This is a genomic window from Streptomyces sp. NPDC044003 (assembly GCF_056435185.1).
On sequence record NZ_JBWKFA010000001.1, the window covers coordinates 115,344 to 170,887 of the forward strand.

The following is a 55,544-nucleotide window of genomic DNA, read 5'->3' on the forward strand; positions in this document are numbered from 1 at the left end:
GCAGGAGACCGTGTCGCCGCCGACCGCGATGACGCGCTTGATGAGGTCCTTCTCCTCGGCGGACGGCATGAGGCCGATGAAGCTGAGGAACTTCTGCACGACGTTCGGCTTGGGCGCCTCCTGGCCCTCCAGCCAGCCGCCCGGGTCGTGGAAGACGACGACCTCGCCGCGCTCGGGCTCCGCACCGAACCAGGGGGTCAGCTTGTCGACGAGGACGCGGTCGCCCTTCTGCAGGGTGTTCATCATCGATTCCGAGGGGATCGAGAACGCCTGCACCAGGAAGGTCTTGATCAGCAGGGCGAGCACCAGCGCGATGCCGACGAGGAGGGGCAGTTCCTTCCAGAAGGAACGCTGCTTCTTCGGGCCCTTGCCGGACCCGTCCGCCGCTTCGTCGCCGCCTTCGCCCGGCGTACCGCCGCCCGGCGGCTGCGCCTGCTCGTCACCCGTCACGTCGCCGCCACCCGTCGTGTCATCGCCGAAGGCCCCGTCGGCCCTCTTCTCGGGCTCATCGTGTCCGGATCGTGCGCCGACGGCCAAATCCCCCACATCCACTCCTCAGTCCGTGCGAACGCCTGCCCCGGGTCAGGGACAGGCCCACCACTCCCATAACGAGCAGAAGTTCCGCAGGGGTCGGGAGCCCGGGCAATCCGTTCAGATTCCGCTGGGACACACTATGCGACAGATCGGATGCGGTCTCGGAACTCGCACGTGCGTTCGGTACGGCGGAGAAGGTGTCCCGCTCCTCCAGACCGCGCCAGTGCCCGAAGGGCCAGGCGATCACCACGGCACGCCCGACGATCTGCTCCTCGGAGACGGTTCCGTGGCCCTCCTCGTCGAGGTGGAAGCGGGAGTCGGCCGAGTCGGAGCGGTGGTCGCCGAGGACGAAGATGCGGCCCTGCGGGACCTTCACCTCGAAGGGGATCTTGGACGGCGGGTTCCCGGGATGCAGGTACGGCTCGTCCAGCGGGACGCCGTTGACGGTGATCCGCCCGTCCTCGCCGCAGCAGCGGACGGTGTCGCCGCCGACGGCGATCACCCGCTTGATGAGGTCCCGGTCGTCGGCCGAGGGCAGCAGCCCGATGAAGGTCAGGGCCTGCTTGGCCTGCTTGATGCCGATCGGGTCGTCGGCGGCCGGTGCGGCCTCGTGCTGGAGCCAGCTGCCGGGGTCCTTGAAGACGACGACGTCGCCGCGCTGCGGGCGGGAGCCGAACCAGGGCGTGAGCTTGTCGACGAGGACCCGGTCGTCGATGCGGATCGTCTGCTCCATGGAGCCGGAGGGGATGACGAAGGCCTGGACGAGGAAGGTCTTGAGGACGAGCGCGATGAGCACGGCCACGGTGATCAGGACCGGGATCTCCCGGATCGCGGAGCGCTGCCGGCGCCGCTTGACCTTGCGGGCCAGTCTGCGGCGCTCGGCCCGTCCGGGCAGCGCGGCGGGGCCCTGCTCGGTCCCGGCGGAGGAGCGGCCGCGGCCCCGGCTACCCATGGGCTCCCGCTCCGTGTCCACCGGCCGGCGGCGCCGGTACGGTGCCGAAGGCGTCGGTGCCGGGCACGGTGGACCAGCGGCCGAAGGGCCAGGCGATCCAGTCGGCGCGGCCGACGACCCTGTCGACGGGGACCATGCCGCCGCCGGGGTTGCCCAGGTGGTCCCGGGAGTCGCTGGACTGGCTGCGGTGGTCGCCCATGACCCAGAGCCGGTCCTGCGGGACGACGATGTCGAAGGGCACGCTGGAGGGCCGGTCGCCGAGCATCACGTACCGCTCCTCGACGGGGACGCCGTTGACGGTGAGCCGGCCGTCCTTGTCGCAGCAGACGACCCGGTCGCCGCCGACGCCGACGACCCGCTTCACGAAGTCGGTCTCGTCGGGTTCGGCGAGCCCGAGGGCGGCCGCCCCGTCGTGCAGGAGCCCGGTGACCGGATTGCCCTCCGGCTGTTCCCGTACGAAGGAACCGGTGCCGTCGAAGACGACGACGTCACCCCGGGCGGGCTCGCTGCCGAAACGGTACGCCAGCTTGTTCACGAGGATCCGGTCGCCGACCTGGAGCGTCGGCTCCATGGAGCCGCTGGGGATCAGGAACGGCTGGATCACGAAGTGACTCAGGAGCAGCAGGAAGGCCACGCAGGCGCCGCCCACGAAGGCGGTGCGCCGCCAGGAGGGGGCGCGCCCCGCATCGTCGGAAACGCGCCCGGAATCGTCGGGGGCGCTCCCGGAGTCGCCGGAAACGCGCGCGGAGCGCGACCCTTCCCCCGTACCGGACGAATCCGTGTCGGAAGAGGGGTCGCGCTCCGTGTGCTGTGCTTCGGTGTCCATCGCTGGCAGAGCCTATCCGGCCTGTCTGTGCGAGGAGTCGGAAGCGGTGAGCGTGCCGTGAGCCTGAGCTCAGCGGTCGCGCTTCTCCTTGATCTTGGCAGCCTTGCCGCGCAGCTCACGCAGGTAGTAGAGCTTGGCGCGACGGACGTCACCGCGGGTCACGAGCTCGATCTTCTCGAAGATCGGGCTGTTCACCGGGAAGGTGCGCTCGACGCCGACGGAGAACGAGACCTTGCGGACCGTGAAGGTCTCGCTGACGCCCGAACCCTGGCGACGGATGACGACGCCCTTGAACTGCTGGATACGGGAGCGGTTGCCCTCGATGACGCGAACGTGGACGTTCACGGTGTCGCCGGGACGGAAGGCGGGGAGGTCCGAGCGGAGCGAACCCGCGTTGACCTGGTCGAGCAGGGAGGCCATGGAGGTCTCTTTCCTCGCTGATGCCACAGGTCATCAGCGGTACGTTCGAATGATTCGGGGCGTCGTCCGTTTCTGGCGGCGTCGTTCCCCCTGTGGCAGGGGCGCGCGCCGGACGGACGACAGCGGCCTATTCTTCCACGCCCTCGACCCTGCGCCAAAATCGGCCGCCGGGCTCGGGCGCCCACCCCAGCATGGAGAGGATCTCGCGGTCCTTCTTGTCGAAGGCGGACGGGTCGCAGCGCTCGATGAGGTCGGGCCGGTTGGCGACCGTACGGCGGAAGGCCTCGTCGCGCCGCCAGCGGGCGATCTTGCCGTGGTGCCCGCTGAGGAGGACGTCGGGGATGCCCCGGCCGCGCCACTCGGGTGGCTTGGTGTAGACGGGGCCTTCCAGGAGGTTGGCCATGGCGCCGGGGGCGAAGGAGTCGTCCCGGTGGGACTCGGCGTTGCCGAGGACGCCGGGCAGCAGGCGGGCGACGGCCTCGGTGACGACGAGGACGGCCGCTTCGCCGCCGGCGAGGACGTAGTCGCCGATGGAGACCTCGTAGACCGGCATCCGGGTCGCGTACTCGTCCATGACGCGGCGGTCGATGCCCTCGTAGCGGGCCGGCGTGAAGATCAGCCAGGGCCGCTCGGAGAGCTCGACGGCGAGCTCCTGGGTGAAGGGGCGGCCGCTGGGGGTCGGGACGACGAGGACCGGGCCGTGCGCGCCGGCCTCGTAGCCGTCGGCGAGCGTCTGGTCGAGCGCGTCGCCCCAGGGCTCGGTCTTCATGACCATGCCGGGGCCGCCGCCGTAGGGGGTGTCGTCGACCGTGTTGTGCCGGTCGTACGTCCAGTCGCGCAGGTGGTGGACATGGACGTCCAGCTGTCCGCGCGCGCGTGCCTTGCCGACGAGCGAGACGTTCAGCGGTTCGAGGTACTCGGGGAAGATCGTGACGACGTCGAGCCTCATGCCTGCTCCTCGGCGGCCTCGTCGCCGGTCGCCTCGCCGTCGTCCCGGGAGGAGACGATCTCGGCGCGGTCGTCGATCAGACCGGGCGGCGGGTCGATGACGGCCCGCTGCTCCTCCAGGTCGATCTCGGTGACGATCTCGGAGACGAAGGGGATCAGCAGCTCGGTGCCGTCGGGGCGCTCGACGATGAAGAGGTCCTGGGACGGCAGGTGGGAGATCTCGGTGATCCGGCCGATCTCGGTGCCGTCGGCGAGGACCACGTCGAGGTCCATGAGCTGGTGGTCGTAGTACTCGTCCTCCTCCTCGGGCAGCTCCGAGGGGTCGACCTCGGCGATGAGGAGGGTGTTGCGCAGCGCCTCGGCGGCGTTGCGGTCGCGGACGCCCACGAAACGCAGCAGCAGCCGGCCGCTGTGCACCTTGCCGCTCTCGATGGTCAGCGGCCCGGCGGAGGCCGGGTCGGTCAGCAGTACGGCACCGGGGCCGAGCCTGAGCTCGGGCTCGTCCGTCCGCACCTCGACGGTGACCTCGCCCTTGATGCCGTGGGCGCGGCCGATCCGCGCGACTACCAACTGCACTGCTCCACACTCTCCTGTCACACAGCTCGTACGTACGACAACGGGCCGGGGTGGGCTCTTCAGCCCTCCCCGGCCCGTGCCGGCACAACTAAGGTGATGCTGCCGACCTGCTCAGCGGACCTGGTCCACGTCGACGAGGTCGACGCGGATCCCCCGGCCGCCGATGGCGCCCACGACGGTGCGCAGCGCACGCGCGGTGCGGCCGTTGCGGCCGATCACCTTGCCGAGGTCGTCGGGGTGGACCCGAACCTCCAGCACGCGGCCCCGGCGCAGGTTGCGCGAGGCGACCTGCACCTCGTCGGGGTTGTCGACGATGCCCTTCACGAGGTGCTCGAGAGCCTCCTCGAGCATGATCAGGCCTCGGTCGACTCGGTGGACGCGGCCTCGGCCTCGTCCGCCTTCTTGTCGGCCTTCTTGGCCTTCGGGGTGATGGCCTCACCCTTGTCGTCGCCGCCCTCGAGGGTCTTCGCGAACTCGTCGAACGAGGCGCGCTTCGCCTCCTTCGTGGCGGGGACGAGCAGAGCCTTCTCGGGGGCCGGCAGACCCTTGTGCTTCTGCCAGTCACCGGTGAGCTTCAGGATGGCGAGAACCGGCTCGGTCGGCTGGGCGCCGACAGACAGCCAGTACTGCGCACGCTCGGAGTCGACCTCGATACGCGACGGGTTGTACGTCGGGTGGTAGAGGCCGATCTCCTCGATCGCACGACCGTCACGGCGGGTGCGCGAGTCGGCGACGACGATGCGGTAGTGCGGCTGGCGGATCTTGCCGAGGCGCTTGAGCTTGATCTTGACTGCCACTGGAGTGGTGTCTCCTGGTCTTGACGTGGTTGGGCACTTGAGATGCCACGTGGGGTTGCGGTACTCGGATGCCCGATGGACGCGTCAGCCGGAGGAGAGAGGGGTCCTGTGCGACTGTCGAGTACAGCTAGCCATTGTGCCACACCCCGCCGACTCAGTTGGCGGCGCCCACTGTCTCGGGGATGCGGAAGGGCTTGCCGCAGCCGCCGCAGACGATCGGGGCCTGGGCGAGCACGGACGGCACCACGCGCACGTTCCGCCCGCAGTCGCAGACGGCCTTGACGCGCACGCCGCCGCCCGAGGAGCCGTGCCGGGCGGCCGGTCCGCGGAAGGAGCGCTTGGTGTCGGCCGCCGTGGCGACCGTGTGCGCCTTGAGGGCGCGCTGGAGCCGCTCGATGGTGGGCCGGTACCGGCGCCTCGCCTCGGGGTTGAGCGTGACCAGGGAGAAGCCGCTGCTCGCGTGCGGCTCCTCGGGATGGTCGAGGCCCATCTCCTCGGCGATCGCCAGGAATCTGCGGTTGTGGTAGCGGCCGGCGCGGGAGGTGTCGCGGACACCTCGGGCGGCGGCGATGCCGTGGACTGCCTCGTGGAGCAGTCGCTCGAAGGAGAGCTCGGCGCCACAGGCGGACGAGGACTCTCCGATCAGGGACTCGGGCGCGGCAAGATCGGGCAGCTCGGGGTGGTGCCGCTGAATGTCGGCCCACGCCTGTGCCAGCTCTGCGGCGAGAACAGGGGGTGTCGTGCTCACGTCGCGTACAACGAGCCGAAGTGCCCCCGGGTTCCATTCCGGGGCAACCCAAATAATTTGCACGTACCCGTCAGTTGCCCTTGATGTGTCCCGACGCGGGCCAGTGCCCCGATCTGCGGAGAAGTCACGCAGAGATCGTCAAGCCGGTGCGTAGTAGCGCATACGCCCCGGCGCGTGGCCGCGGTGCGCGCGCCCCCGGGGGGCCGGAGCGGCCCGAGGGACTGTTGCGAGGACATTACCGGGTCCGAGCGCAAGGCGGCGCACCGGCCCTCCCCCGGGTGAATCGGTCCGGCGCGAGCACTGGACGCGGCCGGGGAAGCGCAGTTCCCTGACTACGGGGGGCTGTCGTCCGAGCACGGATTGGGGCGCTTTTCCATGACACCTACGCTCGTCCCGCACCACCCCGCGCGTGATTGGGCCGAGATCCAGGAACGGATGCTGGTCCCGCTCTACGAGGCGGTGTACGACCGCCTGGGCGTGGGCGCGGGTACCGGGCTGCTCGGCCTGGGCTGCGGCTCGGGCCTGGCCCTCCTGATGGCCGCCGCGCGGGGCGCGCGGGTGGCCGGCACCGACCGCGACCACGCGCGCGTGGAGCTGGCCAGGGAGCGGCTGCCGGAGGGCGTCACGGTCACCGAGGAGCCGCCGGAGTCTGTCACGTACGACGTGATCACGGCCTTCCACGCGACGCGCGGGACCCTGCCCGAGCTCCGGGCCGTCACCCGTTCGGCCCAACCGGGCGCGGCGGTCGTACTCGCCGGGTGGGGGCCGCCGGAGCGGTGCGCCACGGAGCCGGTGCTGCGGGTCGCCGCCCGGCTCGCGGACCGCGGACCCGCGCCGGGTCCCGACCTGGACGCGATGGTGGCCGGGGCGGGGCTGCGGCCGGCCGGCTCGGGCCGGGTGGCCTGCCCCTTCGGGTACGCGGACGAGGCCAGCGCGGTACGCGGGCTGCTGTCGACGGGCGTCTTCGACGAGGCGGTCCGGGCGACGGAGCACGCGCAGGTGGAGAAGGAGATCGAGGAGGCCCTCGCCCCGTACGTCCGCCCGGACGGGACGGTGTGGATGCCGAACGTCTTCCGGTACGTGATCGCCCGGGTGCCGTAACCCCTCGGGAGCAGCGGGGCTGTCGCCCGGGCGCGACGGCCCCGCCCCCTCAGGACTCCTCGGCGTCCTTCTTCAGGCGCGGGACGCCCGCCGCCCGGTAGGCCGCGTCCTCCTCCAGGGTCTCGTTGGCGAGGAGGGCCGCAGCCAGGGCGTCCAGCTGGTCGCGGTGCTCGCGGAGCTGCCGTACCGCGCTCTCGTAGCACTCGTCGACGATGCGCCGCATCTCCTCGTCGACGGTGTCGAGGGTCGCGGGGGCGGCGGAGAGCCCGTACGCCTGCTGGGCGTCGCTCGGGATGGCGGTGAGCCGGCCGACACGCTCGCTCATGCCCCAGCGGCCCGCCATGCCCCGGGCGATGTTGGTGACCTGTTCGAGGTCGCTCTCGGCGCCGGTGGTGACGACTCCGAAGACGACCTGCTCGGCTGCCATCCCGCCGAGGGCGCCGATGATCCGGCCGCGCAGATAGTCCTCGGTGTAGGCGTACTTGTCGGCGTCGGGGGTCGACAGGGTGACGCCGAGGGCCCGGCCGCGCGGCACGATGGTGATCTTGCGGACCGGGTCGGCGCCCGGCTGGAGCATGCCGAGCAGGGCGTGGCCGCTCTCGTGATACGCGGTCCGGCGCCGCTCCTCCAGGGGCATCACGAGCGGCCGTTCGGCGCCGAGCTGGACCTTCTCCAGGGCGTCGGACAGATCGGACCGGGTGACGGCCTGCTGCTGGCGTTTGACCGCGAGGAGGGCGGCCTCGTTGGCGAGGTTGGCGAGCTCGGCGCCGGTCATGCCGGGGGTGGTCCGGGCCACCTGCTCCAGGTCGACGTCCTGGGCGAGCGGGATCTCCCGGGTGTGGATCTTCAGGATGGCCTCGCGGCCGCCCCGGTCGGGCGGGTTGACGTGGACGATCCGGTCGAAGCGGCCCGGCCGGGTGAGGGCCGGGTCGAGGACGTCGGCGCGGTTGGTGGCGGCGAGGACGATGACCCCCTCGGAGCCGGTGAAGCCGTCCATCTCGGTGAGGATCTGGTTGAGGGTCTGCTCGCGCTCGTCGTGCCCGCCCATCCCGGAGCCGCCGCCGCGCGCCCGGCCGATGGTGTCGATCTCGTCGATGAAGATGATCGCGGGGGCGACCTTGCGGGCCTCGGCGAACAGCTCGCGGACCCGGGAGGCGCCGACGCCCACGATCATCTCGATGAACTCGGAGGCGGAGGCCGAGAAGAACGGCACCCCCGCCTCCCCCGCGACGGCCCGGGCCAGCAGGGTCTTGCCGGTGCCGGGAGAGCCCGCGAGGAGCACGCCGCGGGGCATCTTGGCGCCCATCTCGCGGTAGGCCTGCGGGTTCTTCAGGAAGTCGACGACGTCGTTGAGCTCGCCCTCGACCTCGTCGATGCCGGCGACGTCCTCGAAGGTGGTGCGCTTGCCGCCCTCCAGCTCGACCGGTTTCGGCGGCTGCTTGCGGCCGAGCATGCCGCCCGCGCCGCCCATGCCCGCGCTCATCCGGCGGGCGATGAACACCCACAGCACGACGAGCAGCAGCATCGGGGCCAGCGAGATCAGGAGGTTGGCGAGGAAACTGCGCTCCTGGACGACGGGCTGGGCGGTGACGGTGACGTTCTGCTTGGTCAGCTGCGCCCACAGGTCGTCGTCGGCGAAGGCCGGCCGCTGGGTCTGGAACTTGGTGTAGTCGCCGTCGCCGTCGGGGACGGGCTGCTTGTTCTTCAGCTGGCCCTGGATCGCGTCACCCTTGGAGTAGATCTTGGTGACGTTCCCGGCGGCGACCTGCTTGTCGAACTCGGTGTACGAGATCGTCGGCCCGTCGCCCTCGTTGAAGAACGACAGCACGAGGTTGGCGATCAGGTACACGACGAGCGCGGTGAGGATGAGGCTGCCCCAGCCTCCCGGCATCCGCCTCTTCGGCGACGGGGGCGGCGGGGCCCCTTCCGAGCGCCAGGGCTGGTCGGTCCGGTCGCGCGGGGGTACGGGGTTGGCCACGTGGCTCTCCTCGGGGCGGCAGTGGCCCCAGTATCGAAGAGCGGGAGAAATCGGGCATCGCGAGCGGTCCGGAGGGATGAAAAGGGGCCCGGGGCGGTTTCGCACCGCCCCGGGCCCCTCACATCGGACCGATCAGCCCATGAACTTCTTGAACTCCTCCGGGAGCTCGAAGTCCTTCTGGGTCTGCCCCGCCGCCGGGAGACCGAAGGCGCCGCCGGCCTGCGCCTGCTCGCGGCGCTCGGCCGCGGCCTGCTCCTCGGCCTTGCGCTTCATCGGGTTGCCGCTCTTGCGCTTACCCTTGGCCTGCTTGACCTGCTTCTTCTGCCGGCCGGGGCCGCCGCCCATGCCCGGGATGCCCGGCATCCCCGGCATGCCGCCGCCCTGCGCCATGCGGGACATCATCTTGCGGGCCTCGAAGAACCGCTCGACCAGGCCCTTGACCGCGCTGACCTCGACGCCGGAACCCTTGGCGATACGGGCACGCCGGGAGCCGTTGATGATGGTCGGGTCCTGGCGCTCGGCCGGGGTCATCGACTTGATGATGGCGCCGACGCGGTCGACCTCCTTCTCGTCGATGTTGGCGATCTGCTCCTTCATCTGGCCCATGCCGGGCAGCATGCCGAGCAGCTTCGAGATGGAGCCCATCTTGCGGACCTGCTCCATCTGCGCCAGGAAGTCGTCGAGCGTGAAGCCCTCGCCCTTCTTCGAGGCGAGCTTCGAGGCCATCTTGGCGGCCTCTTCCTCGTCGAAGGTCTGCTGCGCCTTCTCGATGAGGGAGAGCATGTCGCCCATGCCGAGGATGCGGGACGCCATGCGGTCCGGGTGGAACGCGTCGAAGTCGTCCAGCTTCTCGCCGTTGGAGGCGAACATGATCTGCTTGCCGGTGACGTGCGCGATGGAGAGCGCGGCACCACCGCGGGCGTCGCCGTCGAGCTTGGAGAGCACGACGCCGTCGAAGCCGACGCCGTCGCGGAAGGCCTCGGCGGTGTTGACCGCGTCCTGACCGATCATGGCGTCGACGACGAAGAGGACCTCGTCGGGGCTGACGGCGTCGCGGATGTCCGCGGCCTGCTGCATCAGCTCCTGGTCGATGCCGAGGCGGCCGGCGGTGTCGACGATGACGACGTCGTACAGCTTGGTCCGCGCGTACTCGATCGAGTCCTTGGCGACCTGGACCGGGTCACCGACGCCGTTGCCCGGCTGCGGGCCGTAGAAGGCCACGCCCGCGCGGTCGGCGACGACGGAGAGCTGGTTGACGGCGTTGGGGCGCTGGAGGTCACAGGCGACGAGCAGCGGCGAGTGGCCCTGGCTCTTCAGCCAGACACCCAGCTTTCCGGCGAGGGTGGTCTTACCGGCACCCTGGAGACCGGCGAGCATGATCACGGTCGGCGCGGTCTTGGCGAACCGGAGGCGGCGGGTCTCGCCACCGAGGATGCCGATGAGCTCCTCGTTGACGATCTTGATGACCTGCTGGGCGGGGTTGAGGGCCTGGGAGACCTCGGCGCCCAGCGAGCGCTCCTTGACCTGCTTGATGAAGGCGCGAACGACCGGAAGGGCGACATCCGCTTCGAGCAGCGCGATACGGATCTCGCGCGCGGTGGCGTCGATGTCCGCCTCGGACAGACGGCCCTTGCCGCGGAGGTTCTTGAAGGTCGCTGCAAGGCGGTCGGAGAGGGTATCGAACACGGCGGTCGCGGATCCTCGGTGTCGGGGGCGGTCGGATTGCCCTCCAGGGTATCGGGCCGCTCGAAGTGTGTGCCCCCGCCCGCCGAATCCGGCGCACGGGGCGGTTCGGGTCAGGGACTCACCGCAGCGCCTCCTCCAGCGCCCGGGCCAGGTCGATCGCCTCCTCGTCCGGGAGGAGGGAGCCGTCCGGGCGGGTCACGTACAGGGTGTCGACGGCGTTGGCGCCCAGGGTGGAGACGTGGGCGCTGCGCACCCGTACCGCCGCGCCCTCCAGGGCGCGCCCGATGCGGTGGAGCAGGCCGGGGGCGTCCTGGGCGCGGACCTCGATGACGGTGGCGAGGCGGGAGTCGGCGGCGGCGACGGTGACGCGGGGCGGCGGGGCGGCGAGGCCGCGGCGGCGGGGGTAGGCGGCCTCGCGTTCGGCGAGCCGGGCGGGGATGTCGAGGGAGCCGTCCAGGGCGCGGACGAGGTCGGCGCGGAGCCGGGCGGCCTCGGGCAGGGAGCCGTACTCGGCGGCGACCCGCCAGTCGAGGACGAGGACGGAGCCGGATCCGAGGCCGCTGGGGAGGTCGACGGCGCGGAGGTCTGCGGCGCGGACGGTGAGCCGGTGGAGGGCGAGGACGCCGGCGACGGCGGGGAGGACGCCGGGCCGGTCGGGCAGGGCGATGAGGAGCTCGACGCCGACGGGCTCGGGCTCCTCCGCGTCGAGCGGCTCCTCGTCGCGGGTGTGGAGGGCGAGGACGGGTTCGCCGGTGCGCAGGGCCTCGATCGCGAGCCGTTCCTGTTCGGCGCTGGGCGCGGCGGCCTCGGGATCGGGCAGGGGTGCGCCCGCGAGGACCCCGGCGACCCGTTTGACCAGGTCGGCCACGAGCGAGGCGCGCCAGGAGGACCAGGCGGCGGGGCCGGTGGCGAGGGCGTCGGCCTCGGTGAGGGCGTGCAGGAGCTCCAGGGTGCCCAGGGTGCCGACGGCGGTGGCGACGGACTGGACGGTGGCGGGGTCGTCGAGGTCGCGCCGGGTGGCGGTCTCGACGAGGAGCAGGTGGTGGCGGACGGCGGTGGCGATGACGGCCGTGTCGGTGCGGTCGAAGCCGATGCGGGCGGCGAGGTCGCGGGCGATGGTCTCGCCGGCCACGGAGTGGTCGCCGGGCCAGCCCTTGCCGATGTCGTGGAGGAGGGCGGCGACGAGGAGGAGGTCGGGGCGGCCGACGCGGCGGGTGAGCGAGGAGGCGCGCACGGCGGTCTCGACGAGGTGCCGGTCGACGGTCCAGGTGTGGACGGGGTTGCGCTGGGGGCGGCAGCGGACGCGCTCCCAGTCGGGCAGGAGCCGGCTGATGAGCCCTTCGGCCTCCAGGGCCTCCCAGACGGGGACGGTGGCCTCGCCCGCGCCGAGGAGGGTGACGAGCTCCTCGCGGGCCTCGGCGGGCCAGGGCACCGGCAGCGGCTTGGCGGCGGCCGCGAGGCGGCGTACGGCGTGCAGGGAGATCGGCAGGGCGGACTGGGCGGCCGCGGCGGCGGCCCGCAGCGGCAGGACGGGGTCGCGTTCGGGCCGGGCGCCGCGGGCGAGGACGACCTCGCCGTCCATCTCGACGACGCCCTCGGCGAGCGGGGTGCGCTCGACGGGCGGTTTCGCGGCGCCGTTCCGGCTGAGGAGGGTACGGAGCCGGGCCGGACGGGCGGAGCGGGCCTTGAGGACGCGGTTGACCTCGCGCCAGGTGACGTCGGTGGCGTACGAGATGGTCCGGGCGGCCTCGTACACCTCGCGGAGCAGGGTGTCGGCGTCGAGGAGGCCGAGTTCGGAGGCGACGGCGTCCTGTTCCTGGAGGGCCAGCCGGTCGGTGGCGCGGCCGGTGGCGAGGTGGAGGGCGTCGCGGGCGTCGAGGAGGCGGCGGCGGGCCGTGTCGAGGCCTTCGCGGGGGGCGTCGGCGAGCCAGGAGGCGGCGACGGCGCGCAGCACCTGGGCGTCGCGGAGGCCTCCCCTGGCCTCCTTCAGGTCGGGTTCGAGGAGGTACTGCAGCTCCCCCGCGCGTTCGGCGCGCTCGCGGCAGAGGGCGTCGAGCTCAGGGAGCCGCCGGGGGGCCTGGTTGCGCCAGTCGGCGAGGACGGTGGTGCGCAGGGCGGCGACGAGCCCGGTGTCTCCGGCGAGGGGCCGGGCGTCGAGGAGGCCGAGGTGGACCTTGAGGTCGTCGGCGGCGGTGGCGCGGGCCTCGGCGGGGGTGCGGACGGAGTGGTCGAGGGCGAGGCCGAGGTCCCAGACGGGGTACCAGATCCGGTCGGCGAGGGCGGCGACGGCGGCCTTGTCGGCGGTGCCGTCGTGGAGCAGGAGGAGGTCGAGGTCGCTGCGCGGGGAGAGTTCGGCGCGCCCGTAGCCGCCGACGGCGACGAGGGCGGTCCCGCGGGGCGGTGCGGCGGCGGCGAAGAGGCCGGCCAGCCAGTCGTCGGTGAGCCGGGCCAGAGCGGCACGGCGCGGCGGCCCGGGCCGCTCCTTCTCCTGGAGGAGGAGCAGCCGGGCCGCCGCGTAACCGCCGGGTCCCGAATCTTCGGTCTCTTCGCTGACTTCGAGGCTCGTCACCCGGCGGCTCCTTCGTGTGCTTACAGTGCGTCCGGACCGCGCTCGCCGGTGCGGACCCGTACGGCGGTCTCGACCGGCACGCTCCACACCTTGCCGTCTCCGATCTTGCCGGTTCGGGCGGCCTTCACGACGACGTCGATGAGCTGTTCGGCGTCCTCGTCCTCGACGAGGACCTCGATGCGGATCTTGGGGACGAGGTCGACGGTGTACTCGGCGCCCCGGTAGACCTCGGTGTGGCCGCGCTGGCGGCCGTAGCCGCTGGCCTCGGTGACGGTGAGGCCGTGCACGCCGAACGCCTGGAGGGCCTCCTTGATCTCGTCGAGCCGGTGCGGCTTCACGACCGCTGTGATGAGCTTCATGCGTCCACCTTCTTGTTCTCGCTCGGGACGGGCGTGGCCACGGAGGTGCTGCGTCCCGTGCTGCCGCCGCCGGCTCCGCTGAAGTCGTACGCGGTCTCGGCGTGCTCGACCTGGTCGATGCCGGAGACCTCGTCGTCCTCGCTGACCCGCATCCCCATCGTCTTGTCGATGATCAGGGCGAGGACCGCGGAGGCGATCAGAGAGTAGGCGAGGACCGCGAAGACGCCGACGGCCTGCTTGCCGAGCTGCTCCAGGCCGCCGCCGTAGAAGAGGCCCTTGGCGTCGGACTGGACGCCGCCGGTGGCGAAGAGGCCGACGAGGAGGGAGCCGAGGACACCGCCGACGAGGTGGACGCCGACGACGTCGAGGGAGTCGTCGTAGCCGAACTTGTACTTGAGGCCGACGGCCATGGCGCAGGCCAGGCCGGCGATGGCGCCGATCGCGATGGCGCCGAGCGGGGAGCAGGAGCCGCCGGAGGGGGTGATGGCGACGAGGCCGGCGACCGCGCCGGAGGCGGCGCCGAGGGTGGTGAAGGAGCCGTGGCGGAGCTTCTCGTACGCGAGCCAGGCGAGCATGGCGGCGGCGGTGGCGACCTGGGTGTTGACGAACATCACGGCGCCGACGCCGTCGTCGTTGCCGAGCCAGGAGCCGGCGTTGAAGCCGAACCAGCCGAACCAGAGGAGACCGGCGCCGAGCATGACCAGCGGGAGGCTGTGCGGGCGCATCGGGTCCTTCTTGAAGCCGACGCGCTTCCCGATGACGAGGATGACGCCGAGGGCCGCGGCACCGGCGTTGATGTGGACGGCGGTGCCGCCGGCGAAGTCGATGACGCCCATCTCGAAGAGCCAGCCGCCCGCGCCCCAGACCCAGTGGGCGACGGGGAAGTAGACGATCGTGACCCAGAGGGTGATGAAGAGGGCCCAGGCGGTGAACTTGACGCGGTCGGCGAGGGCGCCGCTGATGAGCGCGGGGGTGATGATCGCGAACATCAGCTGGAAGACGGCGAAGACGTACACCGGGATGGTGTAGCCGTCCCAGAGTTCGGTGATGCCGATGCCGCTGAGGCCGACGTAGTCGGAGGTCCAGCCGATGATCGAGCCGGAGTCGGTGCCGAAGGCGAGGCTGAAGCCGAAGAGCACCCAGAGGATCGTGACGATCCCGAGGCTGATGAAGCTCATCATCAGCATGTTGAGGGTGGACTTGACGCGGACCATGCCTCCGTAGAAGAAGGCGAGCGCCGGGGTCATCAGCATGACCAGGGCGGAGCAGATGAGCATGAACCCGGTGTTGGCGGCAGACAGCTCGGGGGCGTCTGCGGCCAGGGTCGTGATGGCTGGTGCCATCGGCGTCTCCTCGTCGTCGAATGCGGCCGTGCGGGGCGGGGCCGGGGAGCGTCCGGCCTTGAGGGGTGGCCGGTTATGGGCCAGAGATTCGCGCAGCGCGGTTTCCGCCGATGCCGCTCGATGTTTCGGCGCAGTGACGAAGGGGTGGGGCGTGTTACGTGACCGTGAACGGCCGTGTCGGTCCCGGGCGACGCCCGGGGAAACGAACCGGCCGCGCCGGGCGTCCGTGTGACCTTGCGGCGGGGGAGCCGAGTCGGGCTTTACGGGACGTCCGGCGCGGCCGGGGTCTGTGCGGGCCCCCGGAGCGGGGCCGGGGGGTCGGGGCCTGGGGCCCCGGGGGGGTCAGACCGCTTCGGCGGCCTCGGGCAGGAGCTGGGTGAGCCGGTCGGTGAGCTGGACGACCTCGGCGACGTCGCTGTAGTTGCGGGCGGCGTGGTCGACGGTCTTGCGGAGCCGGGTGTTGACCCGCTCGGAGCGGATGCTGCGGGCGACCCCGAGGGCCTTCTCGGCGAGGACCACGGACTGCTCGGGCTCACGCTTGAGGAGGTGGACGGTGGCCATGCCGATCAGATTGAGCGCGTAGGACCGCTGGTGGTCGGGGTCCTTCTCGAAGAGCTCGACGGCCCGCTCCATGACGGGCTCGGCCAGCGAGGCGTAGGTCGGGGAGCGGCCGGCGACGTAGGCGAGGTCGCGGTAGGAGTGGGAGTTCTCGCCGTTGAGCTCGGCCTCGGAGAAGAAGCCGATCCAGTCGGGCTCGGGCTCGCCGTCGAGGCCGACGTCGGCGAAGGTGTCCTCGGCCATCCGGACGGCCCGCTTGCACTTGGAGGGCTGCCCCATGTTGGCGTAGGCGCGGGCCTCCATCGCATACAGCATGGCCTGGGTGCGGGCGGTGGCGCAGTCCCGACTGCCGTACTGGGCGAGGTGGATGAGTTCGAGGGCGTCGTCGGGCCGTCCGAGGTGGATCATCTGGCGGCTCATCGAGGACAGGATGTACGAGCCGAGCGGCTTGTCGCCGGCCTCCTTGGCGGCGTGCAGGGCGAGCACGAAGTACTTCTGGGCGGTGGGCTGGAGACCGACGTCGTAGCTCATCCAGCCGGCGAGCTCGGCGAGTTCGGCGGCGCAGGTGAAGAGGCGCTTGGCGGTGGCGGCGGGCTGGGACTCCTGGAGGAGGTCGGTGACCTCGTGGAGCTGGCCGACGACGGCCTTGCGGCGCAGTCCGCCGCCGCACTGGGCGTCCCACTTGCGGAACATGGCGGTGGTGGACTCCAGGAGGTCGAGCTCGATCTCGGAGAGCCGGTTGGGGCGGCGGGCGTCGACGATCGGCTCGGGGCGCTCGATGTCGCCGGCCGGGGTGGGGACGAGCCAGCGCTGCATCGGTTCGATGAGGGCGGGTCCCGCGGCGAGCTGCAGGGAGGAGCCGAGGAAGCCCCGGCGGGCGAGCATGAGGTCGCTGCGGGAGAACTCGCTGAGCAGGGCGACCGTCTGCGGTCCCGCCCAGGGCAGGTCGACGCCGGAGACGGAGGGCGACTGGTGGGCGCTGCGCAGCCCGAGGTCCTCGATGGCGACGACAGAGCCGAAGCGCTCGGAGAAGAGCTCGGAGAGGATCCGCGGGATCGGCTCGCGGGGCTGCTCGCCGTCGAGCCAGCGGCGCACGCGGGAGGTGTCCGTGGAGATGTGGTGCGCGCCCATCTGGCGCGCCCTGCGGTTGACCTGGCGTGCCAGTTCGCCCTTCGACCAGCCGCTGCGCACGAACCACGAGCCCAGCTGCTCGTTCGGGCGCTTGCCGGCAGTCGTACCGTCTGCGCCGTTGCCGCTCACTGGAACGCCCCCATCCACCTGATGACCTGTCGTACGAACCCCTATCAGAATGCCGTCTCTCGCGGCACCCGTCCGACGTTCACACTCCTTCGAACTGGAAACCGGGTTGCCACCGGCATACCCACGCGTGCAAGCGATCCCGAGCTTCGAGTACCGAAAGTAATCCTACGATCACCCCTCCACGAGGGCGATTCAAGAAACGCCACCATTCGCCACCCCTTCGAATGAACTCGCCACGCGTGGAACGCGATTCACTTGACATGCGACGAACCGGAGTCGGCGGACGGAAGCGCGGAGAGGCGCGTGTCCCGGTCCGCACCACCCCTCTCACTACCGTGCGCCACACTCGGCGACGGACCGCGACGAAGGGTGACGGCGGTGCTCCGGGTCGTAACCACCGGCGCGCTCGACCCGTTGGAGGGGGCATGGGTTTCACGATCGGCGGCATTCGTGAGATGCGGTCCGGCGCACGCCGCCGCGTACGCACCACGGAGTGCACAGCGGTGGCCGAGTACACGGGACTTTGGGGCTGGGACGTCGTCCCCGGCGCGCGGGCCGTCTCCGGCCAGTGCTCCTGCGGCGATCCGGCCTGCGCGGCGCCCGGCGCGCACCCCCTCTCCTTCGCGGAACCGGTCCCCGCGGGCGCCGGCCTCGACGACGCCGTGAAGGCCTGGTCCGAGTACCCGGGCGCGGCGCTGCTCCTCCCGGTCGGCCGCGCCTTCGACGTGATCGAGGTCGCCGAGGCCGCGGGCCGGCGGGCGCTGGTGCGCCTGGAGCGCATGGGGCTTCCCCTCGGCCCGGTGTGCGCCACCCCGACCGGCCGGGCGCGGTTCTTCGTGGCCCCGGGCGCGGCGGCCCAGCTGCCGCAGCTGCTGTACCGGATGGGCTGGGACGACGCCGATCTGGACCTGCACTGTCTGGGCCCCGGCTCCCACATCACCGCTCCCCCGTCGGACCTGGGCGGGCGCGGGCCGGTCCGCTGGCTGCGGCCCCCGACGCTGGACACGGCGGGCGCGCCCCCGCAGGCCCGGCTGCTGCTCGGGACGCTGGCGTACATCTGCCACCGGACGCACTTCTGAGGACGCGGAAGGGCCCCCGCCAGGAGTCGGCGGGGGCCCTTCCGTATGCCGTACGAGGTGTCAGTCGCCGATCAGGGCGTCGACGAAGGCGCCCGGCTCGAAGGGCGCCAGGTCGTCCGGGCCCTCGCCGAGGCCGACCAGCTTGACCGGGACGCCCAGATCGCGCTGGACGGCGACGACGATGCCGCCCTTGGCGGTGCCGTCGAGCTTGGTCAGCACGATGCCGGTGATGTCGACGACCTCGGCGAAGACGCGGGCCTGGATCAGGCCGTTCTGGCCGGTGGTGGCGTCGAGGACGAGGAGGATCTCGTCGAGCGGGCCGTGCTTCTCGACGACGCGCTTGACCTTGCCGAGCTCGTCCATGAGGCCGGTCTTGGTGTGGAGCCGGCCGGCGGTGTCGATGAGGACGACATCGGCCTTCTCGGCGATGCCCTCCTTGACCGCGTCGAAGGCGATCGACGCCGGGTCGCCGCCCTCCGGTCCGCGCACGGTCCGGGCGCCGACGCGCTCGCCCCAGGTCTGGAGCTGGTCGGCGGCGGCGGCGCGGAAGGTGTCGGCGGCGCCGAGGACGACGGACTTGCCGTCGGCGACCAGGACACGGGCGAGCTTGCCGGTGGTGGTGGTCTTGCCGGTGCCGTTGACGCCGACGACCATGACCACGCCCGGGGTGTCCTCGGGGCTCTCGGTCTTCACCGAGCGGTCGAAGTCGCCGAGGAGGGCGACGAGCTCCTCGCGGAGCAGTCCGCGCAGCTCGTCGGGGGTGCGGGTGCCGAGCACCCTGACGCGCTCGCGCAGCCGGTCGACGAGCTCCTGGGTGGGCGCGACGCCGACGTCGGCCGTGAGGAGGGTCTCCTCGATCTCCTCCCAGGTGTCCTCGTCGAGGTGCTCGCGGGACAGGAGCGTGAGCAGCCCCTTGCCGAGCGAGTTCTGGGAGCGGGCGAGCCGGGCGCGGAGCCGCACGAGGCGGCCGGCGGTGGGCTCGGGCACCTCGATCTCGGGAGCTGCGGGCTCCTCGACGAGGGGCTCCTCGACCGCGACCGGGGCCTCGGGGACCTCGGCGGTGGGGAGCTCGACCTCCTCGACGGTGCGGCGTGGTTCTTCCCGCAGCGTCTCCGCCTCGTCGCCGACGTGCGGTTCGGCGGGCGGAGCGGTGATGGTCGGCGTGGTGGACGGCGGCTCGGCCGGCGGCAGCTGCTTCTTCTTGCGACCGCTGATCACGAGCCCGCTTGTCACGGCGACCGCGACGACCAGAGCGATGACTACAGCAAGGATGAGTTCCATAACGCCTTCCAGTATGGCGTGACCTCACCCGAGTCCCCTCGTTCCTCCTAGGAGGCACGCCCCCGCGGGCCGGCCCGGCCCGCCGTTCGGCCGTGTGCCGACGGGAAGCCTCTCGGGGCGGAGTCACAACCCGTCCAGTATCGGACCGGTTCAGGCGTGCGAGGCGCGCCCAGAGGGTGCGTCAGCCCATTCCGTGGGTTGACGCACCCTTTGCGCGGTGAAGCGCGACTGACGGCGGCGATCGCCGCGCCGGTCGACAAGCCGGCCGGTTCCACGGCGATGATGGTCGCGGGCATCGGCACGATCGCGGCCGGCGGCATCAGCCGGGTGCCCTCGGGCCCGGACTTCACGCGCTACCTGCCCCGTACGGCCTCGTCGCGGGCGATGGTCGGCTCGACGATCGACGGCGCCGGAATCGTGGTGTCGCGGGCGTGCTGTACGCGTGCTGCCGCGCACTCCCGGGAAGGCGGCGGAACCTGTCGCCGAGGTCCGCGAGACCGTTTCCATCTGACGCTCCGTCAGCTACTGTCCCCCTTCCGCGCACCTGCGAAGGGGGACTTTCCCATGCCGTTCAGCGTCGTACGGTTCAACCTCGTCGATCCCCGTGCGACCCCGGACTCCCTCTCGGAGCGCTACCGGGCCGCGCTCGCCATGGCCGCGTACGCCGACGAGCACGGCGTCGACACCGTGCAGACCGAGGAGCACCACGGGGTCGAGAACAACTGGCTGCCCTCCCCCTTCGCCTTCGCGGGCGCGGTCTTCGGCGCGACGCGCAGGATCGCGGTCACGGTCTCGGCGATCATCGGCCCGCTGCACGATCCGCTGCGCCTGGCCGAGGACATCGCGGTCCTGGACCTGCTGAGCGGGGGCCGTCTGGTGACGGTGGCGGGGATCGGCTACCGGCCGGAGGAGTACGAGGAGCGCGGGGTCGACTGGGGGCGGCGGGGCAAGCTCCAGGACCTGCTCCTGGAGACCCTCCTCACGGCCTGGAAGGGGGAGCCGTTCACGTATCAGGGCCGTACGGTACGGGTCACCCCGCGGCCGTTCACCCGGCCGCATCCGCTGCTCCTGGTCGGCGGGTCCTCGCGGGCGGCGGCGCGGCGGGCGGCCCGGCTCGGGCTGCCGTTCTTCCCGAGCGCGCACCTTCCGGAACTGGAGACGTACTACCGGGAGCGGTGCGCGGAGTACGGCACGGAGGGCTGGACGATGATGCCGGCGAAGGAGACCCCGCTGCTGCACCTGTCGGAGGACCCGGACCGGGCGTGGGCGGAGTACGGGGAGCACTTCCTGCACGAGGCGCGGACGTACGCCTCCTGGCAGTCGAAGGACATCCGCTCGGCGGTGCGGTCGGCGGCGACGACGGTGGCGGAGCTGCGGGCGGAGGGGGTGTACCGGGTGGTCACTCCGGAGGAGTGCCTGGCGCTCGGTCTGGAGAGCCTCGTCCTGCATCCGCTGTGCGGAGGGATGCCGGTCGAGGAGGGGTGGCGGAGCCTGCGGCTGTTCTGTGACGGGGTACTGCCGCGGCTCACGGCGTGAGCGACGGGGTCTTCCCACGGGCTAACGGCATGAGCCACGGGGGCCTCCCGCGGCTGACGGCGTGAGCGACGGGGTCCTCCCGCGGCTCACCGCGTGAAACGAGTACTGCCCCGGCCGGAGGCGTGAGGCCTCGGCCGGGGCAGTCGTCGTGAGGAGAGGGGCAGCGGGGTTTAGCCCATCTCCTCCAACGCCTTGCCCTTCGTCTCCTTGACGTACCTGAGCACGAAGGGGATCGAGAGCACGGCGAAGATCATGTAGATCACGTAGGTGCCGGAGAGGTTCCAGTCCGCGAGGGACGGGAAGCTGGCGGTGATAGCCCAGTTGGCGATCCACTGGGCGAAGGCGGCGACGCCGAGGGCGGCGGCGCGGATGCGGTTGGGGAACATCTCGCCGAGGAAGACCCAGACCACCACGCCCCAGGAGAGGGCGAAGAAGAGCACGAAGACGTGGGCGGCGACGAGGGCCACCACGCCCTGGGTCTCGGGGAGCTTGCCGTCGACGAGGTCGGCGGAGAAGGCCCAGGCCTCGAAGGCGAGGGCGATGGCCATGCCGACGGAGCCGACGAGGGCGAGCGGCTTGCGGCCGACCCGGTCCACCAGGACCATCGCGATCACGGTGCCGATGATGTTGATGATCGACGTGGTGAACGAGTAGAAGAACGAGCTGGACGGGTCGATGCCGACGGACTGCCAGAGGGTCGCGGAGTAGTAGAAGGCGACGTTGATGCCGACGAGCTGCTGGAAGACCGAGAGTCCGATGCCGACCCAGACGATGGGCAGGAGCCTGGACCTGCTGCCGGCGACGAGCAGGTCCTTGAAGGTGGACTTGTGCTCGCTGCGCATGGCCGCGTCGATCTCGGCGACGCGGTGGTCGAGGTCGACGCCGTGGCCCTCGACCTCGGCGAGGACCTCCTTGGCCCGGTCGGTCTTCCCGACGGAGATGAGGAAGCGGGGGGACTCGGGGATCGCGAAGGACAGCATGCCGTAGAGGAGCGCGGGGACGACCATCACGCCGAGCATCCACTGCCAGGCCTCGATGCCGGCGATCTCACCGCGCTGGTCGCCGTCGGCGAGCTGGAGGATGCCGTAGTTGACCAGCTGGGAGATGGCGATGCCGATGACGATCGCGGCCTGCTGGAAGGAGCCGAGGCGGCCGCGGTAGGCGGCGGGGGCGACCTCGGCGATGTAGGCGGGGCCGATGACGGAGGCCATGCCGATGGCGAAGCCGCCGATGATCCGCCAGAGGGCGAGGTCCCAGAGGGCGAAGGGCAGCGCGGAGCCGACGGCGCTGACGGCGAAGAGCACCGCGGAGATCTGCATGCAGCGGATGCGGCCGATGCGGTCGGCGATCCGCCCCGCGGTGGCGGCGCCGATGGCGCAGCCGATCAGGGCGATGGCGATGACCTGGGCGAGGGTGCCGGAGCCGATGTCGTAGCGGTCGCGGATCGCCTCGACGGCGCCGTTGATGACGGAGCTGTCGTAGCCGAAGAGGAAGCCGCCCATCGCGGCGGAGGCCGTGATGAAGATGACGTGGCCGAGGTGGTCCGGGTGAGCGGCTCGGCCTTCGGAAGGCGGCGGCGTGGGCGCCTGCGCGGTGCTGGTCACATGGACTCCTCGGTGGGGGGCAAGCCCTTCCAGTGGCGCACAACTTCACGCCGCCCACCACGTGAAGGTAAAAGCAACGTTGCAGAGACTATGCCTTCAAGTTTCGAAGTCAATAGCCGATGTCGTGTGACTTTATGAGCATGAAGAGGTCGCTTGAGTTCATATGTTGAACACAGAGCTTTCAGCGGAGCCGCTGGCTGATCACCTTCGAGACGCCGTCGCCCTGCATGGACACGCCGTACAGCGCGTCCGCGACCTCCATCGTCCGCTTCTGGTGCGTGATCACGATCAGCTGCGAGGACTCCTGGAGCTCCCGCATGATCCGGATCAGCCGCTGGAGGTTGGTGTCGTCGAGCGCCGCCTCGACCTCGTCCATCACGTAGAACGGGCTGGGCCTGGCCTTGAAGATCGAGACGAGCAGTGCCACGGCGGTCAGCGAGCGCTCCCCGCCGGACAGCAGCGAGAGGCGCTTGACCTTCTTGCCCGGCGGGCGGGCCTCCACCTCGACGCCGGTGGTGAGCATGTTGTCCGGGTCGGTGAGGACCAGCCGGCCCTCGCCGCCCGGGAAGAGCCGCGAGAAGACGCCCTCGAACTCGCGGGCGGTGTCGCGGTACGCCTCGGTGAAGACCTGCTCGACGCGCAGGTCGACCTCCTTCACGACCTGAAGCAGGTCCGTACGGGTCTTCTTCAGGTCCTCCAGCTGCTCCGAGAGGAAGCGGTGCCGCTCCTCCAGGGCAGCGAACTCCTCCAGGGCCAGCGGATTGACCTTGCCGAGCTGGTGGTACGCCCGTTCGGCGGCCTTCAGCCGCTTCTCCTGCTCCGAACGGACGAACGGCCGCGGCCCGATGTCCGAGGCCTCCGGGTCCCCCTCCGCGGTCGGCGACGGGGGCACGGGCTGGTCCGGGCCGTACTCGGCGACCAGGGCGGTCCCCTCCACGCCGAACTCCTCCAGGGCCTTCGCCTCCAACTGCTCGATCCGCAGCCGCTTCTCGGCGCCGAGCACCTCGCCCCGGTGCACCGAGTCGGTCAGCTTGTCGAGCTCGGCCTTGAGGTCCCGGCCCCGGGCCCGGGCGGCCGTCAGACCCTGCTCCCGGTCGGCCCTCGCCGCCTCGGCCACCACCCGCTCCCGCTCGGCGCGGACCAGGGAGACCTCGACATGGGCCAGGAGGGCGCGGGCACCGGCGGCGACCGCGCCCGCGACGCGCTCCTCGTGGCGCAGCCGGGCCCGGCGCTGCTCGGCACGCGCGCGTGCCTCCCGTTCGGCGCGGGCGGCCCGGTCGAGCGAGTCGGCCCGTCCGGCGAGGCCCTTGACCCGCTCCTCGTGGGTACGGACCTGGAGCCGCGCCTCCATCTCGGTCTGGCGCGCGTTGGAACCGTCGATCGCGAGCCGGTCGCGCAGGGAGGTGTCGGGCTCGTCCTCGGCTGGCGTCTCCTCGGCCACGAGGAGCCGTTCGGCGAGTTCCTCGGCTTCGTCGGTGGCCTTCTCCAGGGCCTCCTGGGCGCGGGCGGCGGCGGCCGCGGTCCGCTCGGCCTCCCCGGCCGCTCCCCTGGCCTGGCCGGCGAGCCTGCCGAGCCGCTGGGCGACGGCGGACCGCTCGCGCTCGCCGGCGCGGCGGCGGGTGTCGAGCTCCTCGACGAGGGACGCGGCGGTACGGCGCCGCTCGTCGGCCTCGGCCTGTGCGGCGGCGAACTCCTCGCACCGCACGGCCAGTTCGTCGAGCTCGACGGCGGCTTCGGCGACCGAGGCCTGGACTTCGAGGAGGCTGGGCGCGGCGGCCGAGCCTCCTTGCGCGAAGTGCGCCCCGAGCAGGTCGCCTTCGGCGGTGACGGCGGTCAGCTCGGGCCGGGCCCTGACGAGTTCGGCTGCCTCGTCGAGGTCGCCGACGACCACGATCCCGGCGAGCAACCGACGGACGGCGGGCAGGAGTTCGGCGGGCCCGCGGACCATCTCTGCGGCGTACGGGGGTCCTTCGGCCGGCAGCGCGGGCCGCGGCTCGGGGGCTCCGGCCAGGATCAGGGTGGCCCGGCCCGCGTCCTGCTTGCGCAGCAGGCGCAGGGCTTCGGCGGCGGCGGAGGGTCCTTCGGCGGCGAGCGCGTCGGCGGCCGCGCCGAGGGCGGCGGCGACGGGGATCTCGTATCCCGGGGTGACGGTGAGGAGTTCGGCCGCCGGGCCGAGGAGTCCGGTGAGCCCCGCGGAGAGCAGGGCGCCGGTGCCGTCTTTGCGGCGGAGCCCGAGGGCGAGGGTGTCGTGCCGGGCCCGGGTGGCGGCGCGGCGGCGTTCGGCGGTGGCGGCGGCCTCGCGGGCGGCGCTCAGCGCGGCCTCGGCGTCGACGAGTTCGCGGCGGGCGGCCTCGTACCGCTCGCTCTGCTCGGTGTCCTCCGCGTCGAGGCCGTCGACCTCGGCCTTGAGCTGCTCGTACTCCTCCTGGGCGGCGGCCGCGCGCTCCGCGGCCTCGTCTCGGGCGGCGCCGAGCCGGTCGATCTCGGCCTGGGCGGAGGCGGCGCGCGAGCGGGCCGCGTTGACCTGGCCGTGGAGCCGGGCGAGGCCCTCGCGGCGGTCGGCGATGGCGCGGGCCAGGTCCTTGAGGCGGCGCTCCTCGGCCGCGAGGGTCCGCTCCAGGTCGGACCGGTGGGCGACGGTGTCCTCCAGGGCGCGCTCGGCGGCCTCCAGGGCGGCTTCGAGCTCGGCCTCCTGTTCGCGGACGCGGGCGGCCTCCCGCTCCAGGTCCTCCGGGTCGCGCCCGCGCCGTTCCTCGGCGGGTGCGGTGGTGGCGCTCTTCACGCGCGCGTCGGCCAGGGAGACGGTGCCGCGGACGCGTTCGGCGAGCTGGGAGAGGGCGTACCAGTTCTGCTGTGCGCGCTCCAGGCGGGGCACGAGGGTGCGGGCCTCCGCTTCGAGCTCGGCCTCCTTGCCGAGGGCGGCGCGCAGCTCGGCCTCGGTGGCCTCCTTGCGGGCGAGCAGGGCCGCCTCGTCGGCGACCTCGGCCGTCAGCGCCTCCTGGAGGCGGACGAGGTCGTCGGCGAGGAGGCGGAGCCGGGCGTCGCGCAGGTCGGCCTGGATGACGACGGCGCGGCGGGCGACGGCGGCCTGCCGGCCCAGTGGCTTGAGCTGACGGCGGAGTTCGTCGGTGAGGTCCTGCACGCGCGCGAGGTTCGCCTGCATCGCGTCGAGCTTCCGCAGCGCCTTCTCCTTGCGCTTGCGGTGCTTGAGGACGCCGGCGGCCTCCTCGATGAAGGCGCGGCGGCCCATCGGGTCGGCGTGCAGCACGGAGTCGAGCTGTCCCTGCCCGACGATCACGTGCATCTCGCGGCCGATGCCGGAGTCCGAGAGCAGGTCCTGGAAGTCGAGCAGCCGGCAGGTGTCGCCGTTGATCTGGTACTCGCTGCTTCCGCCGCGGAACATGATCCGGGTGAGGGTGACCTCGGCGTAGTCGATGGGCAGCGCGCCGTCGGAGTTGTCGATGGTCAGCGAGACCTCGGCGCGGCCGAGCGGAGGGCGCCCGGTCGTGCCGGCGAAGATGACGTCCTCCATCTTGCCGCCGCGCAGCGACTTGGCGCCCTGCTCGCCCATGACCCAGGACAGGGCGTCCACCACATTGGACTTGCCCGAACCGTTCGGGCCCACCACACACGTGATTCCCGGTTCGAACCGCAGCGTGGTGGCCGAGGCGAACGACTTGAATCCGCGGAGGGTCAGGGCCTTGAGGTGCACCCCGGGGACTCTACCGGGGCACGTGCGTTTCGCCCGCGATCGCGTGGGGCAGATCCTCGGATGAGGAGGGGTGGACGCGGGGGAAACAGCGGGTGAAAGAGAGAAGGGACGCCGAGGCGCCCCTTGCAGGTCCAGCCGTCGTGCACGTGCGTCGTTCCGCACGATCAGCTGTGTGGGTGTCCGGCTGCGCCGACGAGAATGCTTTCCACCTGGCCCCTGGGGGCTGGGTTGTCAGGTGAGCGCAGGCTCTGCCTGGGGTACGTCGAGGTCGATGCTGTTCAGCAGCGACTCTCCCTGGTGCTGAGCGGCGGCAGCGGCGAGCGTGTCGTTCTCGGACTGGATCCGTACCAGCTCGGATTCGAGGTCCTGGACACGCTGCTGAAGCCGTCGCATCTCGGCGAGGAGTCGCGGGTCGGAGCCGCCGACGTAACCGAGAAGCGCCTTTGCCATGATGGATGGTCCTCCACAATGAGTGACCGACCGAAGCGGTGTGGGTCGTGAGGGATTCGCACCCGCGGTGCTCGGCAGTACTGCTTGTCGTGCCGGTTCCACTGCCAAACAGCTAAGGTGCGCGGGGATTCCAGCGTCTCACCAAAAAGTTTGACGGTCAACACGATCACGCCCGTTTGAAGGGCTACCGAGGAGTCCACGGCCGCTCAGGGGGCGGCGGGGCCTTCGAACTCGGTGCCTCGGGGGCGTCGCGATCATCCTTACCGGGCAGCCTTGCACGACCGGCGCGACTTGGCAACCATCAGGCGGTTCGCTGGTCACACCCCTGTTACCGCGCGTCCGCCCGGTGCCGCTCTCGGTCACCGGGCGGGGTTTCGGAGCGTGATCGTCAGCGGATGGCGAAGCTGTCGTAGCCGCCGCGCGGGGTGTCCCAGATCTCAGTGACACCGTCCACACGTCCGGGTGTGTCGTCGGACTGGAGCCAGTCGAGCAGACGGTGGCAATTCTCACGCGGCCCCTCGGCCACGACCTGCACCCTGCCGTCGTCGAGGTTCAGGGCGAAGCCCACCAGGCCGCCGATCTCCAAGGCGTTTGCCCTGGTGAACCAGCGGAAGCCCACTCCCTGTACCCGGCCGCGCACCCAGGCGGTCATCCGTACGTCGTCGCTCATGGCTGCACGCTAACGGGCGGATTGCCAGATGAGCACATCGCCCCTGCTTCTCATGGCGTACAGTCCCGACCGAACACGCCTCACCCGTTCGGGGGCGCGCCGTTCGACTGTCGATCCGGAACGGTACCGACAGCAAAGATCAGCAAAGCGCCGCAAAGAATCCGGCGAAGATCCGCGAACACCAGCAGAGGAAGGCAGAGCAGATGGGACGCCACCGTCGCTCCGGCGCCGCACCCGCCGCAGAAGATTACGCGGCCGGTTCGGGCCGCCCGCACCGGGGTGCCGGCCGCCGTCGGCCGGTGCGCACCGGCCTGCTCGGCGCCTCCGCGGCGGTCGCGGTCGGCGCCGTCGCCGTCGCCACGGGGCTGCTCCCCGGCGGGGACACGTTCACCGTCGGCAGCGCCGGCACGAGCGAGCGCCAGGTCCAGACCCGGCAGGCCCCGGAGCTGACGACGCAGGGCGGAGCCACGCAGACTCCGACCGATACGGGCACGGAGGCGAGCGCCGACAAGGCCCGCACCGCTCCCTCGCCCTCGGCGACCCCGTCCAGGAAGCCGAGCCCGAAGCCGACGCCGACCCCGACGAAGACACAGACGAAGACGCCCACGGCGAAGCCCACACCGACCAAGGTCTCGGCCGCGCCCACGACGAAGGCGCCCGCGCCGAGGCCGGCCCCGACCACGGCGGCACCGACCCAGAAGACCACGGTCACCTCCACCGCCGACCGGGGCGACGCCGCCGAGGCCGAGGTCCTGCGCCTGGTCAACGCCGAACGCGCCAAGGTGGGCTGCACCCCGGTCCGCGCGGACGCGAAGCTCGCGTCCCTCGCCGGCGCGTTCAGCGCGGACATGGCGGCCCGCGGCTTCTTCGACCACACGGACCCGGACGGCGACACACCGTGGGCCCGGGCGGAGCAGGCGGGCGTCACAGGCATGGGCGGCGAGAACATCGCGCGCGGCCAGGTGGACGCGGCGGCGGTGATGGCGTCCTGGATGAACAGCGACGGCCACCGCGCCAACATCCTGAACTGCGACTTCACCACCCTGGGCGTAGGCGTCGTCTTCGGCGACGGCGGCCCCTGGTGGACCCAGGACTTCGGCTACTGAGCCGCCGGACACGAAAGGGCCCCGTCACCGTGGAGGTGACGGGGCCCTTTCGTGTGTGCGTGGGGGTCAGGCGGCGGCCTTGCCGGCCGCGAAGGTGCGGGCCGTCAGGGCGACGCGGCGGCCGAGGTGTTCGGCGGTGGCGACGTCGGCCTTGTGGACGCCCTCCGGGCCGAGGTCGTTGTGGGTCTGGGCGCCGGCGCCGGAGAAGAAGCCGAGGCGGTTGAGGTCGTTCTCGGAGGCCTCGCTGGTGTTCCAGCCGGGCTTCAGGCCGAGGTTGACCCAGGTCATGCCGTGCTGGCCGGCGAGGGTCTGGAAGAACTGCAAGGTGTGTCCCTTGTCGCCGCTCTTGGAGCCGGAGTTGGTGAAGCCGGCGGCGAGCTTGTCCAGCCAGGCGTCGGTGAACCAGCGCTTCGAGGTGGCCTCGGCGAACTGGTGGAAGGCGCCGGAGGCGGTGCCCATGTAGGTCGGGGAGCCGAAGACGATCGCGTCGGAGGCGTCGAGCAGCTCCCAGTCGGCGTCGGTGATCTCGTCGACCTTGACCAGGTGGACGGTGGCGCCCGCGTCGGCGGCGCCGTCACGGACGGCCTCGGCCAGGACCGCGGTGTGGCCGAAGCCGGAGTGGTAGGCGATGGAGACGACGGGGGTGGTCACAAAAGGCTCCTCGAAGAGGCGTTCGGGGTGATGACCAGAAGTAGAGCACTAACTTTTAGAAAGCGCAAGCAGATGGTTAGCGCACGCATGGCAGTAAGCGCTGCGTCCGAGTACGGTGGGGGCATGACTGACGACCTCGCCTACGACGTGTTCGCGCGCGCCTGCCCCTCGCGCGGCACGCTGGAGCACGTGACGGGCCGCTGGGGCAGCCTGACCCTGGGTGCGCTGCACGGAGGGACGTTCCGCTTCAACGAGCTGCGGCGCCGGGTCGACGGCGTGAGCGAGAAGATGCTGTCGCAGACCCTGCACGCCCTGGAGCGCGACGGGCTCGTCCACCGCGAGGCGCAGCCCACGAACCCGCCGCGGGTCGACTACCGGCTCACCCCGCTCGGCCGCGAGGTCGCCGAGCGGCTCATGGGTCTGATCGAGCTCGTCGAGGGCCGGATGGACCAGGTGATCGCGGCGCGCGAGAGTTACGACTCCGAGCGCGCCGGGGCCGTCACGCCGTAGCGCGCGGCGGGCGCTGGCAGCGCGGGCAGAAGTAGCTGGACCGGTTCATCCACGCCCGTCGCCGCATCGGCGTACCGCAGCGGTGGCAGGGCTCGTCCTCGCGTCCGTACGCGTCCAGGGAGCGGTCGAAGTAGCCGGACTCGCCGTTGACGTTCACGTACAGGCTGTCGAAGCTGGTGCCGCCCGCGTCGAGCGCCGCGTTCATCACGTCCCGGACATGGCCGAGCAGCTCGGCCGAGCGCGGCCGGGTCAGGGTGGCCGTCGGCCGGTCGTAGTGCAGCTTGGACCGCCAGAGCGCCTCGTCGGCGTAGATGTTCCCGACGCCGCTGATCAGCGACTGGTCGAGCAGCGCCCGCTTGACGGTGGTCCGGCGCAGCCGCAGCGCGCTCTGGAAGGCGGCGTCGTCGAACTCGGGGTCCAGCGGGTCGCGGGCGATGTGCGCGATGACGTCCGGGAGCCCGTCCGGGGTCTGGTCGTGGAGCGAGAGGCCGCCGAAGGTGCGCTGGTCGACGAAGCGGAGCTCGGTGCCGGCGGAATCGTCGAAGCGGATGCGGATGCGGAGGTGCTTCTCGTCCGGGGAGCCCTCCGGCTGGACGAGGAGCTGACCGCTCATGCCGAGGTGGCCCAGGACGGAGGTCCCGGTCTCCGCCAGCGGCAGCCACAGGTACTTTCCGCGCCGCCTCGCCACCTCGAAGCGCTGCCCCTTCAGCCGGGCCGCGAAGTCCTCTCCGCCCGCCGGATGGCGCCGCACGGCCCTCGGGTGCAGCACCTCGACCTCGGTCACGGTGCGTCCGGCGACCCAGCGCTCCAGACCGCGCCGTACGACCTCGACCTCGGGCAGCTCGGGCACGGGACTCCTCCGGACGGAACGCATGACGGACGGGACGCATGACGGACTGGGCCATGACGCACGGGGCGCATGACGCACGGGGCGCATGACGCACGGGGCGCATGACGGACAGGGCGCATGACGACGTGACGCACGACGCACAGGTACCAGCGCTTTCACCCTACCGGCCCAGAAGAAGGCGAGAACCCCGCCCGGAAGTCCGGTGCGGGGTTCTCGTGGAGCTGGGGAAGCGGGCCGGGCGTCAGGCCGATGCCCGGCCGGCGGTCGGAGAGGGGTCGGCGACCTCTCCCGTGCCGGCGTCGGCCGCGGCCTTCGCCGCCGCCGCGCGCTCGTCCGCGGCCGCGCGGATCGCGCGCCACGCGGACTCTGCCGCCTGCTGTTCCGCTTCCTTCTTGCTGCGGCCGGTGCCGGTGCCGTACGAGACACCACCGACGCGGGCGGCAGCAGTAAAGGTCTTCTCGTGGTCCGGACCCTCTTCGGAGACGAGGTACTCCGGCACACCCAGCCCCTCGGCCGCGGTGAGCTCCTGGAGACTGGTCTTCCAGTCCAGGCCGGCACCGAGGTTCGAGGACTTCTCGATCAGCGGGTCGAAGAGCCGGTGCACCAGCTCGGACGCCGCTTCGAGACCCTGGTCGAGATAGACCGCGCCGATCACCGCTTCAAGGGTGTCGGCAAGGATGGACGCCTTGTCCCGGCCGCCCGTGCCCTCTTCGCCCCGGCCGAGCCGGATGAAGGAGCCGAGTTCGAGGCCGCGGCCGACCTCCGCCAGTGCACGCGAGTTGACCACCGCGGCCCGCAGTTTGGCCAGCTGGCCTTCCGGCAGATCGGGGTGGGTGCGGTACAGCGTGTCCGTGACCACCAGGCCGAGCACGGAGTCCCCGAGGAACTCCAGACGCTCGTTGGTGGGCAGACCGCCGTTCTCGTACGCGTACGAGCGGTGGGTCAGCGCACGCACCAGAAGGGCGGACTCGAGCTGATACCCGAGCCGCCCTTCCAGAAGCGTGTGGGACGAGGCTGCGCTGATGTTCTCAGACATCGTGCCTCTCACCAGCCACTCAGACCGAGAGGACCTGGCGCTTGTTGTAGGTGCCGCAGCTCGGGCACGCGATGTGCTGCAGCTTCGGCTCCTGGCAACGCTCACACGAAACCAGGGTGGGGACCGCAGCCTTCCACTGCGACCGGCGGTGGCGCGTGTTGCTGCGCGACATCTTCCGCTTCGGAACAGCCACGGCTACTTCTCCTGCTTCTCGGCGGCGCTTCGGACGTCCCCGTCAGAGGCTTTGCCGCTCATGTTGTCCTTCTCATCGGTTCCCAGCGAACCGGCGAGTCCCTGCAGTGCCGCCCAACGGATGTCGACGGCATCATGGTGGTGGTCCGGGTTCTCGTTCAGGTTGGTTCCGCACTCGGAACACAGCCCCGCACAGTCCTCCCGGCACACCGGCTGCATCGGCAGTGCGAGCACCACCGCATCACGCAGCACGGGTTCGAGGTCGAACATGCCGTCCTCGAGGGGGATCATGTCCTCGTCGTCCTCGGCTTCGTCGTCCGCGGCCGCCTTGGAGCGGCCCCGGTCGTCGGAGTCGGGGTACGAGAACATCTCCTGGAAGTCCACGTCGAGCTCCAGCTCGACGGGCTCCAGACACCTTACGCACTCCCCCTCGGCCGATGCACGGGCGGTGCCTGTGACAAGCACCCCTTCCATGACCGACTCAAGACGGAGATCGATTTCCACCGGGGAGCCCTGGGGCACTCCGATGACTCCTTCGACGCCGAGCGCAGCGGAGCCACCGGGCGCCTCGACCGAACGCGAGAGCCGCTGCAGGGCACCAGGACGCCGCCCCAGCTCGTGTGTGTCGAACACGAGGGGATTGCGGTGGTCGAGGCGCGTACTCAGGGCTCTTCCTGCTTTCGGATCGTTCTGCGGCGTAGAGGGGGCTGCCAGACGTGGGCAGCAAGGATCGCGGACATAGCGCGACCGAAGAGCCAGGATACTGGACGCTTCGCTCAGGGCCCAATCCGGGCCCCGTGCCCCTTACTGTCCCTGTTCGTACCGGCGCAGCTGCTCCAGGTCGATCATGCTCGTGTCGAAGAAGCTGGTCTCGTCGAGCGCGGCGGCCTGCTGCGGCTGGACCTGCGGGGCGTACTGCGGCTGCTGTTCGTAGCCGTACTGGCCCTGGTACGCGTAGGGGTCCTGCTGCTGGTACCCGTAGGCGTCCTGCTGCTGGTACCCGTAGCCGGGGTCCTGCTGCGGCTGCTGGTAGCCGTACGGGTCGTGCTGCGCGGGGATCTGCGGGGCCTGCGGCTGGGGCTGGGGCTGGTGGGCCGGCTCGGGATCGGCGAGCTCCGCGAGCCCGGCCAGGTAGTCCGCGTCGCTGGTGTGCACCGCGCCGCCCAGGCCGTCCTGCGCGGCCATGTGCTCGCCGAGGTCGTCGGTGGCGATCCGGCCGTGCAGCTTCTGCCGGCCCCGGCCGACGGCCTCCAGCGTCTTGCTGAGGACCGCCTCGAAGGCGCCGAGCTTGGCGTCCACGTACGCGTCGGCCCGCTGGATCAGGGTCTGCGGGTCGGAGCTGTACTCCGGGGCGTCCGCGTCGGCGTAGCCGTCCTGGTCGAGGCCCGGGCCGCGGCCGAGGAGCTTCTCGCGCCCGCGGTCGACGGAGCCGATGGTCTTGTTGAGGACGACCTCGAAGTTGGCGAGCTTGGAGTCGACGTAGTCGTCGGCCTCGGCCCGTACCTCCTCGGCCTCGCGGCGGGCCTCGGAGAGGATCCGGTCGGCCTCCTCCTGCGACTCGCGGGCGACCTGCGTGTCGGAGACGATCGAGCCCCGCTCGGCGTGGGCGGCCTCGATGATCCGCTCGGCCTCCTGGCGGGCCTGCTCGACCATCTGCTCGCGGCCGCCGATCAGCTCCCGGGCCTGGGCGAGGGAGCCGGGCAGGGCCTCTCGTACCTCTTCGAGCAGCGAGAGCAGCTCGGCGCGATTGACCACGCAGGATGCCGACATGGGCATGGAGCGGGCGCCCTGCACGGTCGCGACGATCTCGTCGAGCTTCTTCTGCACGTCCACCTGGTGCTCGCCACTCTCTACAGCTGGATGGAGACGGACGGGACGACTGTAAGGGCAGTCGGCGCCCGTCCGACACCAGGTGACGGAGCGTCAGCGGCGGTGGCCGCGCGTCACTTCCGCGCGAGCCGCTCGGTCAGCCGGGGAAGGACCGTCGGCGGGACCAGGTGCGAGACGTCGCCGCCCCAGGCGGCGACCTCCTTGACCAGCGAGGAGGAGAGGAAGCTGTACGTCGGGTTGGTGGGGACGAACAGGGTCTCCACGCCCGAGAGGCCGATGTTCATCTGGGCCATCTGCAGCTCGTAGTCGAAGTCGCTGACCGCGCGCAGGCCCTTGACGATCGCGGGGATGTCGCGCTGCTTGCAGAAGTCGACGAGGAGTCCGTGGAAGGACTCCACCTCGACGTTGCCGAAGTCGGCGGTGACCTCGCGGATCAGCTCGATCCGCTCGTCGACCGTGAAGAGGCCCTTCTTCGACTGGTTGATCATCACGGCCACGTGTACGACGTCGTACAGCTTGGAGGCGCGGGCGATGATGTCGAGGTGTCCGTTGGTGATGGGGTCGAATGACCCCGGACAGACGGCGCGGCGCAACTTGGGTCCCTCGCTCTCCGGTCCGGTCATCGTGCGTCTTCGCACGTAGAGGCGGCGCGACCGTACCAAAACGTTCCCTCGCCGTAGCGACGGGACCGCAGGGGTTCGAAGCCTTCGGGCCAGCCGAATTCCCCGCCTCGGGTGCTGCGCTCCACGGTGACGAGGGCATCCTCGCTCAGCCAGTCCCCGGAGCGCAGTGTGAGGAGAATCTCGCGAAGATCGGCGTCCGTGACCGCGTAGGGCGGATCGAGGAAGACGAGGTCGTACGGCTCGGCCGGGGCCGGTCCCGTCACGATCTGCTCGGCCTTGCCGGTGCGGAGTTCGGCGCCGGGCAGGCCGATCGACCGGACGTTGTCCCGGATCGTCTTCGCGGCGCGGGGGTCGGCCTCGACGAGGAGGGCGTGGACGGCGCCCCGGGAGAGCGCCTCCAGGCCGACGGCGCCGGAGCCCGCGTACAGGTCGGCGACCCGGGCCCCTTCCAGGCCGTGGAACGACTCCCAGGTGGAGAAGAGGCCTTCCCGTGCCCGGTCGGAGGTGGGGCGGGTGCCGTTGCCGGGGGGCACGGCCAGGCGCCGTCCGCCGGCGGTACCGGCGATCACGCGGGTCATCGGTGTCCTCGTCCTGCGTCGTCCAATGCGTACGTCCCAGGATATGGCCGCGGGCGGGCGCTCAGCCCTTCTCCAGGTACTCCTCCCGTTCCTCGCTGAGGAGCGCGTCGAGCGCGGTGCGCAGGCCCGGGTGGGCGCCGAGGTCCGGGTCGGCGAGGACGAGGGCGGTGGCCTCCTCGCGGGCGGCGGCGATGACCTCCTCGTCGTCGATGACGGCGAGCACCCGCAGGGAGGAGCGGACGCCGGACTGGGCCTGGCCGAGGACGTCGCCCTCGCGCCGCTGTTCGAGGTCGATGCGGGAGAGCTCGAAGCCGTCGAGGGTGGTGGCGACGGCGTTCAGCCGCTGCCGGGCGGGGCTGGCCTCGGGCATCTCGCTGACGAGGAGGCAGAGGCCGGGGGCGGAGCCGCGGCCGACGCGGCCGCGGAGCTGGTGGAGCTGGGAGACGCCGAAGCGGTCGGCGTCCATGATCACCATGGCGGTGGCGTTGGGCACGTTGACGCCGACCTCGATGACCGTGGTGGCGACGAGGACGTCGAGCTCGCCGGCGGCGAAGCGGCGCATGACGTCGTCCTTGTCGTCGGGGTGCATGCGGCCGTGCAGGACGGCGATCCGCAGGCCCGCGAGGGGGCCGGCGCCGAGCTTCTCGGCGACGTCGAGGACGGCGAGCGGCGGGCGCTTCTCAGCCTCGTCCTCCGGGGAGGCCTTGGCCTTCTTCTTCTGGTCCTCCTCGTCGCCGATGCGCGGGCAGACGACGTACGCCTGGTGCCCGTTCCCGACCTCCTCGCGGACCCGCTCCCACGCGCGCGCGAGGAAGTGCGGCTTGTCGGCGGCGGGGACGACATGGCTGGCGATCGGCGAGCGGCCGGCGGGCAGCTGGTCGAGGACGGAGGTCTCCAGGTCGCCGAAGACGGTCATGGCGACCGTGCGCGGGATGGGGGTGGCGGTCATGACGAGGAGGTGCGGCGGCTGCTTTCCCTTGCCCCTGAGGGCGTCGCGCTGCTCGACGCCGAAGCGGTGCTGCTCGTCGACGACGACCAGGCCGAGGTCGTGGAACTGGACCTTGTCCTCGATCAGCGCGTGCGTGCCGATGACGATGCCGGCCTCGCCGGTGACGAGGTCGAGCAGGGCCTGGCGGCGGGCGGCGGCGCCCATGGAGCCGGTGAGCAGGACGACCTTGGTGGCCCGCTCGGCGCCGCCGAGCATGCCGCCCTCGGCGAGCTCGCCCATCATCTCGGTGACGGAGCGGTGGTGCTGCTGGGCGAGGACCTCGGTGGGGGCGAGCATGGCGGCCTGGCCGCCGGAGTCGACGACGGCGAGCATGGCGCGCAGCGCGACCATCGTCTTCCCGCTGCCGACCTCGCCCTGGAGGAGGCGGTGCATGGGGTGCTCGGTGGCCAGGTCGTCGAAGATCTCCTTGGAGACCTTCTGCTGGCCGTCGGTGAGGGTGAAGGGCAGCTTGGCGTCGAAGGCGTCGAGGATGCCGTCGGGGGCCGGTCTCCGGGCGACGGCGGGGAGTTGGGTGTCGGCGTGCCGGCGGCGGGCGAGGGCGACCTGGAGGACGAAGGCCTCGTCCCACTTGAGCCGCTCGCGGGCGTCGGCGATGTCCGCCTTGGTACGGGGGCGGTGGATCATCCGCAGGGCGTCGGGCAGCTCGGCGAGCCCGCGGCCCTCGCGCAGGGCGGGCGGCAGCGGGTCGACGGCGTCACCGGCGCTGGGCAGGACCGCGTCCACGGCCTTGGCGATCTTCCAGGACTCCAGCTTGGCGGTGGCCGGGTAGATCGGGATGAGGGCGGCCGCCCAGGTGTCGACGGCCTCCTCGCTGTCGCCGCGGAGCAACTCGTAGGAGGGGTGGGCGAGCTGGAGGCGCCGGTTGAAGAGCGAGACCTTGCCGGCGAACATCGCGCGGGTGCCGGGCAGCAGGTCCTTGTGCGGCTTGTGCACGCCCTTGCCGAAGAAGACCAGCTGCACCCGGCCGCTGCCGTCGGTGATGGTCACTTCGAGACGCTGGCCGCGGCCCTTGGAGCCGTTGAAGGTGAGCACCCGGGCGTCGGCGACCTGCGCGACCACCGTGACGTGCTCGTCGAGCGGCAGGTCGGAGAGCGTGGTCAGCTCCCCGCGCTCGGCGTACCGGCGGGGGTAGTGGTGGAGCAGGTCCCCGACCGTGTGCAGGTCGAGTGCCTCGGCCATGACCTTGGCGGTGGCGGGGCCGAGGGACTTCTTGAGTGGTTCGTCGAGCGCGGGCACGCCTCCCATTGAAGACCACGGGACCGACAGTCGCGCCGAAGGCTGTGGACAACCGCCGGGAGCGGCGTCTGTTCCACCCCCGTCTATTCCACCCCGATGAGCAGCGGCGGGGCCCCCGCGCCCGCGTGGTACGTGGTGGTGTCGACGGCCAGGTAGCCGCGCCGGACGTGCCGTTCCAGGTCGGGGGCGAGGTCGGGCGGCGTGTCGTCGGCGACGACGAGGGTGACGAGTTCGCCGCCCGCCGAGAGCATCCGGTCCAGGACGGTGCGGGCGGTCTCGGTCAGGTCCTTGCCGATGACGGCGACGTCGCCCTCGATGAGGCCGAGGATGTCGCCGGCCTGGCAGACGCCGGCCGAGGTGAACGACTGGCGTTCGGCGACGGCGAGTTCGGCGTAGCGGGTGGCTCCGGCGGCGGCGGTCATGGCGACGACGTCCTCGTCGAAGCGCCGGTCGGGTTCGTGGACGGCGAGGGCGGCGATGCCCTGGACGGCTGCCCGGGTCGGGATGAGGGCGACGCGGATGCCCTCGGCCCTGGCGCGTTCGGCGGCGGCGGCCGCGGTCTGGCGGAGGTCGGTGTCGTTGGGCAGGAGGACGACCTCGCGCGCGTGCGCCCGCCGGATCGCCTCGACGAGTTCCTCGCCGGCGGGCGGTTCGCCGGGCCTGCTGCGGACCGTGGTCGCGCCGGCCTCGGCGCAGAGTCCGGCGAGGCCCTCGCCGGGGACGACGGCGACGACCGCGCGCTGGGCGCGTTCCCCGCGTCCGGTGGCGGCCGCCGCGTCGGCCGCGAAGTGGGTGATGCGGATGCGGTGGGGCCGGCCGGCCTCGACGCCGGCCTCGACGGCGGCGCCCGCGTCGTCGACGTGGACGTGGACGTTCCACAGGCCGTCGCCGCCGACGACGACGAGGGAGTCGCCGAGGGCGTCGAGGCGGGCGCGCAGCAGTTCCACGGCCGCGTCCTCGGCCTCCAGGAGGTAGATCACCTCGTAGGCGGGGCCGGCCTCGCCGTCGCAGGGCCCGTCGGAAGCGGCCGGGACGGCCCGTACGTCCCCGAGCACCCGTACTCCGCCCGTCGCGGTCTCCGTCTGCTCCGGCGTCCGGCCGCTCACGGTCTCCACGAGCGCTCCGAGGACGGCGAGCAGGCCGCGTCCTCCGGCGTCCACGACCCCGGCCCGGCCGAGCACGTCCAGCAGGCCGGGGGTCGCCTCCAGGGCGGTCCTGGCGCCGTCGTGGGCCCGTGTGGCCACCTCCACGAGGGTCCCGCCGCCCGCGCAGCGCTCGGCGGCCGCCGAGGCCACGGTGAGGACGGTGCCCTCCACGGGGTGGGCGACGGCCTGCCGCGCGGCGGCGGCGGCCTCGGCGAGGGCGCGGGCGAGGTGATCACCGTCACGTCCTTCGGCTAGGACGGCGGCCATGCCGCGCAGGAGCTGGGCGAGGATGGTGCCGGAGTTGCCCCGGGCGCCGAGCAGGGCGCCGTGGGCCATGGCCCGTGCGGTCTCGGCGGTGTCGGGCGCGGAGACGGCGAAGACGGCTTCGACGGCCTGGTGGGCGGCCTCGGCCGTCAGGTACAGGTTGGTGCCGGTGTCCCCGTCCGCGACCGGGTAGACGTTGATCGCGTCGATCGCCTCGCGCTCCCGCCCGAGGGCGTCGAGGGCCCGTGCGCACCAGCTCCGGACCGCTTCGGCGTCGAGCTCGACGAGCTCATCGTCGGGCTGAAGGGCTCGCGACAACGGGGGGTCCTCCTTCGGCGGTGATCACCGCAGGGTAGACCGGGGGGTGGTCGCGCATGACCGGGGCCCGGGGCGAGGTCTGCGGAGACCATGGTAGTTTCGTTCCACGGAAGCAGGCGTTGTATGCTGCTTCGGTTGCCCGGTTCAAACCGGGCCGTTCCCCGGCAAGCCACTTCAGACTCCTGATTCCGGTGCGCCGGATTTCACTGTAATTCTGAAGTCTTTGGAGTGACCCGTGGCTGCCAACTGCGACGTCTGCGGCAAGGGGCCGGGCTTCGGCAACAACATTTCGCACTCGCACCGCCGTACGTCCCGTCGCTGGAACCCGAACATCCAGCGCGTGCGTGCCGTGGTCGGTCGGACGCCGAAGCGGCTCAACGTCTGCACCTCGTGCATCAAGGCCGGCAAGGTCTCGCGCTAATCGCGACGTTCTGTCGTAGCGCAGCCCCTGCGGTTGCCTTGAAAGGCCGGTTCACCTCGGTGAACCGGCCTTTTGCCATGCCCGGAAACGTATCCGGGAGCCCGTAGGCTCCCTCAGCGCGTCTGCCAGCCGTGGTCCACCGGGCCGATGCCCGAGCCCAGGGCGAATCCGGCGGCGATGGCCCCCGTCACATACGCCTTCGCCTCCCGCACCGCCTCCGGCACGGCCAGCCCCTTGGCGAGCCCCGACGCGACCGCCGAGGCGAGGGTGCAGCCCGTCCCGTGGGTGTGCCGGTTGTCGTACCTGGGGGCGTACAGCCAGTGCTCCTCGGTGCCGTCGGTGAGCAGGTCCACGACCTCGGCGAAGTCTCCGGGGAGGTGGCCCCCCTTGATCAGTGCCCAGCGCGGCCCGTACCCGAGGATCGCCTCGGCCGCCCTTCGCATTCCGGTCTCGTCCTCGACCACCAGGCCCGTGAGCTGCGTCACCTCGTCCAGGTTGGGCGTGGCGACGGTCGCGGCCGGCAGCAGTTTCGTACGGACGGAGTCGAGCGCGGCCTCGGCCAGGAGCGGGTCGCCGTGCTTGGAGACCCCGACCGGGTCGACGACCACGGGGGCCGCCACAGAGGCGAGCAGCTCCGCCACCGTCTCCACGAGCGCCGCCGTGGCCAGCATGCCGGTCTTCACGGCCTGGACGCCGATGTCGTCGACGACGGCCCGGAACTGGGCGCGTACGGCCTCCTCCGGGAGCTCCCAGACGCCCTGGACGCCCCGCGAGTTCTGGGCCGTGACGGCGGTGATGACGCTCATGCCGTGGACGCCGAGCGCGAGCATCGTCTTCAGGTCGGCCTGGATGCCGGCGCCGCCGCCGGAGTCGGATCCGGCGACGGTCAGCACGAGAGGGGGATGCGCTCCCGGATTCACTCCGTCTCCCCGAAGTGGTCCCAGCCGCCCACGCTGTGCCAGGGCGCGCCGTCCACGGTGACCTGCGGCAGCGCCGAGGGGTGGAGGACCTCGCCGATGACCTTCCAGCGGGCGGGGAGCTTCACGTCCGGCGGGAAGGTGGCCACGATGGCGTGGTCCTCTCCCCCGGTGAGCACCCACTGCATGGGGTCGACGCCGACGGCCTGGCCGATGTCGTTCATCTGGGTGGGGATGTCGATGAGCCCGGAGCGCAGGTCGATGCGGACCTTGCTGGCCTCGGCGATGTGCCCGAGGTCGGCGATGAGGCCGTCGCTGACGTCGCACATGGCGGTGGCGCCGAGACCCGCGGCGGCCGGGCCCGCGTGGTACGGCGGCTCGGGCCTGCGGTGGGCCTCGACGAAGGCGCGCGGGGAGCGGAAGCCGCGGGAGAGGACCGCGTATCCGGCGGCGGACCAGCCGAGCCAGCCGGTGTAGGCGACGACGTCGCCGGGCTGGGCGCCGCCCCGGGTGACCGGGTCGTGGTTGCGGAGGTCGCCGAGGGCGGTGATGGAGACCATGATCGTGTCGCCGCGGACGACGTCGCCGCCGACCACCGCCGCGCCCGCGACCTGACATTCATCGCGCAGGCCGTCCATCATTTCCGTGGGCCATGTCACAGGGAGTTCGGCGGGGACGACGAGGCCGAGGAGGAGCGCGGTGGGGACCGCGCCCATGGCGGCGATGTCGGCAAGGTTCTGCGCGGCGGCCTTGCGGCCGACGTCGTACGCCGTCGACCAGTCGCGGCGGAAGTGACGTCCTTCGAGGAGGATGTCCGTGCTGGCCACCACGCGCCGGTCGGGGGCGGAGACGACCGCGGCGTCGTCGCCGGGCCCGATCCGTACCGCCGGGGTGGAGGTGAGCCGGGACGTGAGCTCTCTGATGAGCCCGAACTCGCCCAGCTCTCCGACTGTGCCCTTCACCGCGTCTCACCTCGTGTCTTCGTGCCGGCCGGCGGGCGGGGGCGCGTCGTCTCGCGCCGCGGGTCGCGGGCCGTCACCGTGCTGGGTACCGTCAAGTAGACCGTCAACTTCTGTCCTGCGTACGCCACACCCCGAGCGCCTCCGGACGCGCGGGTCTCCCCGTGGCCCGCGGCGACGCGGTACCGTGGCGTCCCTTTCTCCCACAAGATCCTCGTGGTCGCCCTGGAGGTTCCGTGGTTCAGGCGTACATCCTCATCCAGACCGAGGTGGGCAAGGCGTCGACCGTCGCCGACACCATCTCCAAGATCCCGGGGGTCATCCAGGCCGAAGACGTGACCGGTCCGTACGACGTGATCGTGCGCGCGCAGGCGGACACCGTCGACGAGCTGGGCCGCATGGTGGTCGCCAAGGTCCAGCAAGTGGACGGCATCACGCGCACCCTCACCTGCCCGGTCGTTCATCTGTAGCCCCCGTCTACGCTTGGCCGGTGACGTCTTCCCACCGGCCCTTCGGCCTGCCCGCCGCCGTCGCGGCCGCCGTCCTGCTGTCGGCCGCCGTCGGCTGTTCCTCGCCGGACGCCGAGGCGTCCGTCGTGGTCCCGAGCCCGCCTGCGAAGGAGGCGCCCTTCTGCCAGGCCCTGGCGAAGGAGCTGCCCGATTCCGTGGCGGGACTTGAGCGGAGTGACCCGGAGCCCGGCTCCGAGTTGACCGCCGGGTGGGGTGACGGTGCGATCGTACTGCGCTGCGGGGTCCCCCGGCCCGAAAAGATGAGCGATCCCAAGGCGCAGGCCATCGAGGCCGACGGCGTGAACTGGATGCTGGAGCGCCCGGAGGGCAGCGGCCCCCGTTTCACCACGACGTACCGGAAGACGTATGTCGAGGTGACCCTGGACGAGCGGTACGCGCACGACGCCACGCCGCTCGCGGATCTCGCCGCCCCCGTGCGCAAGGCCGTGCCGCCGAGCCTCTGAGAGGCGCGGCGGCACGGGGCCGTGCTCCTGGGTCAGCGCAGGCCCGTCGAGCGGGTCAGCGCGGCCTGGATGAGCCGGTCGACCAGCTCGGGGTAGCTCACGCCGCTCTCCTGCCACATGCGCGGGTACATGGAGATGGGCGTGAAGCCCGGCATGGTGTTGATCTCGTTGATGACGAAGTCGCCGTCCTCGGTGAGGAAGAAGTCGGCGCGGACCAGGCCCTCGCAGGACACGGCCTCGTAGGCCAGGACGGCGAGGCGCTGGACCTCGGCGGTGGCCTCGTCCCCGATGGGGGCGGGCACGATGCCGGAGGCCGAGTCGATGTACTTGGCCTCGAAGTCGTAGAAGTCGTGGTCGGTGACCGGCGGGATCTCGGCGGGCACGCTGGCGCGCGGGCCGTCCTCGAACTCCAGGACGCCGCACTCGATCTCGCGGCCGCGCAGCAGCGACTCGACGAGGATCTTGGGGTCGTGGCGTCGGGCCTCCTCGATGGCCTCGTCCAGGCCGGAGAGGTCGTCGACCTTGGTGATGCCCATGGAGGAGCCGCCGCGGGCCGGCTTCACGAAGAGCGGCCAGCCGTGGTCGGCGGCGAACTCGACGATCTTCTTGCGGGCGGCGGCGGGGCTCTGCTCCCACTCGCGCGGGCGGATGACCTCGTACGGGCCGACGGGGAGGCCGAAGGAGACGAAGACGCGCTTCATGTACTCCTTGTCCTGGCCGACGGCGGAGGCGAGGACGCCCGCGCCGACGTAGGGGACACCGGAGAGCTCCAGGAGGCCCTGGAGGGTGCCGTCCTCGCCGTAGGGGCCGTGGAGCATCGGGAAGACCACGTCGACCTCGCCGAGAGCCGTGGGGACCTGCCCCGGCTCGGTGAGGACGACCTCGCGGCTGGACGGGTCGACGGGGAGGACGACGCCGCCCTGCTCGGACTCGGCCAGGTCGGCGACGTTCGGCAGGGAGCGGCCGGCGATGGCCATGCGCTCGGGGGCGTCGGCGGTGAGCGCCCAGCGCCCGTCCGTCGTGATGCCGATGGGCAGCACGTCGTACTTGTCCCGGTCGATGGCGCTCAGGACGGCGCCCGCCGTGACGACGGAGATGGCGTGCTCGGAGCTGCGTCCGCCGAAGACGACGGCCACGCGCGGCTTGCGGGGGCTCTGGGTGTTCTCGCTCATATCGCGATGAGCGTACCTTGCGACTCCCGAACTGCTGAGCGCCCCGCTGCCGCCTTGCGCGTACGGATCAATCGGGCCGGCTCAGCGGCGCTCGGGCTTGGCCGAGCGCGACATCAGTTCCTTGAGCGCGACCACCGGCGGCTTGCCGTCGTGGACGATCGAGACGACGGTCTCGGTGATGGGCATGTCGACGCCGTGGCGGCGGGCCAGATCGAGCACGGACTCGCAGGACTTGACGCCCTCGGCGGTCTGCTTGGTGGCCGCGATGGTCTCCTGGAGGGTCATCCCGCGGCCGAGGTTGGTGCCGAAGGTGTTGTTCCGGGAGAGCGGCGAGGAGCAGGTGGCGACGAGGTCGCCGAGGCCCGCGAGGCCGGAGAAGGTGAGCGGGTCGGCGCCCATGGCGAGGCCGAGGCGGGTGGTCTCGGCGAGGCCGCGGGTGATGAGCGTGGCCTTGGAGTTGTCGCCGAGGCCCATGCCGTTGGCGATGCCGACGGCGAGGCCGATGACGTTCTTCACGGCGCCGCCGAGCTCGCAGCCGACCACGTCGGTGTTGGTGTACGGGCGGAAGTACGGGGTCATGCAGGCGGCCTGGAGCCGCTGGGCGACCGTCTCGTCGGAGCAGGCGACGACGGCGGCGGCGGGCTGCCGGGCGGCGATCTCCTTGGCCAGGTTGGGGCCGGTGAGGACGGCGACGCGGTCGGCGGGGACGTCGGCGACCTCGGTGATGACCTCGCTCATCCGCTTGGCGGTGCCGAGTTCGACACCCTTCATGAGGGAGACGAGGACGGTGTCCCGGGCCAGCAGCGGCTTCCAGGCGGCGAGGTTGCCGCGCAGGGTCTGCGACGGGACGACGAGGACGGTGAAGTCGGCGTCCGCGGCGGCCTCGGCGGGGTCCGCGGTGGCCGTGATCCCCTGCGGGAGTTCGATGCCCGGGAGGTAGTCGGGGTTGACCCGGGTGGCGTTGATCTCCTTGGCGAGTTCGGCGCGGCGGCCCCAGAGGCTCACCTCGCAGCCCGCGTCCGCGAGCACCATCGCGAAGGCGGTGCCCCAGGATCCGTTGCCGAAGACGGCTGCCTTGGTCACTTGGCGCCCTCCCCGGCGGCCTTGCGCCGCTGCTCGAGGCGGGCCTTGCGGTGGTCGTACAGTGCGGCCGGCGCCTGCTCGCCGCGGACCTCCTCCAGGAGGGCGGTGATGGCGGCCATGATGACCTCGGTGGCCTCGCGGAGGACCTCGGGCGTCGGCTCCAGGCCGTCGAAGCGGGAGAGGTCGACGGGCGGTCCGGCCTGCACGATCAGCGTCTTGCGGGGGAACAGGCTGAGCTTGTTCTCCTTGGCGTACGGCGGCATCGCGAGGTTGGCGCCCCATTGGGCCACCGGGATGACCGGGACCTTGGTGAGCAGCGCGACGCGGGCGGCGCCGGTCTTGCCGGCCATGGGCCACATCTCGGGGTCGCGGGTGAGGGTGCCCTCGGGGTAGAAGGCGACGCACTCGCCGCGCTCGATGGCGTCGACGGCGGCGCGGAAGGCGTCCAGCGCGTTGGTCGTCTCGCGGTAGACGGGGATCTGGCCGGTGTTGCGGAGCATGGTGGCGACGAAGCCGCCCTTGAAGAGGCCCGCCTTGGCGAGGAACCGCGGAACGCGACCGGTGTTGTACTGGTAGTGCGCGTAGGACAGCGGGTCCAGGTAGGAGTTGTGGTTGACCGCGGTGATGAAACCGCCGTCGGCCGGAATGTGCTCCATACCGCGCCAGTCCCGCTTGAACAGAACCACCAGGGGGGGTTTGGCGATGACCGCCGCGAGGCGGTACCAGAAGCCGATTCTGCGGCGGGGCACTCGGACACCTTTCTCCGGGACTGGCTGGCAGGGGGTCAAGTGTCGCCCCATGCTCCTGGTCTGTCGAGTGACACCGTACGCCCCGGCCCCTCCGGTGGCCCGCGTGGGCGGGACAGAATGGGCCACGATGAAGCCGCTGCCCCCGACGCACACCGACGCCGACGACGGCTGGTCCCTGGTCGTACCCCTGAAGCCCCTTGCCCTGGCGAAGAGCAGACTCGCCGCGGCGGCGGGAGCGCGGCTGCGCCCCCGGCTCGCGCTGGCGTTCGCCGAGGACACCGTGGGGGCGGTGCTGGACTGCGCGCATGTACGCGATGTGGCGGTCGTCACGGACGATCCGGTGGCCGGTGCCGCGCTCTCGGCCCTGGGTGCGCGGATCGTGCCGGACTCCCCCGCCGCCGGACTCAACGCGGCGCTCGCGCACGGGGCCCGTGCGGTGCGGGCCGGGCGGCCGCACGCGCGCGTGGCGGCGCTCAACGCGGACCTTCCCGCGCTGCGGCCCGCGGAGCTGGCCCGGGTCCTGGACGCGGCCGGTAATTTTCCGAGGGCATTTCTCGCGGATGCCGCCGAAATAGGTACGACATTCCTCTCGGCGGCTCCGGGGGTGGAATTGGAACCGGCATTCGGGGGCGCATCGAGGCTGCGGCATTTGTCTTCGGGCGCGGTGGAAATCCGGCTCGCGGGGGTGGATTCCGTACGCCGGGACGTGGACACCGGGGAGGATCTGGCGGCGGCCCTGGCGCTCGGGCTCGGTCCGCGGACGGCCGCCCGGTGGCTGACGGCGGCCGGATAGGCTGCGGTCCATGCAGGCGACCGCGTTCACGTACGACCCCGACACCCACAGCGGCAGTGTGCTGCTCGACGACGGCACCCCCGTGGAGTTCGGGGCGGAGGCCTTCGAGGCGGGCGGGCTGCGACTGCTGCGGCCGGGGCAGCGGGTGCGGATCGAGGCCGAGCCCGGCACCTCGGGCGCGGAGCTCCGGATCACGCTGGTGACGCTGCAGACCTTCTGAGCAGCGAGGCGTCCCGAGACGCGGGGCGTCCAGGGAAGCGCCGCGGGCCGGGCTCCCCGAAGAGGGGAAGCCCGGCCCGGCGGGTCGGTACCGCGCGTCCTACTTCTTGGCGGCGGTCTTCTTGGCGGCGGTGGTCTTGCGCGCCGTCGTCTTCTTGGCCGGCGCCTTCTTCGCCGTGGCCTTCTTGGCCGGAGCGGTCTTCTTGGCGACCGTCTTCTTCGCGGCGGCGGCCGTGGTCGCCTTCTTCGCGGCGGCGGTGGTCTTCTTCGCCGCGGCCGTGGTGGCCTTCTTCGCGGGGGTCGCCTTCTTGGCGGCCGCGGTGGTCTTCTTCGCCGGCGTCACCTTCTTGGCAGCCGCGGTGGTGGCCTTCTTCGCCGGGGCCGCCTTCTTCGCAGCGGCCCTCTTGGCGGTGGTGGCCTTCTTGGCGGCGGCCTTCTTGACGGTCGCCGCGGCGGCGCCACCGGTGAGGCTGCCCTTGGGGGCCTTCTTGACGGAGACCTCGCCGCCCTTGGGGAGCTTCTTCGAGCCGCTGACCAGGTCCTTGAAGCCCTGACCTGCACGGAAGCGCGGGACGGAGGTCTTCTTGACCCGGACCCGCTCACCCGTCTGCGGGTTGCGGGCGTAGCGGGCCGGCCGGTCGACCTTCTCGAACGAGCCGAAACCCGTGACCGAGACCCGGTCGCCGGCGACCACGGCACGCACGATGGCGTCGAGCACGTGGTCGACGGCTTCGGCGGCCTGCTGACGACCGCCCATCTTGTCGGCAATCGCTTCTACGAGCTGCGCCTTGTTCACGTCTTCCCCTTCGGAGACATTGCCAGAACGAAAGTGTTCAAGCTTTTTCGCACGTTAGGCATGTATATACCGCAAATCAAACACGAAACGGTCTAATCACCCTAGTGCCGCAACGCAGAAGTCCCGTTGCGGAGTTCCTGGTGTCAGTCGTCCTCTGGGAATCGGCCCTCGTCGAGGTCCTTCATCAACCGGTCGAGACGCGTTGCCGCGTCCTTGAGATCGTGCTTCGCCGCTGCCGTGACGACCAGCAGCTTCCGGGACAGCGCCATCCTTACGCCCTCCGGGACTTGCAGTGAGCGCACCCTTGTGTGCGCTTCCTTCAATCGGGCGGCGACTGCCTCGTAGAGCTCGAGTTGGCTGTCGCGTTCCATGCACCGATTGTGCCATCTAGGGCGAGTTGTCGCCCGACAGGGTCTCAACAAGCGACTGCGCCCCCCACCGGGCGGTGGGGGGCGCAGTCGTGGAAAAGCGCTGCTCAGGCCGTAATTGTACGGGGCTTGAAGGCCGGTCGAGCCGCCTCGTAGGCCGCGATGTCGGCTTCGTTCTGAAGGGTGAGGCTGATGTCGTCGAGACCGTTCAGCAGACGCCAGCGGGCGTTCTCGTCGAGCTCGAAGTCGGCGTCGATCCCGGCGGCCAGGACCTTGCGGGCCTCCAGGTCGACGGTGATCTCGGCGGTCGGGTCGGCCTCGGTCAGCTCCCAGAGGGCGTCCACCGTCTCCTGCGGGAGGACGACGGTCAGCAGGCCGTTCTTCAGCGAGTTGCCGCGGAAGATGTCGGCGAAGCGGGAGGAGATGACGGCCTGGAAGCCGTAGTTCTGGAGCGCCCAGACGGCGTGCTCACGGGAGGAGCCGGTGCCGAAGTCGGGGCCGGCGACCAGGACCGTGGCGCCCTGCCGCTCGGGACGGTTGAGGACGAACTCGGAGTCCTTGCGCCAGGCCTCGAAGAGGCCGTCCTCGAAGCCGTCGCGGGTGACCTTCTTCAGCCAGTGCGCCGGGATGATCTGGTCGGTGTCGACGTTGCTGCGGCGCAGCGGGACGGCCCGGCCGGTGTGCGTGGTGAAAGCTTCCATGGTTCCTCAGACCCCCGCGGTGGTGGCGACGTCGGACAGATCGGCCGGGGAGGCCAGGTGGCCCAGGACGGCGGTGGCGGCGGCGACCTGGGGGGAGACCAGGTGCGTCCGGCCGCCCTTGCCCTGCCGGCCCTCGAAGTTGCGGTTGGAGGTGGACGCGGAGCGCTCACCGGGGGCCAGTTGGTCGGGGTTCATGCCCAGACACATCGAGCAGCCCGCGTGCCGCCATTCGGCGCCGGCCTCCTTGAAGACCTTGTCCAGGCCCTCTTCGACGGCCTGCAGGGCGACCCGGACCGAGCCGGGGACGACCAGCATGCGGACGCCGTCGGCGACCTTGCGGCCCTCCAGGAGGCCGGCCGCGTTGCGCAGGTCCTCGATGCGGCCGTTGGTGCAGGAGCCTACGAAGACGGTGTCGACCTTGATGTCGCGCAGCGGCTGCCCGGCGGTCAACCCCATGTACTCCAGGGCCTTTTCGGCGGCCAGGCGCTCCGAAGCGTCTTCGTACGAAGCCGGGTCGGGGACGTTCGCCGAAAGCGGCGCGCCCTGGCCGGGGTTGGTGCCCCAGGTGACGAACGGGGCCAGCGCGGCGGCGTCGATGACGACCTCGGCGTCGAAGACCGCGTCCTCGTCGGACTTCAGGGTCTTCCAGTACGCGACGGCGGCGTCCCAGTCCTCGCCCTCGGGGGCGTGGGCGCGGCCCTTCAGATAGGCGAAGGTGGTCTCGTCGGGGGCGATCATGCCCGCGCGGGCGCCGGCCTCGATCGACATGTTGCAGATGGTCATCCGGGCCTCCATCGAGAGCTTCTCGATGGCGGAGCCGCGGTACTCCAGGATGTAGCCCTGGCCGCCGCCGGTGCCGATCTTGGCGATGATCGCCAGGATCAGGTCCTTGGCGGTGACGTCCTCGGGCAGCTCGCCGTCGACCGTGATGGCCATGGTCTTCGGGCGGGCCAGCGGCAGCGTCTGGGTGGCGAGCACGTGCTCGACCTGGCTGGTGCCGATGCCGAACGCCAGCGCGCCGAAGGCGCCGTGCGTGGAGGTGTGCGAGTCGCCGCAGACCACGGTGGTGCCGGGCTGGGTCAGGCCCAGCTGCGGTCCCACGACGTGGACGACGCCCTGCTCGACGTCGCCCAGCGGGTGCAGCCGGACACCGAACTCGGCACAGTTCTTGCGGAGGGTCTCCAGCTGGGCGCGGGAGACCGGGTCGGCGATCGGCTTGTCGATGTCGAGGGTCGGGGTGTTGTGGTCCTCGGTGGCGATGGTGAGGTCGAGGCGCCGCACCTGCCGGCCGTTCTGCCGGAGGCCGTCGAAGGCCTGGGGGCTGGTCACCTCGTGCAGCAAGTGCAGATCGATGAAGAGGAGGTCGGGCTCGCCCTCGGCGCGCCGGACGACGTGGTCGTCCCAGACCTTCTCCGCGAGTGTCCTACCCATCGCTTTCCCTCCGGCCGACGTCTACGCCGGCACAACTAGAGACCCGTTTCGCGGGCCGTTGTGCGGCCGCAACACCAGGGTCACAGGTTCCGAGAAAAATTGAACTTGCGTTTCACAGAGTGAGACGCGAATATCGTTGCATGGACAACTCTAGCGGCGTAGGCGTTCTCGACAAGGCAGCCCTTGTCCTGAGCGCCCTGGAGTCCGGTCCGGCCACCCTCGCAGGACTGGTCGCGGCGACGGGACTCGCACGACCCACGGCACATCGTCTCGCCGTGGCACTGGAACACCACCGGATGGTGGCGCGTGACATGCAGGGCCGGTTCATCCTCGGACCGCGCCTGGCGGAGCTCGCCGCCGCGGCCGGCGAGGACCGCCTGCTCGCGACCGCGGGCCCGGTTCTGACGCATCTGCGCGATGTCACCGGCGAGAGCGCCCAGCTCTACCGGCGCCAGGGCGACATGCGCATCTGCGTGGCGGCGGCCGAGCGGCTCTCGGGCCTGCGGGACACGGTCCCGGTCGGCTCGACGCTGACCATGAAGGCCGGCTCGTCCGCGCAGATCCTGATGGCCTGGGAGGAGCCCGAGCGGCTGCACCGCGGCCTCCAGGGCGCCCGCTTCACGGCGACGGCCCTGTCGGGCGTACGGCGCCGTGGCTGGGCCCAGTCGATCGGCGAGCGGGAGCCGGGCGTCGCGTCCGTCTCCGCGCCCGTACGCGGCCCCTCGAACCGCGTGGTGGCCGCCGTGTCGGTCTCCGGCCCGATCGAGCGTCTGACGCGCCACCCTGGCCGTATGCACGCCCAGGCGGTCATCGACGCCGCCGCCCGTCTCTCCGAGGCGCTCCGCCGCAACGGCTGATCGTCTCTCTTCACCTGTACGTTCCCGGCCCACCGCTCCAACGCCGCAGCGGTGGGCCGGAGTTGTGTTCCCGCACACACGGTGAACGCGAACAGCGAAGAAGCCCTCCCCCGAAGGGAAGGGCTTCTTCGTCTGGTACCCCCGACCGGATTCGAACCGGCGCTACCGCCTTGAGAGGGCGGCGTGCTAGGCCGCTACACAACGGGGGCTTTGGATCGTACGTTTCCGCAGATCCCAGCTGGTCTACCTGGACTCGAACCAAGACTAACTGAACCAGAATCAGTCGTGCTGCCAATTACACCATAGACCAATACGTGGTTAGACCAGCGTCGTACCCCCGACCGGATTCGAACCGGCGCTACCGCCTTGAGAGGGCGGCGTGCTAGGCCGCTACACAACGGGGGCCCTAGCGATCCTGCATCAGTTTCACCGGGAGCTACCCAAGTGACCCTGCGGGAAGGATCTGTACCCCCGACCGGATTCGAACCGGCGCTACCGCCTTGAGAGGGCGGCGTGCTAGGCCGCTACACAACGGGGGCTTTGTGGATGCCATCCACGGTTTGCAGATGAGCTCTGCGAGCTGGCCTACCTGGACTCGAACCAAGACTAACTGAACCAGAATCAGTCGTGCTGCCAATTACACCATAGGCCACCGGAACGTGATCACTTCGAGAAGGGATCTTGCTCGGCTTGCGCTTCCGGGGCTTTCCGGCCTTTCGGCCCGTTCCCCTCGGCGCAGAAAGAACATTACCCGAAGGTGGACGGTGCTCCAAAACGCGTATCCGCACGCAGCACCTCGGGCAGCCGGCGGAGGTCGGTGATCCGGGTCAGCTCGGGTCTTCCGCCGGTCCCCGCGCGGTCCAGCCAGATCCCCCGGAGGCCCGCCTCCACGGCGCCCCGGGCGTCGATGTCCGGCTGGTCCCCGACGTACGCCACCTGGTGGGGGCGCAGGTCCAGGGCGGTGCAGGCGGCGTGGAAGGCCTCCGGGGCCGGCTTGGCCACGCCGAGCTCGGCGGCGCACACCACGGCCTCGAAGCGGTCCCGTACGCCCAGCGCACGGAGCTTGTGGTCCTGGTTGTGGATGCTGGAGTTGGACAGGATCCCGTGACGGTAGTCACGGGCCAGCAGGTCGAGCACGGGCACGGCGTCGGGGAACAGCTCCCAGGCGGCCTCGTAATGGACCACGTACCGGTCGAACCAGTCGTCGGCCTCGGCGGCGGTGAGCTCCGGCCGCCCGAGGAAGTCCCGCACGCGGCCTCGCCGCTGGTCCCGGAAGTCCCCGCCCTCGGCCTCGTACCGGCGCCAGTGCAGCTCCGTGAGCTCCTTCCAGCGCCGCAGGGCCTCCTCCACGGAGCCGTACGCTCCGAGCAGCCCCTCGGCCGCGAGATGCGCCCGCATCCCGGCCCGGTCCGCGCTCGCGTAGTCGAAGATCGTGTCGTCGATGTCCCAGAGCACCGCGCGGATGGTCATGGAGACGACGGTACCCCCGTCCCTGGCGCGGGACGGGGGTACCGGTGGATACGGCGCGGATCAGCCGGCGAGCTTCGCCAGGGTCGCGTCGATGCGGGCCAGGGTCTTCTCCTTGCCCAGGATCTCCAGGGACTCGAAGAGCGGCAGGCCGACCGTGCGGCCGGTGACGGCGACGCGGACCGGGGCCTGCGCCTTGCCGAGCTTGAGGCCGTGGGCCTCGCCGGCGGCCAGGACGGCGTTCTTCAGGGACTCCGGGTCGTTCCAGTCCGCGTCCACGAGCTTCTCGCGGGCGGTGGTGAGCAGGGCCGCGGGCTCGCCCTTCATCGCCTTGTCCCACGAGGGCTGGTCGAAGACCGGCTCGGACAGGAAGAGGAAGTCCACGTTGGCCGTGATGTCCGAGAGGACGGTCAGGCGGGTCTGGGCGTGCGGAGCGATCCGCTCCCAGGCGGCCTGGTCGAAGTCCTCGGGCGCCCAGGGGGCGTGCGGGGCCTGGAGCCAGGGCTCGCAGGCGGCGGCGAAGGCCTTCACGTCCAGCATGCGGATGTGGTCGGCGTTGATCGACTCGGCCTTCTTGAGGTCGAAGCGCGCCGGGTTGGCGTTGACGTCGGCGATGTCGAACTTCTCCACCATCTCGGGGATGGTGAAGAGGTCCTGGTCGGCCGAGAAGGACCAGCCGAGGAGCGACAGGTAGTTCAGGAGGCCCTCGGGGAGGAAGCCGCGCTCCCGGTAGAGGTTGAGGGAGGCCTGCGGGTCGCGCTTGGAGAGCTTCTTGTTGCCCTCGCCCATCACGTACGGCAGGTGGCCGAAGGAGGGGATCTCCTTGGCGACGCCGAGCTCGATCAGCGCCTTGTAGAGCGCGATCTGGCGCGGGGTGGAGGAGAGCAGGTCCTCGCCGCGCAGGACGTGGGTGATCTCCATCAGGGCGTCGTCGACCGGGTTGACCAGGGTGTAGAGCGGGGCGCCGTTGGCCCGGAGGATGCCGTAGTCCGGCACGTTGTCCGGGGTGAAGGTGAGCTCGCCGCGGACCAGGTCGGTGAAGGTGATCGGCTCGTCCGGCATCTTGAAGCGGACGATCGACTCGCGGCCCTCGGCGCGGTAGCGCTCGATGCGCTCGGCGCTCAGGTTGCGGCAGGTGCCGTCGTAGCCGGACGGCTTGCCGGCCAGGCGGGCCGCGTCACGGCGGGCCTCCAGCTCGACCGCGGTGCAGAAGCAGTGGTACGCGTAACCGCCGGCGAGCAGCTTGTCGGCGACGTCCTTGTAGATGTCCATCCGCTGCGACTGGCGGTACGGCGCGTGGGGGCCGCCGATCTCGGGGCCCTCGTCCCAGTCGAGGCCGAGCCACTTGAGGGAGTCGAGCAGCTGGTTGTACGACTCCTCGGAGTCGCGCGCAGCGTCGGTGTCCTCGATGCGGAAGACCATGGTGCCCTGGTTGTGCCGGGCGAAGGCCCAGTTGAAGAGGGCGGTGCGGACCAGGCCCACGTGCGGGTTGCCGGTCGGCGAGGGACAGAAACGGACGCGGATGTTCGCGTTAGCCACGCTTGATCACCTTATTGGTGAGAGTGCCGATGCCTTCGATGGTGACGGCGACCTCGTCGCCGACGTTGAGGGGGCCGACCCCGGCGGGGGTGCCGGTGAGGATGACGTCGCCGGGGAGCAGCGTCATGGCCTCGGTGATGTGGACGACCAGGTCCTCGATGGAGCGGATCATGTCGCTCGTCCGACCCAGCTGGCGCTGCTCGCCGTTGACCGTGGCCTGGATGGTCAGGTCGCTCGGGTCGAGGTCGGTCTCCACCCAGGGGCCCAGGGGGCAGGAGGTGTCGAAGCCCTTGGCGCGGGCCCACTGCTTCTCCCGCTGCTGGGCGTCGCGGGCGGTGACGTCATTGGCGCAGGTGTAGCCGAAGATGACGTCCTTCACGCGCTCGCGGGGCACCTCGCGGCACATGCGGCCGATGACCACGGCCAGTTCGGCCTCGTGGTGCAGCTCGTTGGAGAAGGAGGGGTACTCGATGGCGTCGCCGGGGCCGATCACCGAGGTGGTGGGCTTGAAGAAGGCGACGGGGACGTCGGGGACCTCGTTGCCGAGTTCGGCGGCGTGCTCCGCGTAGTTGCGGCCGATGGCCACGATCTTGTTGGGGAGCACGGGCGGCAGGAGCCGTACCTTGCTCAGCGGGACCTTGGTGCCGCTGAGTTCGAAGTCGGTGTACGGGATGCCTTTGATGATGTCGAGGACGAGGCCGCCGGACTCGACGGTTCCCTCGCCCTCGACGGCGCCGAAGGCCACATTGCCGTCGATGGAGAATCTGGCGATGCGCACGAGTGCTGTCGCCCCTCACTTGGTACTGGCTGGAGTCTGACGCTCCAGGCTAACGCGGCGAGGGGCCGCCGCCCGGCGATATCACCGGGGGTGATGACAGAGAAGACGCGGGCGGGGCCCGCCCGGGTCAGCGGGACGCGGTGGCGTACGGCTGGGGCTGGTACGGCGCCGGGGCCTGCATCAGGATCGTGCGGCGCGGGTTGGCCGTGTTGCCCGGCAGCTCCACCGCGTACTCCGGCTGGGCGCCCCGGCCGAGGTCTGCGGCGTCCGTGAGGTGGACGAGGGTGGAACGGCGGGGGTTGGCCGTCTTGCGGAGCGTCGTCGTCTTCATCGCGGTGATCAGACCTTGTTCCGGGAGGGGCGCCCGTACGGGCGCGAAGGGGTGTAAAGCGTCAGGCTAAACATGCGATTCCCTTCGAATGCATGGCTGAGACATCGATTCGGGTGTGAGTTTGCTCACCCCCCGCTACATATTCCGGGCATTACGGGCGGTCGCCGGTCGTCACGGAAAGGGACATTCCGCCACTGAATGAGCTATTCCGCTCCTGATCATGGCGACTGGGACACACCGGGATGCCCGACCATTGGAACGGAAAAGTCCGAATCCTCCGTGATCATCTTCTACATGGGGTGACGTGACGTGCACGCTTTGTCATAGACCTTCCGCCACGACACGCGGCTCTTGTTGCAGATCCGGCACTGTGCTGGAATTCCACGCACCGCCGCGGGTTTCAAGCCGGCACGCAGAGGGCGCAACGCAGCGCCGGCCGAGTGGCGGGGAAGGGGGAACTGCGCCGGTCACCGACGACCACCTGGGGCGCTCCACGCGCCCCGATCGACGCCGACACCGTCCTCTCCGTTCACCCGGAAGGACGCCTGGTCCAGAGGTTGCGACGCTAGTGCAGGGACGTTTCAAGAGGGATGGCTCGGGGTCTCCCCAGGCCCGCCAGGGCCGAGCGGATGCTGCCGCGGAGCAGGAACCGCGTGCCGGGACCGACCGCGGTCCCTCGGCCTCGCACACCCCGAACCAGGGCCAGGGACCGTCCGGCGAGGGCGGTGACGGCGGCAGGCGCGCGAGCTCCGCGGCCAAGTCCGCCGAGCCGGCCGCGGCGCCCGCCAAGGCCCGCGCCGAGAACGAGGTCGGCCCGCGAATAGCCCTGCGCAACTGGCGCATCTCCACGCGTCTGGTCGCACTCCTCACCCTCCCCGTGGTCGCCGCGACCACCCTGGGCGGCATCCGCATCAGCGACTCGCTCCAGGACATGGAGCAGCTCGACCACATGCAGCTGCTCACCAAGCTGACCCGAGAGGCGACGGACCTCGCGCAGGCCCTGCAGTCCGAGCGCGACCTGTCCGCCGGCCCGCTGGCCAACGGCCGCCCGGTCAGCGACTACCAGGTCTCCGACAAGCGGCGCCGGACGGACCGCGAGTACAAGGCCTTCCTCGAAGCCACCGAGGACATCCCGGTCGCCGACGGCGACGAGGCGCTGCTCAGCATCCGCCAGAACGTCAGCCAGATCGCCTCGCAGCTCGCCGAGCTCAACTCGATCCGGGGCAGGGCCTACGAGAAGGACGTCTCCCACTCGGTGACGGTCGAGGCGTACAGCCGCCTCATCCGCTCGCTGCTCAGCCTGTCCCAGGACATGGCGCAGGCGACCAGCAACCCCGAGATGATCAAGCGGACCCGCGCGCTCGCCGCGTTCTCGTCCGCCAAGGAGTACGCCTCCATCCAGCAGGCGATCATCGCGGCCGCGCTTCCCCCGAACGACCGATCCCGCGGCAAGCTCCAGCAGGGTGACCGGCTCTACGGCGAGGCCGCCCAGAACAGTGAGAGCGTCGAGCTCAAGTCCTTCCAGTCGATCTACGAGTCGGCCGGCGGTGACGCCGACGAGCGGACCGAGTCGCTGAACAACGGCGACCCGTCGATCAGCGCCGCCACCAAGTACGCCGAGCGCGTGCTGAGCTCGGACAACGCCATGGGCACCC

General features: G+C 71.3%; 55 protein-coding genes, 5 tRNA genes and 1 pseudogene (2 of these 61 cut by a window edge). 13 read left to right on the forward strand and 48 right to left on the reverse strand.

Going from position 1 to position 55,544, the window contains the following annotated elements:
* The 9 genes from lepB (AC07AW_RS00510) to AC07AW_RS00550 all read right to left on the reverse strand — a co-directional run.
* Positions 1-537: the 5' portion of a signal peptidase I gene (gene lepB / locus AC07AW_RS00510; protein WP_478814356.1), read on the reverse strand. Its footprint begins 402 nt before the window's first position; the window shows 537 of its 939 coding nt (coding positions 1-537); the start codon lies at positions 535-537; its stop codon lies beyond the left edge, outside the window.
* Positions 506-1,486, reverse strand: coding sequence for a signal peptidase I (gene lepB / locus AC07AW_RS00515; RefSeq protein WP_478813356.1), 981 nt, complete (start codon positions 1,484-1,486; stop codon positions 506-508). Before lepB (AC07AW_RS00515) ends, lepB (AC07AW_RS00510) begins: the two co-directional genes overlap by 32 nt.
* Complete coding sequence (lepB, locus tag AC07AW_RS00520) at positions 1,479-2,312, reverse strand: signal peptidase I (protein ID WP_478813357.1); 834 nt, start codon at positions 2,310-2,312, stop codon at positions 1,479-1,481. Before lepB (AC07AW_RS00520) ends, lepB (AC07AW_RS00515) begins: the two co-directional genes overlap by 8 nt.
* Positions 2,313-2,381: 69 nt before the next feature.
* Complete coding sequence (rplS, locus tag AC07AW_RS00525) at positions 2,382-2,732, reverse strand: 50S ribosomal protein L19 (protein ID WP_015036473.1); 351 nt, start codon at positions 2,730-2,732, stop codon at positions 2,382-2,384.
* Positions 2,733-2,859: 127 nt separating this feature from the next.
* The gene (gene trmD / locus AC07AW_RS00530; protein ID WP_041131460.1) at positions 2,860-3,681 is read right to left on the reverse strand and encodes a tRNA (guanosine(37)-N1)-methyltransferase TrmD; all 822 of its coding nucleotides are present in this window, start codon (positions 3,679-3,681) and stop codon (positions 2,860-2,862) included.
* The gene (rimM, locus tag AC07AW_RS00535; protein WP_478813358.1) at positions 3,678-4,256 is read right to left on the reverse strand and encodes a ribosome maturation factor RimM; all 579 of its coding nucleotides are present in this window, start codon (positions 4,254-4,256) and stop codon (positions 3,678-3,680) included. Before rimM ends, trmD begins: the two co-directional genes overlap by 4 nt.
* Positions 4,257-4,367: 111 nt before the next feature.
* Positions 4,368-4,607: an RNA-binding protein gene (locus AC07AW_RS00540; RefSeq protein ID WP_020868149.1), complete on the reverse strand. Its 240-nt coding sequence runs from the start codon at positions 4,605-4,607 to the stop codon at positions 4,368-4,370.
* A gap of 2 nt (positions 4,608-4,609) precedes the next feature.
* Complete coding sequence (gene rpsP / locus AC07AW_RS00545; RefSeq protein WP_015036470.1) at positions 4,610-5,053, reverse strand: 30S ribosomal protein S16; 444 nt, start codon at positions 5,051-5,053, stop codon at positions 4,610-4,612.
* A 154-nt stretch (positions 5,054-5,207) separates the two neighbouring features.
* On the reverse strand, positions 5,208-5,801 hold the full coding sequence (locus AC07AW_RS00550) for a hypothetical protein (protein ID WP_030690647.1): 594 nt from the start codon (positions 5,799-5,801) through the stop codon (positions 5,208-5,210).
* Positions 5,802-6,176: 375 nt separating this feature from the next.
* Between AC07AW_RS00550 and AC07AW_RS00555 the strand changes: the two genes are divergently transcribed.
* Positions 6,177-6,902, forward strand: a complete 726-nt coding sequence (locus AC07AW_RS00555) for a methyltransferase domain-containing protein (protein WP_478813359.1) — start codon at positions 6,177-6,179, stop codon at positions 6,900-6,902.
* A 49-nt stretch (positions 6,903-6,951) separates the two neighbouring features.
* On the opposite strand, the gene ftsH is transcribed toward AC07AW_RS00555, so the two are convergent.
* The 6 genes from ftsH to nsdA all read right to left on the reverse strand — a co-directional run bounded on the left by ftsH (position 6,952) and on the right by nsdA (position 16,655).
* Entirely contained in the window at positions 6,952-8,880 is a 1,929-nt protein-coding gene (gene ftsH / locus AC07AW_RS00560; protein WP_478813360.1) for an ATP-dependent zinc metalloprotease FtsH, read from the reverse strand.
* Between the two features lie 132 nt (positions 8,881-9,012).
* A complete protein-coding gene (gene ffh, locus AC07AW_RS00565) occupies positions 9,013-10,566 on the reverse strand; it encodes a signal recognition particle protein (protein WP_478813361.1) in 1,554 nt (517 codons plus the stop codon).
* Between the two features lie 118 nt (positions 10,567-10,684).
* Positions 10,685-13,135, reverse strand: a complete 2,451-nt coding sequence (locus tag AC07AW_RS00570) for a [protein-PII] uridylyltransferase (RefSeq protein WP_478813362.1) — start codon at positions 13,133-13,135, stop codon at positions 10,685-10,687.
* Between the two features lie 20 nt (positions 13,136-13,155).
* Positions 13,156-13,494, reverse strand: a complete 339-nt coding sequence (locus AC07AW_RS00575) for a P-II family nitrogen regulator (protein ID WP_015036464.1) — start codon at positions 13,492-13,494, stop codon at positions 13,156-13,158.
* Positions 13,491-14,837: an ammonium transporter gene (locus AC07AW_RS00580; protein WP_478813363.1), complete on the reverse strand. Its 1,347-nt coding sequence runs from the start codon at positions 14,835-14,837 to the stop codon at positions 13,491-13,493. Before AC07AW_RS00580 ends, AC07AW_RS00575 begins: the two co-directional genes overlap by 4 nt.
* 342 nt (positions 14,838-15,179) lie before the next feature.
* Positions 15,180-16,655 carry a transcriptional repressor NsdA gene (gene nsdA / locus AC07AW_RS00585; protein ID WP_478813364.1) on the reverse strand — a complete coding sequence of 492 codons (1,476 nt, stop codon included), beginning with the start codon at positions 16,653-16,655 and terminating at the stop codon, positions 15,180-15,182.
* A 425-nt stretch (positions 16,656-17,080) separates the two neighbouring features.
* Here nsdA and AC07AW_RS00590 point away from each other — a divergent pair, with 425 nt between their 5' ends.
* A complete protein-coding gene (locus AC07AW_RS00590) occupies positions 17,081-17,734 on the forward strand; it encodes a bifunctional DNA primase/polymerase (protein WP_478813365.1) in 654 nt (217 codons plus the stop codon).
* A gap of 60 nt (positions 17,735-17,794) precedes the next feature.
* Here the strand turns inward: AC07AW_RS00590 and ftsY are convergent, their stop codons facing one another.
* Positions 17,795-19,015: a signal recognition particle-docking protein FtsY gene (ftsY, locus tag AC07AW_RS00595; protein WP_478813366.1), complete on the reverse strand. Its 1,221-nt coding sequence runs from the start codon at positions 19,013-19,015 to the stop codon at positions 17,795-17,797.
* 156 nt (positions 19,016-19,171) lie between these two features.
* Here ftsY and AC07AW_RS00600 point away from each other — a divergent pair.
* Together AC07AW_RS00600 and AC07AW_RS00605 are read left to right on the forward strand one after the other, a co-directional pair.
* Positions 19,172-19,453: pseudogene (locus tag AC07AW_RS00600) on the forward strand (cytosine permease); the annotation flags it as partial.
* Between the two features lie 126 nt (positions 19,454-19,579).
* On the forward strand, positions 19,580-20,551 hold the full coding sequence (locus tag AC07AW_RS00605; protein WP_478814357.1) for an LLM class flavin-dependent oxidoreductase: 972 nt from the start codon (positions 19,580-19,582) through the stop codon (positions 20,549-20,551).
* Positions 20,552-20,721: 170 nt separating this feature from the next.
* On the opposite strand, the gene AC07AW_RS00610 is transcribed toward AC07AW_RS00605, so the two are convergent.
* From AC07AW_RS00610 to AC07AW_RS00625, 4 genes are all read right to left on the reverse strand, one after another.
* The gene (locus AC07AW_RS00610) at positions 20,722-22,155 is read right to left on the reverse strand and encodes a sugar porter family MFS transporter (protein WP_478813367.1); all 1,434 of its coding nucleotides are present in this window, start codon (positions 22,153-22,155) and stop codon (positions 20,722-20,724) included.
* Positions 22,156-22,336: 181 nt separating this feature from the next.
* Positions 22,337-25,867 carry a chromosome segregation protein SMC gene (smc, locus tag AC07AW_RS00615; RefSeq protein ID WP_478813368.1) on the reverse strand — a complete coding sequence of 1,177 codons (3,531 nt, stop codon included), beginning with the start codon at positions 25,865-25,867 and terminating at the stop codon, positions 22,337-22,339.
* Between the two features lie 231 nt (positions 25,868-26,098).
* The gene (locus AC07AW_RS00620) at positions 26,099-26,317 is read right to left on the reverse strand and encodes a hypothetical protein (protein ID WP_030690660.1); all 219 of its coding nucleotides are present in this window, start codon (positions 26,315-26,317) and stop codon (positions 26,099-26,101) included.
* A 388-nt stretch (positions 26,318-26,705) separates the two neighbouring features.
* Complete coding sequence (locus AC07AW_RS00625) at positions 26,706-26,987, reverse strand: acylphosphatase (protein ID WP_392156874.1); 282 nt, start codon at positions 26,985-26,987, stop codon at positions 26,706-26,708.
* A 203-nt stretch (positions 26,988-27,190) separates the two neighbouring features.
* On the opposite strand from AC07AW_RS00625, the gene AC07AW_RS00630 reads away from it, so the two are divergent.
* Positions 27,191-28,093 (forward strand): CAP domain-containing protein, encoded by a 903-nt coding sequence (locus AC07AW_RS00630; RefSeq protein WP_478813369.1) that lies wholly within the window; start codon positions 27,191-27,193, stop codon positions 28,091-28,093.
* Positions 28,094-28,159: 66 nt separating this feature from the next.
* Here AC07AW_RS00630 and AC07AW_RS00635 read toward each other — a convergent pair whose 3' ends face one another.
* A complete protein-coding gene (locus AC07AW_RS00635; protein WP_478813370.1) occupies positions 28,160-28,744 on the reverse strand; it encodes a flavodoxin family protein in 585 nt (194 codons plus the stop codon).
* A gap of 123 nt (positions 28,745-28,867) precedes the next feature.
* Here AC07AW_RS00635 and AC07AW_RS00640 point away from each other — a divergent pair, with 123 nt between their 5' ends.
* A complete protein-coding gene (locus AC07AW_RS00640) occupies positions 28,868-29,254 on the forward strand; it encodes a winged helix-turn-helix transcriptional regulator (protein WP_478813371.1) in 387 nt (128 codons plus the stop codon).
* On the opposite strand, the gene mutM is transcribed toward AC07AW_RS00640, so the two are convergent.
* From mutM to AC07AW_RS00685, 9 genes are all read right to left on the reverse strand, one after another.
* The gene (gene mutM / locus AC07AW_RS00645; RefSeq protein WP_478813372.1) at positions 29,244-30,104 is read right to left on the reverse strand and encodes a bifunctional DNA-formamidopyrimidine glycosylase/DNA-(apurinic or apyrimidinic site) lyase; all 861 of its coding nucleotides are present in this window, start codon (positions 30,102-30,104) and stop codon (positions 29,244-29,246) included. The genes AC07AW_RS00640 and mutM overlap by 11 nt on opposite strands.
* Before the next feature lie 241 nt (positions 30,105-30,345).
* Complete coding sequence (gene rnc, locus AC07AW_RS00650) at positions 30,346-31,140, reverse strand: ribonuclease III (protein ID WP_362647671.1); 795 nt, start codon at positions 31,138-31,140, stop codon at positions 30,346-30,348.
* 19 nt (positions 31,141-31,159) lie between these two features.
* Positions 31,160-31,333, reverse strand: coding sequence for a 50S ribosomal protein L32 (gene rpmF / locus AC07AW_RS00655; protein ID WP_015036448.1), 174 nt, complete (start codon positions 31,331-31,333; stop codon positions 31,160-31,162).
* A gap of 2 nt (positions 31,334-31,335) precedes the next feature.
* Entirely contained in the window at positions 31,336-31,998 is a 663-nt protein-coding gene (locus AC07AW_RS00660) for a YceD family protein (protein ID WP_478814358.1), read from the reverse strand.
* Positions 31,999-32,136: 138 nt separating this feature from the next.
* Entirely contained in the window at positions 32,137-33,165 is a 1,029-nt protein-coding gene (locus AC07AW_RS00665) for an ATP synthase F0 subunit B (protein WP_478813373.1), read from the reverse strand.
* A 110-nt stretch (positions 33,166-33,275) separates the two neighbouring features.
* Positions 33,276-33,755, reverse strand: coding sequence for a pantetheine-phosphate adenylyltransferase (coaD, locus tag AC07AW_RS00670; protein ID WP_179199946.1), 480 nt, complete (start codon positions 33,753-33,755; stop codon positions 33,276-33,278).
* Positions 33,756-33,781: 26 nt separating this feature from the next.
* On the reverse strand, positions 33,782-34,363 hold the full coding sequence (rsmD, locus tag AC07AW_RS00675) for a 16S rRNA (guanine(966)-N(2))-methyltransferase RsmD (protein ID WP_478813374.1): 582 nt from the start codon (positions 34,361-34,363) through the stop codon (positions 33,782-33,784).
* Positions 34,364-34,424: 61 nt separating this feature from the next.
* On the reverse strand, positions 34,425-36,617 hold the full coding sequence (gene recG / locus AC07AW_RS00680; protein WP_478813375.1) for an ATP-dependent DNA helicase RecG: 2,193 nt from the start codon (positions 36,615-36,617) through the stop codon (positions 34,425-34,427).
* 74 nt (positions 36,618-36,691) lie between these two features.
* Positions 36,692-38,335 carry a DAK2 domain-containing protein gene (locus AC07AW_RS00685; protein WP_478813376.1) on the reverse strand — a complete coding sequence of 548 codons (1,644 nt, stop codon included), beginning with the start codon at positions 38,333-38,335 and terminating at the stop codon, positions 36,692-36,694.
* A 235-nt stretch (positions 38,336-38,570) separates the two neighbouring features.
* Between AC07AW_RS00685 and rpmB the strand changes: the two genes are divergently transcribed.
* Positions 38,571-38,756 carry a 50S ribosomal protein L28 gene (rpmB, locus tag AC07AW_RS00690; protein WP_003957616.1) on the forward strand — a complete coding sequence of 62 codons (186 nt, stop codon included), beginning with the start codon at positions 38,571-38,573 and terminating at the stop codon, positions 38,754-38,756.
* Positions 38,757-38,869: 113 nt separating this feature from the next.
* Here rpmB and thiD read toward each other — a convergent pair whose 3' ends face one another.
* Positions 38,870-39,676 carry a bifunctional hydroxymethylpyrimidine kinase/phosphomethylpyrimidine kinase gene (gene thiD / locus AC07AW_RS00695; RefSeq protein ID WP_478813377.1) on the reverse strand — a complete coding sequence of 269 codons (807 nt, stop codon included), beginning with the start codon at positions 39,674-39,676 and terminating at the stop codon, positions 38,870-38,872.
* A complete protein-coding gene (locus AC07AW_RS00700; RefSeq protein WP_478813378.1) occupies positions 39,673-40,635 on the reverse strand; it encodes a thiamine-phosphate kinase in 963 nt (320 codons plus the stop codon). The genes thiD and AC07AW_RS00700 overlap by 4 nt, the downstream gene beginning before the upstream one ends.
* 233 nt (positions 40,636-40,868) lie before the next feature.
* On the opposite strand from AC07AW_RS00700, the gene AC07AW_RS00705 reads away from it, so the two are divergent.
* Together AC07AW_RS00705 and AC07AW_RS00710 are read left to right on the forward strand one after the other, a co-directional pair.
* The gene (locus tag AC07AW_RS00705; protein WP_017947604.1) at positions 40,869-41,102 is read left to right on the forward strand and encodes an Lrp/AsnC family transcriptional regulator; all 234 of its coding nucleotides are present in this window, start codon (positions 40,869-40,871) and stop codon (positions 41,100-41,102) included.
* Positions 41,103-41,122: 20 nt separating this feature from the next.
* Positions 41,123-41,605 carry a DUF3515 domain-containing protein gene (locus AC07AW_RS00710; protein WP_478813379.1) on the forward strand — a complete coding sequence of 161 codons (483 nt, stop codon included), beginning with the start codon at positions 41,123-41,125 and terminating at the stop codon, positions 41,603-41,605.
* A gap of 32 nt (positions 41,606-41,637) precedes the next feature.
* On the opposite strand, the gene AC07AW_RS00715 is transcribed toward AC07AW_RS00710, so the two are convergent.
* The 3 genes from AC07AW_RS00715 to AC07AW_RS00725 all read right to left on the reverse strand — a co-directional run bounded on the left by AC07AW_RS00715 (position 41,638) and on the right by AC07AW_RS00725 (position 44,609).
* Positions 41,638-42,777, reverse strand: coding sequence for a D-alanine--D-alanine ligase family protein (locus AC07AW_RS00715; RefSeq protein WP_478813380.1), 1,140 nt, complete (start codon positions 42,775-42,777; stop codon positions 41,638-41,640).
* Between the two features lie 81 nt (positions 42,778-42,858).
* Positions 42,859-43,860 carry an NAD(P)H-dependent glycerol-3-phosphate dehydrogenase gene (locus tag AC07AW_RS00720; protein ID WP_478813381.1) on the reverse strand — a complete coding sequence of 334 codons (1,002 nt, stop codon included), beginning with the start codon at positions 43,858-43,860 and terminating at the stop codon, positions 42,859-42,861.
* Positions 43,857-44,609: a lysophospholipid acyltransferase family protein gene (locus AC07AW_RS00725; RefSeq protein WP_478813382.1), complete on the reverse strand. Its 753-nt coding sequence runs from the start codon at positions 44,607-44,609 to the stop codon at positions 43,857-43,859. The genes AC07AW_RS00720 and AC07AW_RS00725 overlap by 4 nt, the downstream gene beginning before the upstream one ends.
* A gap of 127 nt (positions 44,610-44,736) precedes the next feature.
* Here AC07AW_RS00725 and cofC point away from each other — a divergent pair, with 127 nt between their 5' ends.
* Both cofC and AC07AW_RS00735 read left to right on the forward strand, forming a co-directional pair.
* Entirely contained in the window at positions 44,737-45,402 is a 666-nt protein-coding gene (gene cofC / locus AC07AW_RS00730; RefSeq protein WP_478813383.1) for a 2-phospho-L-lactate guanylyltransferase, read from the forward strand.
* Positions 45,403-45,412: 10 nt separating this feature from the next.
* Positions 45,413-45,622: a hypothetical protein gene (locus tag AC07AW_RS00735; RefSeq protein WP_478813384.1), complete on the forward strand. Its 210-nt coding sequence runs from the start codon at positions 45,413-45,415 to the stop codon at positions 45,620-45,622.
* Between the two features lie 99 nt (positions 45,623-45,721).
* Here AC07AW_RS00735 and AC07AW_RS00740 read toward each other — a convergent pair whose 3' ends face one another.
* From AC07AW_RS00740 to leuC, 4 genes are all read right to left on the reverse strand, one after another.
* The gene (locus tag AC07AW_RS00740) at positions 45,722-46,417 is read right to left on the reverse strand and encodes an HU family DNA-binding protein (protein ID WP_478813385.1); all 696 of its coding nucleotides are present in this window, start codon (positions 46,415-46,417) and stop codon (positions 45,722-45,724) included.
* 143 nt (positions 46,418-46,560) lie between these two features.
* A complete protein-coding gene (locus tag AC07AW_RS00745; protein ID WP_015036430.1) occupies positions 46,561-46,788 on the reverse strand; it encodes an SCO5555 family protein in 228 nt (75 codons plus the stop codon).
* 104 nt (positions 46,789-46,892) lie between these two features.
* On the reverse strand, positions 46,893-47,486 hold the full coding sequence (gene leuD / locus AC07AW_RS00750) for a 3-isopropylmalate dehydratase small subunit (protein WP_478813386.1): 594 nt from the start codon (positions 47,484-47,486) through the stop codon (positions 46,893-46,895).
* Positions 47,487-47,492: 6 nt separating this feature from the next.
* A complete protein-coding gene (leuC, locus tag AC07AW_RS00755) occupies positions 47,493-48,917 on the reverse strand; it encodes a 3-isopropylmalate dehydratase large subunit (protein WP_478813387.1) in 1,425 nt (474 codons plus the stop codon).
* A 140-nt stretch (positions 48,918-49,057) separates the two neighbouring features.
* Here leuC and ndgR point away from each other — a divergent pair, with 140 nt between their 5' ends.
* The gene (gene ndgR, locus AC07AW_RS00760; protein WP_005311436.1) at positions 49,058-49,774 is read left to right on the forward strand and encodes an IclR family transcriptional regulator NdgR; all 717 of its coding nucleotides are present in this window, start codon (positions 49,058-49,060) and stop codon (positions 49,772-49,774) included.
* Positions 49,775-49,907: 133 nt separating this feature from the next.
* Here the strand turns inward: ndgR and AC07AW_RS00765 are convergent.
* The 9 genes from AC07AW_RS00765 to AC07AW_RS00805 form a co-directional block, all read right to left on the reverse strand.
* Positions 49,908-49,983: transfer RNA gene (locus AC07AW_RS00765), tRNA-Glu, on the reverse strand.
* Between the two features lie 29 nt (positions 49,984-50,012).
* A tRNA-Gln gene (locus AC07AW_RS00770) sits at positions 50,013-50,084 on the reverse strand.
* 22 nt (positions 50,085-50,106) lie between these two features.
* Positions 50,107-50,179, reverse strand: a tRNA-Glu gene (locus tag AC07AW_RS00775).
* Positions 50,180-50,240: 61 nt separating this feature from the next.
* Positions 50,241-50,313 (reverse strand) — tRNA-Glu (locus AC07AW_RS00780).
* Positions 50,314-50,354: 41 nt separating this feature from the next.
* Positions 50,355-50,426, reverse strand: a tRNA-Gln gene (locus tag AC07AW_RS00785).
* Positions 50,427-50,521: 95 nt separating this feature from the next.
* A complete protein-coding gene (locus AC07AW_RS00790) occupies positions 50,522-51,244 on the reverse strand; it encodes an HAD family hydrolase (RefSeq protein WP_478813388.1) in 723 nt (240 codons plus the stop codon).
* 60 nt (positions 51,245-51,304) lie between these two features.
* Positions 51,305-52,780 (reverse strand): glutamate--tRNA ligase, encoded by a 1,476-nt coding sequence (gene gltX / locus AC07AW_RS00795; protein WP_478813389.1) that lies wholly within the window; start codon positions 52,778-52,780, stop codon positions 51,305-51,307.
* Positions 52,773-53,558 (reverse strand): fumarylacetoacetate hydrolase family protein, encoded by a 786-nt coding sequence (locus tag AC07AW_RS00800; protein WP_478813390.1) that lies wholly within the window; start codon positions 53,556-53,558, stop codon positions 52,773-52,775. The genes gltX and AC07AW_RS00800 overlap by 8 nt, the downstream gene beginning before the upstream one ends.
* Positions 53,559-53,685: 127 nt before the next feature.
* The gene (locus tag AC07AW_RS00805) at positions 53,686-53,889 is read right to left on the reverse strand and encodes a hypothetical protein (protein ID WP_478813391.1); all 204 of its coding nucleotides are present in this window, start codon (positions 53,887-53,889) and stop codon (positions 53,686-53,688) included.
* Between the two features lie 568 nt (positions 53,890-54,457).
* Between AC07AW_RS00805 and AC07AW_RS00810 the strand changes: the two genes are divergently transcribed.
* Positions 54,458-55,544: the 5' portion of a sensor histidine kinase gene (locus tag AC07AW_RS00810; RefSeq protein WP_478813392.1), read on the forward strand. It continues 2,723 nt past the right edge of the window; 1,087 of the gene's 3,810 nt are visible here — the first part of the coding sequence; it begins with the start codon at positions 54,458-54,460; the stop codon falls past the right edge of the window.

Excerpts from the sequence above, each read along its gene's own strand:
- lepB (WP_478813356.1), bottom strand. The coding sequence starts at position 1,486 with ATGGGTAGCCGGGGCCGCGGCCGCTCCTCCGCCGGGACCGAGCAGGGC.
- lepB (WP_478813357.1), bottom strand. The coding sequence starts at position 2,312 with ATGGACACCGAAGCACAGCACACGGAGCGCGACCCCTCTTCCGACACG.
- rplS (WP_015036473.1), bottom strand. The coding sequence starts at position 2,732 with ATGGCCTCCCTGCTCGACCAGGTCAACGCGGGTTCGCTCCGCTCGGAC.
- trmD (WP_041131460.1), bottom strand. The coding sequence starts at position 3,681 with ATGAGGCTCGACGTCGTCACGATCTTCCCCGAGTACCTCGAACCGCTG.
- AC07AW_RS00540 (WP_020868149.1), bottom strand. The coding sequence starts at position 4,607 with ATGCTCGAGGAGGCTCTCGAGCACCTCGTGAAGGGCATCGTCGACAAC.
- AC07AW_RS00555 (WP_478813359.1), top strand. The coding sequence starts at position 6,177 with ATGACACCTACGCTCGTCCCGCACCACCCCGCGCGTGATTGGGCCGAG.
- AC07AW_RS00575 (WP_015036464.1), bottom strand. The coding sequence starts at position 13,494 with ATGAAGCTCATCACAGCGGTCGTGAAGCCGCACCGGCTCGACGAGATC.
- AC07AW_RS00580 (WP_478813363.1), bottom strand. The coding sequence starts at position 14,837 with ATGGCACCAGCCATCACGACCCTGGCCGCAGACGCCCCCGAGCTGTCT.
- AC07AW_RS00590 (WP_478813365.1), top strand. The coding sequence starts at position 17,081 with ATGGGTTTCACGATCGGCGGCATTCGTGAGATGCGGTCCGGCGCACGC.
- ftsY (WP_478813366.1), bottom strand. The coding sequence starts at position 19,015 with ATGGAACTCATCCTTGCTGTAGTCATCGCTCTGGTCGTCGCGGTCGCC.
- AC07AW_RS00605 (WP_478814357.1), top strand. The coding sequence starts at position 19,580 with ATGCCGTTCAGCGTCGTACGGTTCAACCTCGTCGATCCCCGTGCGACC.
- AC07AW_RS00620 (WP_030690660.1), bottom strand. The coding sequence starts at position 26,317 with ATGGCAAAGGCGCTTCTCGGTTACGTCGGCGGCTCCGACCCGCGACTC.
- AC07AW_RS00625 (WP_392156874.1), bottom strand. The coding sequence starts at position 26,987 with ATGAGCGACGACGTACGGATGACCGCCTGGGTGCGCGGCCGGGTACAG.
- AC07AW_RS00630 (WP_478813369.1), top strand. The coding sequence starts at position 27,191 with ATGGGACGCCACCGTCGCTCCGGCGCCGCACCCGCCGCAGAAGATTAC.
- AC07AW_RS00640 (WP_478813371.1), top strand. The coding sequence starts at position 28,868 with ATGACTGACGACCTCGCCTACGACGTGTTCGCGCGCGCCTGCCCCTCG.
- rnc (WP_362647671.1), bottom strand. The coding sequence starts at position 31,140 with ATGTCTGAGAACATCAGCGCAGCCTCGTCCCACACGCTTCTGGAAGGG.
- rsmD (WP_478813374.1), bottom strand. The coding sequence starts at position 34,363 with ATGACCCGCGTGATCGCCGGTACCGCCGGCGGACGGCGCCTGGCCGTG.
- recG (WP_478813375.1), bottom strand. The coding sequence starts at position 36,617 with ATGGGAGGCGTGCCCGCGCTCGACGAACCACTCAAGAAGTCCCTCGGC.
- AC07AW_RS00715 (WP_478813380.1), bottom strand. The coding sequence starts at position 42,777 with ATGAGCGAGAACACCCAGAGCCCCCGCAAGCCGCGCGTGGCCGTCGTC.
- cofC (WP_478813383.1), top strand. The coding sequence starts at position 44,737 with ATGAAGCCGCTGCCCCCGACGCACACCGACGCCGACGACGGCTGGTCC.
- AC07AW_RS00735 (WP_478813384.1), top strand. The coding sequence starts at position 45,413 with ATGCAGGCGACCGCGTTCACGTACGACCCCGACACCCACAGCGGCAGT.
- AC07AW_RS00745 (WP_015036430.1), bottom strand. The coding sequence starts at position 46,788 with ATGGAACGCGACAGCCAACTCGAGCTCTACGAGGCAGTCGCCGCCCGA.
- leuD (WP_478813386.1), bottom strand. The coding sequence starts at position 47,486 with ATGGAAGCTTTCACCACGCACACCGGCCGGGCCGTCCCGCTGCGCCGC.
- leuC (WP_478813387.1), bottom strand. The coding sequence starts at position 48,917 with ATGGGTAGGACACTCGCGGAGAAGGTCTGGGACGACCACGTCGTCCGG.
- ndgR (WP_005311436.1), top strand. The coding sequence starts at position 49,058 with ATGGACAACTCTAGCGGCGTAGGCGTTCTCGACAAGGCAGCCCTTGTC.
- AC07AW_RS00790 (WP_478813388.1), bottom strand. The coding sequence starts at position 51,244 with ATGACCATCCGCGCGGTGCTCTGGGACATCGACGACACGATCTTCGAC.
- AC07AW_RS00805 (WP_478813391.1), bottom strand. The coding sequence starts at position 53,889 with ATGAAGACGACGACGCTCCGCAAGACGGCCAACCCCCGCCGTTCCACC.